Origin of the sequence: Flavobacterium pectinovorum (assembly GCF_900142715.1) — a bacterium.
Taxonomy (GTDB): domain Bacteria; phylum Bacteroidota; class Bacteroidia; order Flavobacteriales; family Flavobacteriaceae; genus Flavobacterium; species Flavobacterium pectinovorum.
Genome location: NZ_FRBX01000003.1, coordinates 230,687 through 288,357, shown reverse-complemented (window position 1 = coordinate 288,357; position 57,671 = coordinate 230,687). Strand labels below are relative to the sequence as shown.

Here is a 57,671-nt window from a genome sequence, read left to right as displayed (position 1 = left end):
TGATAAATTTATAAAGTCTCCTTTTCTCAAATGTTTTAAGAGTGGTGTTTAAAGCAGTTATTTGAGCTGGAGTTAATATTTTCTCAAAATCATTAACGTTATCGTATGATTTTGCAAAAATGTTTTGTGCTTCTGAACTTGATTGTGCTTCTTTTTTTGTTTGGGCAAAAAAGCTGGCGGGCAACAGCAATGCAATTGTAACAAGGAGTATTATTTTTTTCATCTTAGGCTAAGATTTAGATTTGGTGCCGCAAAATTACCACTTTATTGTTATAAAATATTCAGTAATTTTATACTAAAGCGTTAATATTTCAGATGAACAATTAATGGCAAACAAATTTGTATTTAGAATTGGTTTTTTTGAGACAAGTTGAAGGTATGTGTAATATTATCTACAAAATCTTTGGTGTATTTTCCGGTGGTATCTAAATCAGGATCCAGAATGGTTATTTCGAGTCCGCAAAGTTTTTTACTTTGAAATAAATAGGAGGTAAGTTCATTAAACTCATCATAAGTTAAACCATCCGGCGTGCGGCTGTCAACACATGGCATGATAGTATCATTGAGAACATCCACATCTATATGAAGCCAAAAGCCATCCAGATTCTTGTTTTCAACTTCTGAAAGAAATGCTGTTGTACAATTTGAAATTCCTTTTTCTCGCAAATCTTTTAGGCTAATATAAGTTGCAGACGAATTTCGTATTTCATTTTCATATTCATCGTCATATTCTCGGTTGCCTACGCACCAAAGGTTTTCTTCTTTTATATAAGGTGATAAGTTTAAAATATTGGTTAGTTTTTCATGTCCGTTTCCTGTTACAATAGATGCAGCCATTCCGCCAACGCCACCGGTTTCTGATAAGGAAATATCCATAAAATCAGTATGTCCGTCGAGATAAAATAGAGCATAATTGCCTTTTTGTTTCAATGCAATTGCAGACCCTAAAAGAATACTGCAATCACCGCCAAGTATAAAAGGAAATTTATTTCGGGTGAGTAGATTATTTACGAGATAAGCTTGTTCACGCGCGTATTCTATTAATGAATTTGCGTTTAGAATTTGCGTTTCAGAATCTTTTGTATTGTTATATTTTGGAGGATCGAGTCTAAGGGTATTTTCAGGATCGAGTATTTTATGCAAATTATGTCTTTGAAACCAATCCGGCAAACGTTTTACACCGGGTTCTTTTCCTGGGTGAGGTTCTTTTAAGCCTAAATTTGATGGGAATTCGACAATATATATTTCTCTCATAACTTTGCAATTTGGTTATAAAGTTATTAAAATATATGCTTTTGTATCGCTTGATTGAATTGAAATTCTAAATAAAAATGACAGGCTTTTTTTATTTTAGCCGTATCAAAACTCCTTTACGCTTGACTATATTTTTATAATCCCATTGAATTTCTCTTGCTTTTTCGAGCCAGCGTTTTACATCTTCTTCAATAATTTGTTCCGATGAGGTATAGCGAAATTCAGCTGCTTTAAAAGAACCTTCGTTTGATAATTTTTCTTCGTCAAAAGATTGACCGCTCCAGAAAAGTAAACGAACAGAATCTTTTAATTTGCTGTATCCCACAATTGGATTTCCGTCAAGAAACCAAACCGGATGTGCATGCCAGATTTTGTTTTCGGCATCGGGTAAATTTTTATCGATAATATTTGCCAATCGATCGCAGATTTCCTTGTCTGAACTATTTTGTGAATTATTGTAATCCTGTATGGTTGTGTTCATGGTTAATTGATTGTGGTTTCTACTACCAATGTGTAATCTCTCCGAGATATATGTTGAAGATTTTTTTAAATAATAAATCAATCAATCAATTATAAATAATCAGTCATATATATTGAAGATTTGCCTGTTTAAAATAAAACATAAAACAAAAAAATAATAAACCAATTTGAGATAATCCGTTAGGATTTACATATTGGTAGCAAAATCATATTTCCATATATAATTATCCCGTACGGATTACACCTTTTTAATATGTCGTTTATTTGATTAATTTACAGTTGTTTATGAGTTTAATATAGAAGCTAAAATAATCAAATTTTATTATAAAAAACAATTGAAAATGAAATGTCCTTATGAAAACGGGTTTGCGTGAGGGATAGCAACGAAAAGCCCACAGCCTGACGAAGGAAGTGCGAGGACTTGCAGTGAATAGCCCGACCCGGAGGGACACGCCATCATAAAGATTCTAAGATTCTGAATTACTAAGTTTGTAGATTCTGATATTTTTAGATTTCTTAATAGTGCGTTTTTAATAAAAAATCCGACTTGTTTCGCAAATCGGATTTTAAAGTTATGATAAAAGTGGAATTAAGTGCTGCCAGTTTAGTTGCTTTGCAAAATCTAATGGGGTTTTACCATGGATAGTTTTTGCATTAATATCGGCTCCGGACTCTATTAAAACTTCAACCGAAGTCCTATTTCCTGCAATTGTTTCGCGGTGTAAAAAAGTATATCCCAGCTCATCTTTGCTGATTACTTCATTTGGATTATTTTTTATAAACTCTAAAAGGCTTTCTTTCATGTTTATGCTCATAGGATGTTCTATAAGGTTTTCAGGTTTTTCCTTTTGCTCAAAAGCAACAAGAATGTCATCATAATCGCCAAAATCCATACCCCAGGCCTCATCATGTTCTGCTTTTTCGGTTTCACTCATTTCAGATCGCATGGCTTGTATCGTAAAACCTCCGTATGTTTTTCCCTGAGAAGCAAACAGCCAGTCGCTAATTTGATTTATCGGAATTTCTACCTCATTTCCGTTCTCTACATTGGTTAGTTCATTGGGATCGTTGACTAAAATGCCGTATATTTTTTCGCCATCAAAATTAATATCGTTAATCCACATGTGTTCGACTACAGTTTCATTATCTATTTCTTGTGTGAAGGCCAATTTTACGCAGGCAACATCAAGTGCCGGAACAATTCGGCGATATTCCCAAGAGAGTTCTCTCCAGAAATATTTAAACGTTTCTTGTGCTTTTTTAAAGGCTTCAATCATTTTTGGATTTTCTCCATCGGCAAAGAATACTGGTGTTTCTTCCATAATATAATTTAGAATTTTAGTTGTAAATCTATTTTAACTACAAGATAAAATAATTTGTATAAATGGTCTGGGTTTTAACAATAAAAAATCCGACTTGTTTTCACAAATCGGACTTTTAAATTGAAAATTATATATAACCGTAAAACGGTTTAATATTACAAGTGAATTACTTCGCCGTAAGCATCTGCAACAGCTTCCATAACTGCCTCACTCATTGTTGGGTGAGGGTGAATAGATTTAAGGATTTCGTGACCTGTAGTTTCTAGTTTACGAGCTACAACTGCTTCAGCAATCATATCTGTAACTCCGGCACCAATCATGTGACATCCTAACCATTCTCCGTATTTTGCATCGAAGATTACTTTTACGAATCCGTCTGCAGCACCAGCCGCTTTTGCTTTTCCTGAAGCTGAGAATGGGAATTTACCAATTTTTAATTCGTATCCTTTTTCTTTAGCTTGTTTTTCGGTTAAACCTACAGAAGCGATTTCAGGAGTTGCGTAAGTACAACCAGGTACGTTTCCGTAATCGATTGGGTCTACGTGTAAACCAGCAATTTTTTCAACACAGTTGATTCCTTCTGCAGAAGCTACGTGAGCCAAAGCCTGACCCGGAGTAACGTCTCCAATTGCGTAGTATCCTGGAATATTAGTTGCATTGTAAGCGTTTACAAGAATTTTATCTCTGTCAACAGCGATTCCAACTTCTTCTAAACCAATATTTTCGATGTTTGTTTTGATTCCAACTGCCGAAAGTACTATGTCAGCTTCAAGAATTTCTTCTCCTTTTGCTGTTTTTACAGTTGCTTTTACGCCAGTTCCTGTAGTATCAATTTTTTCTACAGATGAATTGGTCATGATTTTTACACCAGCTTTTTTCATTGAACGCTCCATTTGTTTCGAAATGTCTTCGTCTTCAACTGGTACAATGTTTGGCATAAATTCTACAATAGTAACATCAGTTCCCATTGAGTTGTAAAAGTGAGCAAATTCTACTCCAATAGCCCCAGAACCTACAATAATCATAGATTTTGGTTGCGTTGGTAATGTCATTGCCTGACGGTAACCAATTACTTTTACACCGTCTTGTGGTAAGTTTGGTAACTCACGAGAGCGAGCTCCGGTTGCGATGATGATGTGATCAGCGCTGTATTCAGTTACTTTATTGTCTTTATCTGTAACGTCAAGTTTTTTACCTGGTTTTAGTTTTCCGAAACCTTCGATAACGTCAATTTTATTTTTTTTCATCAAAAATTGAACTCCTTTACTCATTCCGTCAGCAACACCACGGCTACGTTGTACAACTGCAGGGAAATCTTTATCGAATTCAGAAACTTTTAATCCGTAATCAGAAGCGTGTTTTAAGTAATCAAAAACCTGAGCTGATTTTAATAATGCTTTTGTTGGGATACATCCCCAGTTTAAACATACACCACCAAGGCTTTCTTTTTCAACTACAGCTACTTTAAAGCCTAATTGTGAAGCTCTAATTGCTGTTACATATCCGCCAGGACCACTTCCTAAAACAATAACGTCGTATTTCATTTTTTTTGTTTTTAGTATTACTACCGAAAATGAAGTTTATAATTCCGAAACTCATTTTTCGATTTCTCTTGTTATTTGTGATTGCGAATTTAAGGATTTATTTTAAAATAGCCTTTAAATTTTATTTTTAGACATACTGATTCTAACCTTTTTCACAGAGAACGGTATAATTGTTAATTGTAAATTATGAATTATGAATTGAAAATCGAGATTGATAAGCTAAAACTCAAAGTACGTGTTTCCTGAAATAAACAAAGTCGAAGAGCTTTCAACACGAAAACTCTTCGACTTTGTTTAGAGTGAAATCTTAAATCGGTGTCATGCTGAGCGGAGTCGAAGCCCTTACAAGTTGGAAAGCTCTTCGACTCCGCTCAGAGTGAAATTAATTAATAATTCACCATTAATAATTAAACCTTAACATGTCCCCAATTTTCTCCACTCGCAATACGTCTAATCTGCATTTCGCTTACGCCGAATTGTTTTGCGATCATTTTAAGGCGTGTTTTTTGTTCTGGTCTGGCAAGGATTTTTTTAATTAACATCACTTTTGTGGTGGTTAATTTTCTTCCGTCGGCTTTTAGATTGTGTTCGATCAGGTTCTTTTTTGCCTGAATAACACGCGGACTTTTACGGCTGTGTGCCATCATTTCGGCTTTTGTTGCCCAGCGCAAATTTTTCACATCATCATTACTTCTGTTGTAATCAAGATGTAAAACATATGTTTGATCTTCTGATTGTTTTGGAATAAAATATTGAGCAACTAATTTGTATAAAAACAAGTATTTGTTGACAATTTTATCGTCTTTTTTAATCTTAAATCTAAAAGTTGGATAGCCATCGCTTAATCCTCCTTTTAAGATTCTTCCGTTTTCTATTTCGTCAGAAAAACTGATTAGACGGCCTCTGTTTGAAATGGCATATCGAAGTTGTAATGAGGCGTTTATTTCTATTTCTTTAAACTGTTCGTCTGGATAAAATCTGTTTTGTGGCATATTCTTTTACATTTGATTTATATATTCTCAAATATAAAAAAATCAAAAACCAATGCAGTTACATAATTTCCATCAGATATTACATTTATGATTCCTATAACGCTATTTTAACTTTTTTAAGAACTTTTTTAGCATTACAAATCCTAGTTTGCAACCGAAAATTGAGAATCGTACAGATTTTTGTAGTAACCATCGGTTTTATTGAGTAATTCCTGATGTGTTCCCTGTTCTACAATTAATCCTTTATCCATTACCACAATTTTATCTGCGTTTACAATTGTAGCCAATCGGTGCGCGATAATGATAGAGGTTCTGCCTTTTGTAATCGTTTCTGTAGCACGCTGGATTAATTCTTCAGAATAGCTATCGATAGAAGAAGTAGCTTCATCCAAAATCAAAATACTTGGATTGCTCACATACGAACGTAAAAAAGCAATTAACTGACGTTGTCCGGATGAAAGCATAACACCACGCTCTTTTACATCAAAATCATAATTATCCGGCAAGCTCATAATGAAATCATGTACACCAATTTTTTTGGCTGCGTCCAGAACTTTTTCGCGCGTAATTTCCGGATTGTGTAAAGTAATATTATTGTATATAGTATCAGCAAATAAAAATACATCTTGTAGAACCACGGCAATTTGTTTTCGTAAAGAAGCCAGAGTATAATTCTCAATATTATGACCGTCAATAAAAATCGTTCCGCTGTTTATTTCGTAAAAGCGATTCAATAAATTAATAATTGTCGATTTTCCGGCTCCGGTCGAACCAACAATTGCAACAGTTTGTCCGGCAGCAACAGATAAATCAATGCCTTTAATAACTTCTTCTTCGGGAATATAACTAAAACGAACTGCTGCAAATTCGATACTTCCATTAAAAATTGGCGCTTCAAGAGTACCTGTGTCCTGAATATGATCCTGTGTGTCAATAATATCAAAAACACGATTGGCCGCAATCATTCCTAATTGCATCTCATTAAATTTATCCGCAATTTGACGTAAAGGGTTAAACAACATTCCAATGAACATTGTATAAGAAAATAAATCTCCAAAAGTGGTAAAATGATCTCCGTTTAAAATTTTAAATCCGCCATAAACCACAACCAATCCCAAAGTAATCGAAGAAATAATGTCAGCAATAGGAAAAAATATCGAGTTGTATAAAATTGTTTTTATCCACGCAACACGATGTTTGTTGTTTATTTCTTTGAAGTTTTCGGCTTCAATTTTTTCACGATTAAAAAGCTGAACGATTTTCATTCCCGTAACGCGTTCCTGTACAAATGAGTTCATGTTTGCGATTTGCGTACGAACTTCTTCAAAGGCAACCTGCATTTTACGCTGAAAAATTCGGGTAATGTAAACCAGAATTGGCATTGCAATAACTACAATCCAGGTTAGTTCCCAATTCATGTAAAACATAAAAATTAAAACCACCAGCATTTTCATCAAATCACTGATAATCATGAAAAGTCCCTGACTGAAAATACGTGCAATCGATTCAATATCAGATACTGATCTGGTTACCAATTGCCCAACCGGAACCAAATCAAAATACTTCATCCTAAAACTTAAAATATGTTTGAAGAGTTTTGTTCGAATATCTTTTACAATATCCTGCCCCAGCCAGTTGGCCCAGTACACAAAATAAAACTGAGAGAAAACTTCACATAAAAGCACAATACCCATCAAAACAATATACATCAATAAACCTTGTTTATCCTGTGTTTTAATATAGCCGTCAACCGTTTGCTTTAATAAATAGGGGCGAAGTGCTGCGAAAATCGACAGTGAAATTGCAAAAATAATAACGCCGTAATAACGCCATTTATAAGGTTTTGTATATTTTAAAATTCGTTTGAATAATCCGGTATCAAATGCTTTTGCTTTCATTTTTTTTTTGTTGCTTTAAGCTATAAGCTTTAGGCGGTAGGCTTTAATAAAGTGCTAAAAGCTTACTGCTTAAAGCCTATAGCCTACAGCTATAAATAATCGTAATCAATTTTGGTTAAATATAAACCGTGGGCCGGAACTGAAAATCCGGCTTTTTCTCTGCTTTTACTGGCAATAATACTTTCGACATCAGACAAAGAAATTTTATGCAGCCCAACATTTATTAAAGTTCCTACAATAGCGCGAACCATATTTCGTAAAAAACGATTGGCCGAAATCGTAAAAACCAGTTTGTTGTTTTCCTGTTTCCAATATGCCTCAAAAATCGTGCAATCAAAAGTATTTACATCTGTATTTACTTTAGAAAAACACTGAAAATCGGTATGATTTAGTAAAATCTTTGCAGCTTCATTCATCAAAGCTACATCTAATTTTTGGTTAAAATACCAACTCAATTCTTCCAAAAACGGATTTTTAACAGTATTGATGTGATATTCATAGGTTCTTTTTCTGGCGTCAAATCGGCAATGCGCATCATCATGAACCAAAATAATATCAAAAAGGGCAATGTCTTTCGGTAAATAAGAATTGAGTTTATGTACTAAATTTTGAGTATCAATTGGAGCATCAAAATCAAAATGACCATACATTTCAGTTGCATGAACGCCAGTATCTGTTCTTCCGGCACCCATTATATTTATAGGAGCATTCAGCAAAACAGAAAAAGCCTTATTTAAAGTTTCCTGAACAGAAGAAGCGTTGGGCTGAAATTGCCAGCCATGATAATGTGTTCCGTTATAAGCAAATTGAATAAAATATCTCATTTTAAGGTGCAGAGGTTCTGAGGTGCAAAGGTACAAAGTTTTTTTCTTTATAAGGTTCAAAGTCGCAAAGGTACAGAGGTTCAAAGGTTTTTCTTTAGAGATTTACTGTATTGCATCTAATCTATAATGTATAAATTATTAAATCATACCTGTTTTGCATTTGTCAACAGTAAACCTTTGAACCTTTGCCACTCTGAACCTTTGCACCTCCTCCAAAAACTGTTAAAACCCAAAATACCAATCATAGTTCACACAGCAAAAAATCGTGTCAGAAATTGACAATTCTAACGATTTAATTGAAAGTTTTTTTTAACATTTTTTGAAAAAATCTGCAAAAGTTAATTTTTAAAATATTTCATTTTAACAGGAACTATTTCTCCTATGTTTGCATCCTAAATAATCAAAAACTATGAATGAAATTACTTCTTATTGGTGGATAATTTTAATCTTATTCTCCATTCTTTTTTACAAATTTATTTTACGTGTTTTCTTCGGAATGGTGATGGTTCCTGAGGATAAAATTGGTTTGGTGACCAAAAAGTTCGTTTTGTTCGGAACGGATAAATCATTGCCGGATGGGCGTATTATTGCCACAAAAGGCGAAGCGGGTTATCAGGCAAAAACGCTTGCTCCGGGTTTATATTGGGGAATGTGGATCTGGCAATATTCAATAGACATGACCGGATTTACGGTTATCCCCGAAGGTAAAATTGGATTGGTTTTGAGTAAAGACGGTCAGGAAATTCCAACCGGACGAATTCTAGCCAGAAAAGTAGATAGCGATAATTTTCAGGATGCTACTTTTTTCTTAAACAATGGTGGGCAAAAAGGACGTCAGACCGCTTTTATTACAACAGGTTCGTATCGTATAAATACTTTTTTGTTCGAAATTGTAATTGCAGATCAAATTAAGATTTACGAAAACATGATTGGTATAGTTACTGCTCTCGACGGTGAACCGATTCCGCAAGGACAAATTGCGGGTAAATTTGTTGAAGGGCATAACAACTTTCAGGATTTCGACAAGTTTTTAGGAAGTGGTGGAAATCGTGGTTTACAGCCTCAGGTTATGTTAGCTGGATCTTACTATATTAATACGTGGGGAATTTTAATCGAACAAAACCCAATGACAGATGTGCCAATTGGATATGTAGGAGTGGTGATTTCGTATATTGGAGAAGACGGACAAGATGTTACCGGAGATACCTTTAAACACGGAAATATTGTTTCAAAAGGACAACGTGGGGTTTGGATGGAGCCTCTTGGTCCTGGAAAATATGCGTTGAACAAATACACAACTAAATTAGAAGCTGTTCCAACAACAAACTTGGTTTTAAACTGGGCAAATGCAAGAAGCGAATCACACGATTTAGATAAAAATCTTTCTACGATTACCGTTCGTTCCAAAGATGGTTTCCCATTTAATTTAGATGTGGCGCAAATTATTCACGTTCCGGCAGCCGAAGCACCAAAAGTAATTGCCCGTTTTGGAAGTATGAACAACTTGGTTTCGCAGGTTTTAGAACCTACAATTGGTAACTATTTCAGAAACTCGGCTCAGGATAGCGACGTGATTTCGTTTTTGTCAACCAGAAAAGAGCGTCAGGAATCAGCAAAAAATCATATTAAATTAGTTCTTGACGAATATAATGTAAATGCTGTTGATACTTTGATTGGAGATATCGTTCCGCCAGATTCATTGATGAAAACGTTGACCGATAGAAAATTAGCCGAAGAAGAGCAAAAAACCTATCAAACCCAAAGAATGGCGCAGGAACAGCGTCAGGGAATGGAGAAAGAAACGGCTATTGCCGATATGCAAAAAGAAATTGTTCGTGCTTCACAAAGTGTTGAAATTGCACAACGTACTGCAGATGCAACTGTAAAGAAAGCAGAAGGAGACGCGACAAGTTTAAAACTAAACGTAAATGCAGAAGCGGAAGCTACAAAAATGAGAGCCAATGCAGAAGCCGAAGCAACAAAAGCAAGAGCAGGAGCACAAGCCGAAGCAACGAAACTGAACGCAAGTGCCGAAGCAGAAAGAATTTCAAAAACTGGTTTGGCTGAAGCAGAGAAAATTATGGCAATTGGTAAATCTACGGCAGAATCATACCAACTTCAGGTTAGTGCAATGGGCGGTGACAATTTTACGAGATATAAAGTTACCGAAGAAATTGGTAAAGGAAATATCAAAGTAATACCAGATGTTTTAATTTCAGGAAATGGTGGATCTGATGGTTCTATCAGTGGTTTGTTAGGATTAAAATTAATGGAAATGATGGATACCAAAGATTCGAAAGATGGTAAAAATCCGAAGAAATAGTAGTTATTGTAAAATGCAAATAGTATTTGACATTCAACAGACCCGACAGGTTTTTAAAACCTGTCAGGTTTAACATCAGGATAAATTCGATTATTCGTAGAGACGCACAGCAGTGCGTCTAACATCAAGTTTAAGAAATCCGATTTGCGAAAGCAAATCGGATTTTTATGTTTATAATAAATGAAAATGATACAAAAGACGCACTGCAGTGTGCCTCTACAAAAAAACCTTTGTACCTTTGCAACTCTGAGCCTTTGCCCCTTAAAAAAATGAAAAAAATCCTCCTCCTTTCCGATACTCACAGCCATATTGATGATACTATTTTAAAATATGTGGCTCTGGCCGATGAAGTTTGGCACGCCGGAGATATTGGAGATTTGCATGTTACAGACACCATAAAAAAACTAAAACCATTACGTTGTGTTTATGGTAATATAGATGATGCAAAAGCAAGATTGGAATTTCCATTGCACAATAGATTTTTATGTGAAAATGTTTCTGTCTGGATTACACATATTGGTGGTTATCCTGGTAAATATAATCCAGCTATCAGAGAAGAAATGGCGGCAAATCCACCTAAACTATTCATTTGTGGACATTCTCATATTTTAAAAGTGATGTTTGATAAAAAAAATAACTTGTTGCACATGAATCCCGGTGCTGCAGGAAAAAGTGGATTTCACCAAATGCGAACCATGCTGCGATTCGTAATTGATGATGATAAAATAAAGGATCTTGAGATTATAGAAATAGGTAAGAAGTAAGAAGCCAGAAGAAAGAAGTAAGGTTATGAAGTTGGCACTTTTATTTTTATTGAAGTTCCTGTGCTTTCATTCGCTCTGGAAATAATATTAAAACTACCCTTTAGTTTTTTAATTCTTGCTCTAATTCTGTTCAGTCCAAAACCTTCCTGATGGAGTTTTTCGGCATTAAAACCTTTCCCGTCATCATGAATAATAATAATCAACCGATTTTGTTTTTCGTGCAATGAGATTTGGGCATTTTTAGCAGCACTATGTTTTATAATGTTGCTAAATAATTCGCTTACAATAAAATATAATTTAATTTCAAATTTCTCATTGTATCTTTTTGTTGTAGGTACAGAACTTGTGAATTTAAACAGAAGACCAGAATTTGAATTTTTTTCACATAAATCCTCTAAGGCATAAACTAAGCCAAAACGAACCAAAAGAGTTGGGATTAAATCGTGTGACATGTCTCGTAAACGATCGTGAGCTTCTTCAAGAATGGTTTTTGCTTTAAGAAGTTCTTCTGATTTTATAGCATTTTGAACCGTAAAAGTATTTAAATGCAAACCAACCGAAGACAATAGAGAATTGATATTATCATGTAAAAACGATGCAATTTTCTTTCTTTCATTCTCTTGCCCGTCGATTCCGGCGTTGATAATGTTAAGCTGTATTTTTTGCTGAATATCTTTTTGTTTATTCTTTCGTTTTAATTTGTCATTCTGATAAACAAAATATAACAAAACCATTAACACTATAGTGAGCACAATGTAGAAACTCACTATTTTTTTATTTGTAGATTTTTCAAGTTCCAGAAACTGTTCTTTTTTCACTATTGAATTATCAGAATTGATTTCCTTTTTAAATTCTTTACTACCAGTTACTTTTGAAGATACATCATATTGATTAAATACCGAAGCACTGCTAAATGCGGATAAAAAAACAAATAAAATAAATATTCTAAAAGTAAACATAGATTATCAGTTAGTAAAGACTATGGATTTATTAAATTATTTTTAAGGGCATATTTTACCACTCCAATAACGTTTTTGGTTTTTAGCTTTTTCATTATATTCTTTCGATGGGTTTCGACTGTGTTGACACTGATGAATAACTCTTCGCTTATTTCTTTTGCGCTATATTCTAGAGATATTAAAGTGATAATTTCAATTTCTCGTTCGCTCAAAAACTGATTTTCGCTAAAAGCAGGTTTGTTTAATTTAGGATTATTTTGAGTAAAATTAGTGAAGATTTTTTCCCTTATATGTTTGTCAAAATATTCTTCATCTTTATTTACAGCTTCGATTGCTTCGATAATGTTTTCTCCGGCACTTTTCTTAGTCAGATATCCTTTAGCGCCTAATTTCATTACTTCTTTTACGATTTTTAAATCATCATAACTCGAAAGAATAATTACTTTGCAGGGAAATCCTTTTTCATTAAACTCTTTTAAAACTTCGATTCCATCCTTTTTAGGCATACTAATGTCGAGTAACAAGATGTCGGTATTGTTTTTTATAACATCTTCATAAATAGACATTCCGTCTAATGAATTACCTACAACCTCAAAGTCAGAAACAGTGCGCAATAAATTAGTAAGTCCATCGATAAGTACTTGATGATCATCAGCAAGATGTATCCTTGTTTTATGTGTCATGATTGATTTGAATCTCAAAACATCAAATTTATGAAATTTATCTTACAAAATAGTTTTTAATTCTTTGTTTTTGAAAGTCTTATTAAAATTGAAGAAATTTCAGGCACAAAAAAACCCGAATATAAAATTCGGGTTCTCTTCGCACATAAATAAAGTTTATAGGTTTACCTCAAACGATCTACAGATTTTACGAGATCTTCGTCTTTCTTGATGGCCTTATTAGCTAACACTAATAATACGATAGCAACAATAGGAAGAAACATCCCAATACCTTTCTCTGAAACAGCGTTAACTGTCTCTCCAGATAAATTTAGTGATCGGTATACAAATAATCCTAATAAAATTAAATTTAATATTATGTTCAGTCTGCCCATTACAAACTGATTTTGTCTTTTTTTGTATGAAATAATACTAATAATCGTAAGCATTGTGCTTAAACCTAATAAAATAGTATAAACCTGGTCCTGCATAAAATAAAATGCTTTTCCGGTATTTAATGTCCAAAGCGGAATAAAAAACATCAGCACTCCTGTTACTAAAAAGGTAAGAATTAAATATACAGTTTGAATTCGTTGTATCATGATCAATAATTGTTTTACAAAAATATATTTTCTTTTTTTAAAATACTATTGTATGATTAAATTTTATTCGTATTATTGCATCATAATACCGTAAGCACTTCATACTGCGGTCAATTGAAAACAATTATCTACCTATCTTTTTACAGTATTTCCTTTAAAATAATTAAATTCATAGAATATTCATGTTTGATATTTCTGCATTAAAAGAAATGAAGCTTTCTGAGCTTCAAGAAATAGCTAAGTTAGCTAAAACTATAAAGTTTAATGGTGTTAAAAAAGAGACTTTAATTAGTCAGATTTTAGCACATCAAGAAGCGACTGTAGCGCCGCCTGTATCTGCTGTTGCTGAAGCAGAAGTAGCTGATGACAAACCCAAAAGAGCCAGAATTGTTCCTGTAAAAAAAACAGCAATTAGCAAAAACGCTCCTATTCTTGAATTTGATAAAGTAGAGGAAGCTCCTGAAAAGGTTAAGGCTCCTGCAATTTCAAAACAAAATCAAAAGGTTCAGGAAACTCCGGAAGTTGAAGAAACTGCTGAAAATGGAGAAGGAGAAGTGGAAAAAAAGGGACCAAAAATCGTAAAATTTAATAAATCAGCTTACGAGAAAAAAGTTGCTTTACAAAAGGAAAAAGAAGCTGTAAAAGAAGTAGGTTCTGAAGAAGCTGCCGAAAATGAAAATGTTGATGCAGCTCCTGTTGCTGAAAAAGCAGAAGGAATTACTCCGGTAAAAAAGATAAATCCGAATCAGCTTAAAAAGCAAAATCCTAACCAGAATCCAAATCCTAATCAAAACCCAAATCAGAATCAAAATGGGAATGGAAACGGAAACAACGGAAACCAAAACCCAAATCATAAAAATAAAAAAAGTAATTTCAGGGATTCAGATTTTGAATTTGACGGAATTATTGAAAGTGAAGGTGTTCTTGAAATGATGCCTGACGGATACGGATTCTTACGTTCATCAGATTATAATTATTTAGCCTCTCCGGATGATATTTATTTATCAACTTCACAAATTAGATTATTCGGCCTTAAAACCGGAGATACAGTAAAAGGAGTAGTTCGTCCTCCTAAAGAAGGCGAGAAATTTTTCCCTCTTGTTCGTGTACTGAAAATCAATGGTCACGATCCACAGGTAGTTCGCGACAGAGTTTCTTTCGAACACCTGACACCAGTTTTTCCTTCAGAAAAATTCAAATTAGCCGAAAAAGGCAGTTCAGTTTCAACCCGTATTATAGATTTATTTTCTCCAATAGGAAAAGGACAACGTGGTATGATAGTCGCACAACCGAAAACCGGTAAAACAATGTTGTTAAAAGACATTGCCAATGCGATTGCAGCCAATCATCCTGAAGTTTATCTAATCGTACTTTTGATTGATGAGCGTCCTGAGGAGGTTACAGATATGCAAAGAAGTGTTCGTGGTGAAGTTATCGCGTCGACTTTTGACAGAGAACCGCAAGAACACGTAAAAATTGCCAACATTGTACTTGAAAAAGCAAAACGTTTGGTAGAATGCGGACACGATGTAGTGATTCTTTTAGATTCGATTACACGTTTGGCAAGAGCTTATAATACAGTTCAGCCGGCTTCTGGTAAAGTTTTAAGTGGAGGTGTGGATGCCAATGCATTACAAAAACCAAAACGTTTCTTTGGAGCTGCAAGAAATGTAGAAAATGGTGGATCATTGAGTATCATCGCAACTGCATTAACTGAAACAGGTTCCAAAATGGATGAGGTAATCTTTGAAGAATTTAAAGGTACCGGTAACATGGAGCTTCAATTAGATCGTAAAATCGCCAACAAACGTATTTTCCCTGCCATCGATCTTACATCTTCAAGCACACGTCGCGACGATTTGTTATTAGACGAAAAAACATTACAAAGAATGTGGATCATGCGTAAATATCTATCCGATATGAACCCTGTAGAATCTATGGATTTTGTAAACGAACGCTTCAAGAAAACGAAGAATAATGAAGAGTTCTTGATTTCTATGAATGATTAAAAAAGGGACAAAGGCTCAAAGCTACAAAGGTTCTGAGGTTTTACTTTGAGATTATATATATACATAAAAAGGGATGAGTTTTTAAACTCATCCCTTTTTGGTTTTTATCTAGAAATGTAATGAATTCTATTAAAACATCTATGATTTCACATTTCAAATATAGCCCTCAGTTTCAACCGTGGGAGACGTATTGCAATAACTTTGAGATTATATATATAAAAGGGATGAGTTAAAAATCCATCCCTTTTTGGTTTTATTTTAGAAATGTAATGAATTCTATTAAAACACCTACGATTTCAAATTTCAAACATAGCCCGCGGTTTTAACCGTGGGAGACGTTTGTAATAACGTTTTGTAATAATGTAATAATTATTATGTTTCCCACGGTTAAAACCGGAGGCTATGTTTCCATAATGATAGCTAAAATAACAAATTCAATTCTTAGCGTTTTAAAAAAAAACTTAGAATCTTAGCATCTCAGTACCTCAGGCCCTTAAAAAAGAACCTTATTTCTTATCCACTACCGGTCTGTTTTCTCTATTTGCCAATTCCCAGGCAACTACAAACGCTAATTGTGTTCTTTTGGTTAAAGCGTCGTACTCAATTTTTTCTGGTTCATCGCCTTTTCCGTGGTAATCTTCGTGAACTCCGTTAAAGAAGAAAACTGCAGGAATACCATGTTTTGCAAAGTTGTAATGATCAGAACGCTCGTAGAAATGATTTGGATCTTTAGGATCATTGAATTTAAAATCTAAATCAACTTTAGTGAATTTTTCATTTTGGGCAACTACAATATTATGTAAGTCTGTTGATAATCTGTCGGCACCAATTACGTAAACATAATTGTTAGTATTTGCATGTTCAACATCACGACGGCCAATCATATCAATATTGATATCTGTAATAGTATTGGCAATTGGAAATAATGGATTTTCAGAATAGTAGCGAGAACCGTGCAAACCGTGTTCTTCACCAGTTACATGAAGAAATAAAATAGAACGTTTTGGTCCGTGTCCGTCTTTTTTTGCTTTTGCGAATGCTTTTGCCATTTCCATTACGGCAACAGTTCCGGAACCATCATCATCAGCTCCATTATAAATTTCGCCATCTTTAATTCCAACGTGGTCATAATGAGCAGAAATCACTAAAACTTCATCCGGTTTTTCAGAACCTTCAATATAAGCCCAGATATTTTCAGAATCAGGTAAATTCTCGTTGCGTCGTGCATTTAAAAAGGCTGCAGGAACTGGTTGATAATAATCTTTTGCACCTTTAGGAAACGAAATATTATTTTTTTTGTATTGCTCGATCATGTAAAGTCCCGCTTTTTTCTGGCCTTTTGATCCAGTTTCGCGACCTTCCATTTCATCAGAAGCAACCACATATAACATCTTTTTTAAATCTTTTTGGGTAATAGCTTTCACGTATTTGGTTGGATCTGAATTATCTTTCGATACAACAGACTGCGCATTTTTACATGAAAATGCTGAGGCAATCAATAATAGAATTACAATTTTTTTCATTGCGGGGTTTAGTGTAAATTAATGAATATGTAAAAAACATAAAAAGTTAGTAAAAATACAATAAAAAAGGAGTTTATAAAGAATAGAAACACACTTTTGATAAAGGAAACAATTCTGCTTTCGCCGTAAAAACGGTGATGTGCAGGGTAAAAATAGTAAGACATCCAGAGGATCCCCACAAAATTTGCAATATCAGCTATAAATCCTAAACTGCTTCCAAACAAACCAATAATTTTCTGGAAGACAAACAGAATAAGGAATATTAAAAGCAAAAATGAAAAATAATGCAGCGTAAATATCCCGTGATCAAAATAATACCATTTCTTTTTATTGTGAAAAATCCATAAAAAGAAAGCAAAGAATGGCATTATGATGAATAATATTTTAGGGATATTATGAACAAATGATTCTATAAACTTTTCTATAATTTCTGCCTTTGTATTGTTTTCTGTAATAGGTATAACCTTTTTTAAAAGCCAATATTCAAAGTCAGTATATTTTTCGCTTGGTTTTCCATATTTCTGAATGGAGTCGATTTCTTTCTCCGACTGCATATTAAAATGTGTGGTTTTATTAAATGTCTTAATGTTCAAATTATCTGTTTTCTCCAGTTTTGAATTAAGATCTATTTCGCTTTTAGTCAGATTTTCAGTTACATGGCTGGGAAACAAGGCAATCATTAAAAAAGTAATAAAACTGATGAAAATATAAAGACGAACTGGCGCCAGGTAAGACAATCTTTTTCCCGAAAGATATTCTTTAGTTAAAGTTGCGGGTTTAAACAGTAAATTTCGAATCGTTTTCCAAAAGGCATTTTCGTAATGCGTTAAATCTTCAAAAAAATGAATAAATAAATGATGAAAGGTCTTTCGGCTGTCTGTGTTTTCCTGTCCGCAATTGGGACAAAATCTTTGCTCGACAACGTGCCTGCAATTCAGGCAGGTTTTGTCTTTTCTAATAGGACTGTGTGACATTGGTAATTTGGTTGGTTTTTGGTTTTGGTTTTAGGTTTTTTTTTATTGCCCGCGGATGTTACGGATTAAACGGATTTACGCTGGTTTTTTTTCCTGTAAGTAAATAATTATCTGCGTAAATCCGTTCAATCCGCGTTATCAGTGTTCTTGTTTTTTGCCACAGATTAAATGATTAGAATGATTTTAATAAAAAATCAGCGTAAATCCGTTTAATCAGCGTCATCCGCGTGCCATTTTATTTTTTCAGCACTTCATTTAAAAACAGCTGTAAATGCTCAAAAGATCGTTTTGCGGCAACAGCATTATAAGCTGCGCCTTTTGAATTGTCATTTCCAGCTTCAGGATTTGTAAACGAATGGACAGAATTTGCATAATAAATCATTTGCCAATCAGCTTTTGTATCGCGCATTTCCTGTTGAAAAGCTGTGATTTCTTCTTTCGAAACAAAAGGATCATCAGCACCATGACAAACTATGACTTTCGTCGTAATTGGTTCAACGGCACGCGCTGCATCTTTACCTAAACCCCCATGAAATGAAGCAACACCTTTTAAATTCAAATGTCCGCGGGCGGCTTCAAGAACTCCTGTTCCGCCAAAGCAATAGCCAATAGCTACAATATTATCTGCATTTGCTCCGGATTTGATTAATTCCTGCAAAGCCGCATTGATTCTTTTTTGATAATCAGCAAAATTCGTTTTGTAATAACCTGCCTGTTTTCCTGCTTCGGTTGTATTAGTTGGATAATTTCCTTCGCCATAAATATCAGCGATAAAAACATGATAGCCTAGCTTTGATAATTCTTCGGCAATTCCTTTAGATGCATTGTCGATTCCCAGCCACGCCGGCAAAAGTAAAATGCCCGGATTGCTGCTGCTTTTTTTGGCAGATTTTATAAATAAACCGTTTAAGGTTTGTTTTCCTTCTGAATATTTTACTGGTTTTAACTGTGCATTTATAGTGCTAGAAGACAGTATAATAGTTAAAATTAGAATAGTGGTATTTTTCATGATCTTACAATTTTAAACAAATATCAGAAATAAAATGCTACAAAAAAACCTCAGAAGAATTTTCTTTTGAGGTTTGTATTTTTGAAATAAAATGGAGAAATTATTTATATTTTATAAAGAAATATTCCTTTTAAAAGCACATCCCAATTCTATCATTGAATCTGTTTTGGCAATCCCGGGAATATTATCGATTTTTTCATATAATATTTTACGCATGTGTTCGTGGTTTTTTGCGGTAATTTTTAAATAAAGCGTAAACGAACCCGTTACAAAATAGCATTCTGTAATTTCCGGAATTTCTTTTAAAGCCTCAATAATACGTTCAGAATCAGAATCTTTATTAAGCGTAATTCCCGTAAACGAAGCCCAGTCGTAACCGATTTGTTTTTCGTTTAAAATAGGTTTGATGCCGGTAATTATGCCTTGTTCAAATAAACGGTTAATGCGCTGATGCACCATTGTATTCGAGATTTTTAAATTAGTAGCAATAGTCGAATACGCAATTCTTCCATCTTTCTCTAATTCTTTGATAATTTTTACGTCAAACTCATCTAAAATATCCATGCATCTATTTTTTTCGTTCTAATTTATTGTAAAGATAAAAATAAGTCTGATTAGATGTTTATTTCTGAATATTAAAATGACTTTTTTATTGATTAAATTAAGTGATTTTGATTTTATATAAGTGATTATAAGTTAATATTTGTGTTTTATTCGTTGTAAATAAATAATTTTTATATTTTTGTTTCAATAAAAAGAAATATTATGGCACATACACAAGAAATTCTTTCGTCTAAATCGGAAGTTTTAATCGAAAAAGAGAATAAATACGGAGCTCATAATTACCATCCGCTTCCGGTAGTTTTAGAAAGAGGAGAAGGTGTATATGTCTGGGATGTTGACGGCAAAAAGTACTATGATTTTCTTTCAGCTTATTCTGCAGTAAATCAAGGACATTGTCATCCTAAAATTGTAAAAGCAATGGTCGATCAGGCTCAAAAACTGACCTTGACTTCAAGAGCTTTTTACAATGATAAATTAGGAAACTACGAAGAATTTGTAACCAATTATTTTGGTTTTGATAAAGTTTTACCAATGAATACAGGTGCTGAAGCGGTTGAAACGGCTTTGAAACTATGTAGAAAATGGGCATACGAAGTAAAAGGAATTCACGAAAATCAAGCTCAGATTATTGTTTGCGAAAATAATTTTCACGGAAGAACAACGACTATTATTTCCTTTTCGAATGATGAAAGTGCCCGTAAAAACTTCGGACCTTTTACAGATGGATTTATAAAAATTGAATATGATAATCTTGAAGCTCTTGAAAAAGCTTTGGAATCATCAAAAAATATTGCCGGATTTTTAGTAGAACCAATTCAGGGTGAAGCCGGAGTTTATGTTCCATCAGAAGGATATTTGGCGAAAGCAAAAGCACTTTGCGAAAAACATAATGTATTGTTTATTGCAGATGAGGTTCAAACGGGAATTGCCCGTACCGGAAAATTATTGGCCGTACACCACGAAAATGTACAGCCGGATATTCTGATTTTAGGAAAAGCAATTTCTGGCGGAGTTTATCCGGTTTCGGCAGTTTTGGCGAATAATGAAATCATGAATGTGATCAAACCGGGTCAGCACGGTTCTACTTTTGGAGGGAATCCTGTTGCAGCAGCCGTTGCAATCGCAGCCTTGGAAGTTGTAAAAGAAGAAAAACTAGCCGAAAACGCAGAACGTTTAGGAATCATTTTAAGAAAAGGATTAAACGAAATTGCAGAGCGTAACGATTTAATTACTTTAGTTAGAGGTAAAGGTTTATTAAACGCCATTGTAATTAATTGCGGTGAAGATTCTGATTTGGCTTGGGAAATCTGCCTAAAATTTAGAGACAACGGATTATTGGCAAAACCAACTCACGGAAATAAAATTAGATTAGCACCGCCATTGGTGATGACAGAAACTCAAATTGCGGAATGTCTTGAAATCATCGAGAAATCTTTGAATGATTTTAGAGATTAAATAATCAATTGAAAAGTATTTTTTAAACACATAGAAACATAGCTTATTGGTGTGTTAAAAGGCGTTTCACTTGCATTAACAAACATAGCTACTATGTGTGAGAAACTAGTTTCTTTAAATAATCTTTTCAAAGTAAAATAAAATCTATGTTTCTTCTATGTGTTTAATTAAATTACACGTTACATATTAATTCAGCTTACTTTATTACATAAAAAAGCGATTGTTCTATGACAATCGCTTTTTGTTTATAATTACTTAAAATATCAAAAAAAGTAATTATTTCTTTAGAGCCGCACCGCCTGGCATTTGCTCAGGTTTAGCGTTGAATTTACTATATTCTACAACTCCTGTTTGGTTTGCCCAATCAAAATATTTGCCCGAAAGTTGGTTTACAACTGCAAGATTTTGTTTGGCAACATTGGTTGTTTCACCTCTGTCAGTTTCAATATTATAAAGTTCCCATTCATACGAAGGATAAGTTGAAACTAATTTCCATTTCCCGTCACGAACAGCTCTGTTTCCTGCTCTTTCCCAAAATAATGGTGCGCCTCTATCAACCTGCGAAACATTATCAAATAAAACAGGTAATAAACTCTTTCCAGCCAAAGGATTTGTGATCGCACCATTATATTCTTTTGGATATTCAATTCCGGCCAATTCGTAAAAAGTAGGAGCAAGGTCAATAATATGTCCAGTTCCTTTATCGATACGATTCGCTTTTATTTTTGATGGAAACCACGCAATAAACGGCGAACTAAATCCGCCTTCGTGCATATTGTTTTTATATTGCTGAAGCGGCGTATTAGACAAATACGCCCAGTTTTGTTCCTGATAATCAAATGATCCTGAAGTTCCAACAGGTCCTTCGTTTCGAACCAAACCTCTTCCAAGCGGATTGTAAGTATTAAAACCGCCCTGAGCTCCATTATCTGAAATGAAAATAATCAAGGTGTTTTTATCTTTTTTTAACGCTTTTATTTTCTCTAAAACTTTCCCAACGTTCTGATCCATATTGTCGACCATTGCGGCGTAAACTTCCATTTTTGCTTTCCAGAATTGTTTTTCGTCATACGTTAATTTATTCCATTCCGGAACTTCGGGATCTCTTGCAGAAATGGTTTGGTCGGCTGGTAAAATCCCGTTTTCTTTTAATTTCTGAATTCTTTTTTCTCTTAAAATATCCCAGCCTTCATCAAACTTCCCTCTGTATTTTGCAATATCAACAGGTTTTGCCTGCAACGGCCAATGCGGTGCTGTAAAAGCGAGATATAAAAAGAAAGGTTTGTTTTCTTTGTTTTGTTCATCTAAAAAAGTAACCGCATTATTTCCAATTTCATCTGTAAAATAATACGAGTCATCTTTTGGATGCAGTTCTTCATTATTACGAAGCAGTTTTACCGGATAAGGCGTTTTCCCGAAAGGCAAACCTTTAGTATCAAAATAATTAGAAGCACCTTTTAAAATACCGTAAAATTTATCGAAACCTCTTTGATTTGGCCATTGCGCCTGATCTTCAGAACCTACGTGCCATTTTCCGGATAGAATTGTGCTGTATCCGCCAGAGCGAAAAACTTCGCCTAAAGTCAAAGATTCTTTGTTTAAATATCCCTGATATGTCGGCAATCCTAAATTAACATCAAAAAAACCAACTCCGGCTTTATGCTGATATTGTCCCGTTAATAAAGAAGCTCTCGTTGGTGCACAAATGGAGTTGTTGTAAAATTCGCGTAAGCGCAGACCTTCGTGAGCTAATTTATCGAGATTGGGTGTCTTAATTTCGGAGCCGTAATTTCCTAAATCAGAATAACCCATATCGTCGACCATAATCAAAATGATGTTTGGTTTGGAGTTATTTTGAGAATGAATAGAAAAGCTGAAAGCCAATAAAAGGTTTAGTGTAATAAGTGTTTTTTTCATTATAGTTGATATTTTATATGTCGAAATCATTGTGTTTAACTTTGTCAAAGTTTCAAACTTTGACAAAGTTCTCGAAGAAAAGTAAAGTCTTTAATTTTATTTACCAAACAACAAAAAGGCAATAATCAGCGTAATAATCACATTGAATAGTTGCGCGATTAAAAAAGCATACAAGGGCTTTTTGCTATTATTACGGAGTAAATCTTTAAAGTTGGTTTCTAAACCAATACTTGTAAAAGCAAGTGCAAACCAAATGCCTTGTAAATTTTTTAAACTGTCTTTTACTTCATCACGAACTTCCGGAGTAATTAAAAAAGAAAAAACCAGTGAAGCGACAATGAAGCCAATAACAAATTTCGGAAAACGTTCCCAGATGACGCCCAAAGTTGGTTTTGATGCCACAGCTTCATCTGATTTATTATGTGTATATGTCCAATAAACCGAGATTGCAAAAGCGGCTAATCCTAATAAAACATTCTGCGAGAATTTTACAATCGTACTAATTTTTAAGGCTGTTTCACCAACCAAAGTTCCGGAAGCGACAACTGCGCCCGATGTATCGATACTTCCGCCGAGCCAGGCGCCGGTTACTTCTTCAGGAAAATGAAAATGTCTGGCAATGATCGGCATAAAAATCATCATGGGAATTGCCGTTACCAAAACCATCGAAATTACATAAGACAGTTTTTTTGAATCGCCTTTAATCGCACCCGAAGTGGCAATAGCAGCAGAAACACCGCAGATAGAAACCGCACTAGAAATCATCATGGTTAATTCATCATCGACTTTTAATTTTCGGCAAAGCCAAAAAGCAAAATACCAAACCGATAAAACCACGACCAAAGCCTGAATTAATCCTAAAGAACCGGCCTTTAGAATGTCTGAAAAAATAACACTTGTTCCCAATAAAACCAATCCGATTTTTACAAATACTTCTGTAGCAAGTGCAGATCGAAACCATTCGGGAAGTTTGAAAAAGTTGCCTATCAGTAATCCGATAATTAAACTGAAAATAACGGCTTCTAAATTGAGCGCTTTTATTTCTGAATTTCCTGCCAGAATAAGTGCAATGACAGTTAGAATATAAACTATCGGAAAAACAAATAGAAAATATTTTACCGATTTTCCAATTAAAAAAGCCCCGAGTGTTCCAATAATGATTAGATAAATAAATTGGGTTATGATGAGTTTCAAATTCGAGAAAGCAAAAACATCATTGCTTAATTCTGCTCCGTTTGACCATTTGAAAATGGGAACTTCCGGAAGAAAAACAAATAGTGAAATCCCGATAATTAGAAATCCGAGAACAACGACTGTCCAGTCTTCGTGAATATTAAATTGTTTTGAGGTAGTTGGCATTTTATGTTTATTTCCTGCAAGGTTTTCAAAACCTTGTAGGTATAGTTATTAATATAGCGAGTGAATTATAGACCTACAAGGTTTTGAAAACCTTGCAGGACTTCTGTAACTTTTACAAATCGACAAAGTATTTCTGTTTACCAAAGTTAAATTCATAATAGGTTAAATTAGGCCATAAAGGTTTTACAAGACCTTTTTCCCAGTTTTGCAAAGCAGCGTGAAGCTCTTTTACTTTTGCCGGATTTTTTTGAGCCAAATCTGTCGTTTCAGATTTATCGTTTGCCAGATTATAAAGCCATTCTTCGTGCGTTTTTCCGCTAATGATTAATTTCCAGTCACCGCTTCGAATTGCTTTTGCATCGCCGGAACGCCAGTATAAATTTTTGTGTGCTTCTGTATTATTGTTGACAGTTGAAATTAAATCGACACCATCATAAACCCTGTCTTTTGGCAAACCGGAATGCGTAACAGCAGCAATTGTGCTAAAAATATCCAGTGAACTTACAGGAGTTTTGTAGACCGTATGCGGTTTAATTTTTCCCTTCCACGAAAGTGCAAACGGAACATTGATACCGCCTTCAAAATGCGAAAATTTTCCACCTTTTAAAGGGGCATTTGTTGTGGCGAAAGTATAATCGGCACCACCGTTATCGCTGGCAAAAATGATTAAGGTGTTTTCTTCAAGACCTTCTTTTTTTACTTTGGCAACGATTCTTCCAATAGCGTCATCAAGCGCGCTGATCATGGCAAAATAAACGCGTTTGTTTTCGTCTTTTACATTCGGAAAACGATCGTAATATTTTTTTCGAACCTGAAATGGCGTGTGTGGCGCATTAAACGGAACATAAAGTAAAAAAGGTTTGGTTTTATTTTTATCGATAAAAGCTTCGGCTTCGTCAGCAAATGTTTCGGTTAAATAGGCTTTATCTTTTATGATGGTTGTATCGCGACGAATTTGCCCGATTCCGACACGGCCATTTCCCCAGATCATTTTATCTGTAAAATCTTTGTGATGATGGTTGACAATATCCGGATTATCATCTTCGGGCGTGTAAAGCGAAAACGCCTGATAAAATCCGTAATGGTAATCGAAACCTCTGTCCAGTGGAAAAAATCCTTTGTTGTGTCCCAAATGCCATTTCCCGATTATGGCTGTTGCGTATCCTTGTTTTTTGGCTAAATCGGCAAATGTAATTTCAGATTGTGGTAAACCCTGAGTGGCTATCGAAGCTTCATTTGGGTATTCTATTTTTTGATTTAATCGCCAGCTATTCGTATTAATCAAATATTTGAAAGCATAATATTCCAGGTTATTTTTTGGATATCGGTCTCCGGGCTGATATTCATGTCCAAAACGTTCCTGATAACGACCCGTCAACAAACCCGCACGCGAAGGCGAACAAATCGAAGACGAAACATAACCGTCTGTAAAAGTCACGCCAGAAGCCGCCAAAGAATCAATTTGAGGCGTTGGCGTCGATTTTCCTCCGTATAACGAAATATCGTATTTACCCAAATCATCGGCGAGGAGAATGATAATATTAGGTTTCTTTTCTGATGATTTTGAAGTATCTTTTTGTGCCAGAAATGCCGTTTTTCCTTCAACTAATTTTTTATCAGGTTCTATTAATTTTCCGTTTGTATTAATAGGCCAGAATAAAAATAGTACCGCAATAAAAAGGACGAGAAGAATTGGAATAAGAATGTTTTTTATTCTTTTAAATGATGCCATATTTTTTTGAATTGTTTTGGTATAAGTTTTAGAGTATAATTTTAACACACAGAAACATAGATTTTTATGATGCCGAAAAGACGTTTCACTTTAAAATAAATCTCATAGGCTTTTGCGAAAAAACAAGATTTTTGTGTTTGAAGAGCTTTGTCAAAGTTTAAAACTTTGACAAAGCTTTACGTCTAATGATCTATATTTCTATGTGTTTAAAAATTGATGTGTAAATTCCAAAAAGAAATAACTCTATGTTTCCGTTTCCTGCAAGGTTTTCAAAACCTTGTAGGTATCTCTAAAACATGAAATACTTCAAATCTTAGCGTAATTTAAACCTACAAGGTTTTGAAAACCTTGCAGGAGGATTGAAAACATTAATTTTGTGCCAAAGCCACATCAACATCACTTTTAAGATTTCCCAAACCATCTTTTTTGAAAATGATTTTTCCATTTTGATATAAAATCAAAGTAGGGAAGACCTTTACGGTTTTTAAATCGGCAATAACCTGCGGACTTTCTTCCAATTCAATTTCGATAATTTTGAGTTTTTTACCATATTGAGATCTGATATCTTCTAAAATGGTTTTTACGGTTTTGCAGGTGGCGCAATATTTAGAACCAATATCTACCAAAACGTATTGATTATCGGCAAGGATTTTTTTGTATTCGGCTATTGATAATTTACTTTTTAAATTGCTGTAAAAAGGTTTTCCGCCACCAATCCAGCTTGCGATTCCGCCTTCGAGAATATAGACTTCATTGAAACCTCTTTTAGCTAAATCGGTAGATAAAAGCCCGCTTCTGTAAGCAGCGATTGAATAAATAAATACCGGTTGCGACGGATTTAAGGCTGCAACATGCTTTTCGTAATCTTCAGATTTTAGGTTGAAATTTACTGCACCTTCTATATGATTTAAGGCAAATTCGTCGCTTCCTCTGGCATCAATTATTTGTGGATTTTTTTGACTTTTAATTTTCGAATAAAAAGCATCCAGCAATATATTGGCACTGTTTCCTTGCGAAAAACCTGCAATTGTAAAAAGCAGCATAAAAGTTATAATGCCGTTTTTGAGTATTTTATTTTTCATAAATTTTGGTTTTTGCATAAGTTTGGCAGTGTATTCGGGATTATTTTCGAATACACTGCCAATTATTATTTAATTTATTTTTGTTGGTTTTATACCTGAGCAGGCTCGTCGTAATAAACCGGACTTGGTGCCAGATTTTCTTCTGCTTTTGGTTTTAACGGAACTGCCAGAACGCCTTCTGCCAAAGCACTTCCTTCTTTTTTAGATTTGAATATTGGCCACAAAAACTGCGCGTACCATTCTTCTTGTTTGTATGATTTCATTCCGTATGATTTTGGGAATTTACGTGTAATTAAACCCGTTCCGAAGATCATATCCCAAATGAAAAACATATTTCCGAAGTTGCCTTTAAAGTGTCCAACACCGTCACCGCTTGTATCTGCGTGGTGTGCGTGGTGCGTTGCCGGAGTCGAAATCAAACGTTCTAAAACCCATGCAATTGGATGTAAAACTTTGTATTTGTAGAAAGGTTTGTCCCATGCAATGCTTGAGTGTGCTCCCAAAGTGATGAAACTTTTAATAACCAAAACAAAAAGAGCCGGTAAACCTAAACCTAAATAGGTTAAAGTGGCTGTCAAATAAATTTGAGAAAAGAAAACAGTATAAATAAAGTTTTGTCTCGAAGCCATCGCCATTCCCATGTATGGAGCCGAATGGTGCGTTCTGTGGAAACGCCATAAAAACGGAACCTGGTGATGAAGTCTGTGGTACCAATATTGCGTTAAATCATCGGCAATAGCAATAAGGAAAAAACCTCCCCAAAACGGAACCCATGATAGTGTATTAGCTAAATTTGAAATTAAATATGGCAAAGCCGTTAAGCTAAAAAATGCAATAATAGGAGGCAGGATTAATTTTGGGGCCAGAAAACTTACAATATCAATCTTACGCTCTTCGCCCGTCCATTGATCGTCGTATAAACCAGCGCCAAATTCTATTGCTCCCAAAACCAACATGAAAACAGTTAATCCCCAGGTGCGTATATTTTGAAAAGCAGGTTTTGCAAATTCTAAAAATGATGGTATCGTAACATGAGATTCTGCTACAAGTCCGTTGCTTAATTTAAAGTAAAGGAAAATTGCCACAACCGGCAATGAATATATCAAAAGACTAATACTCAAATCTCTTGTCAATTTACTGTTTGAATTTTGTGTTGCTGCCATAATTTTTTATTTTAAAAATTGATTTATTAAGGTTAAACCTCCGGCCAGAATCGCCAGAGGAACTAAAAATAAAATTATACCCACGATAATTTTTTTCCCGATAATTTCATAGTCTACTCGTTTCATTATCTTGTGTTTTGTGTTATTATTTATTTGATTTGAACCTCAAACTTTGCATTTGAAATTCAGTGGATTAGCTTGTGTGACAAAAATAAAAAATAAATTCTTTTAACTCTATGGATTTAGTAGAATTAATTATCTGTATTTTAATAAATTTTGTTACAATTCTGTTGAAAATGTTATTATTTTACTTTTTGAATAGAAGGAAGTTCCTCAATGGTTAAATTCTCTCTCAGTTTTTCAGATGGCAAATACAATCGAATAATTAAGCCTGTCTTTTTAATGTTGTTAGTAGGCAGCCAGTTTTCTTTTTTCTCTGTACCCGAAAGATTAATTTTATACGATGTACTATCTGCCTGATATTTTACATTTTCAAGATTATAGCTGTATTTATTAATCGGATTTTTAATCAGGAAACCATTTTCATCATACGCCGTTATGCTCCAATATTTAGCGTCTAGTTTTTTACCGCTAATCACATAATCTGATTTTGGGTCTAATGCATTTCCGTCACTATCAGTATTTGTGCTTAAGTAAATAACTTCTTTTTTAGTTAAGGCATAAGGTCTATAAACCGCTATTTGAGCTATTGTTAGCAAATCGGCTGTGCTCAGGTCTTTGTCTTTATCAACAGTTTGCCAGTTGCCAATAATTCGTTGCGAATCGCTTTTTCCGGATTTGATACTGTAAATGCCGGCACCGCTTCCTATTAGTATAGCAAGAAGAACTAATCCTAATCCAACTGCTATTTTCTTTATTTTTTGATTTAAAGCCATTTTTTTGATTTTAAAAATGAATGTTTTCTTTTGGAAGCTTTGTCAAAGTTTTATACTTTGATAAAGCTTTCATACGTATTTACTTCACTAATTTCACAACTGAAACACCATGTTGCAACCCAGAAAGTTGTTTTACCGGATATGCTTTCGAAACTAAATAACGAAACAGAATCAACCCTTTTGTTGTTGGACTGTAAATGATTTTCTCTTTCGGAATATTTTTCAAAACTTCGGATTTGCTTCCTTCTTCAGCCAGATAATATTCAAATTTTGATTTTACCTGCTCTTCATTTTCAACAAAATAATTAGTGGTGTTTTCCTGATACGCAGAGATCGACCAATACGTTGAATCGGGAACAATACCGGAAATTTTCAGCACATTATCTTTTAAATCATAATTAATGGTTGAATACAAAAAATCAGGATTTGGTAGCGGAATCACTCTGCTGTTTTCGGCATTTGGCTGGTCTCCAAATCTTGGTGTATTTACATATCCCAGACTTTTTTCGGCAAATTTACTTTGCACGTAATACGGAGTAATCCAAATGGTTAAGTAATAAAAACTTACTGCAATTATTACAAGAACTAAGGCGAAAATTCCTTTTTTGATTATCGGTTTTATTGCTGCCATCGTTTTCTTTTTGAATTTATTTTTTAACATAATCCTGCAAGGTTTCAAGACCTGGGAGGATTATGTTGGTTATAATATTAATTAGTAGTACCAGCCGGTTTGTTAGCCTGACGAATTAACTCCTGAAGATTTTTGCCTTTATCAGTTCCGTTATTATGTATTCTTCTGCTAAAAACATCCTGCCAGTCAATTAGCGGGTAAAGATTGTTTTCTTTTGCCTGCTCTTCAAACAGTTGCTTTAATTCAGCCAGTTTTTCAGGATATTTTTTAGCAAGATTATTACGTTCGTTAAAATCTTCGTTTAAGTTGTACAATTCCCAAACATCAGCATCAAAATTGCTTGGTGCCGGTTTTTCGTTTTTGCCAAGATTATTTTTCAAAGCAAAAGAATCCGGAAGATGTGCCGCAGCTGCTTTCCATCCATCTTTGTAAATTGCTCTGTTTCCAAAAATGTAATAGTATTGTACTTTGTGAAGTGATTCTGCTTTTGCATCATTTAAAGAAGCATAAAAAGTAGAACCCTGAATTTTATCCTGTTTGATTTCGCGAATCGTTTCCGGCGCTTTAATTCCGACAATCTCCAATGTTGTTGGCAATAAATCTGTTACGTGGCTGTATTGGTTTCTGATACCGCCTTTTTCTTTAATTCCTTTTGGATAATAAACAATCAACGGATTACGTGTTCCACCTTCAGAATGTGCGTCTTGTTTCCAGTTTTTGAAAGGTGAATTTGTAGCCTGTGCCCAACCTAAAGGAAAATTGGTATTCAAACCTTTTGCAGTTCCAATTTCGCCAATATTATTTAAATTATCCTGAAGATTTTTCTCGTCAGATACACCACCGGCAAAAAGATTTTGATTGATTACGCCTTGCGTTGTCCCTTCTTTACTCGCTCCGTTATCGCCAATCGCAACAAAGATCAAAGTATTTTCAAGCTGATTGGTTTCTTTTAAATAATTAACAACTCTTCCAATTTCATAATCGGTATAGGTAAGATATCCGGCGTAAACTTCCATAAAACGAGCGTACACTTTTTTCTGATCCGGCGTTAATTTTTTCCAGTCAGCAATCAACGGATTACGTTCCGGTAAAACGGCATTGGCAGGAATTACGCCCAATTTCTTTTGGTTTGCCAATACTTTTTCGCGGTAAGCATCCCAGCCATCATCAAATTTCCCTTTGTATGGATCGCTCCATTTTTCCTCCACCTGATGAGGTGCATGAACCGCTCCCGGCGCATAGTATAAAAAGAAAGGTTTGTTTGGCGCGGCTTTATGCTGGTTTTTAATGTACGTAATCGCTTTGTCTGTAATTTGTTCTGTTAAGTGTCTTCCGTCAGGAACAATATGCGTGTTATCTTCTACTAAATCAGGTTTGTACTGATCTGTTTGTGATCCTAAGAAACCAAAAAAGTGTTCGAAACCTTTTCCTGTTGGCCATCTGTCAAACGGTCCCGCGTCTGAAGCTTCTTCATCTGGCGTTAAACCGTATTTACCAACGGCAAAAGTGTTGTACCCTTTATCGCGTAAAATCTCTGCGATTGTTCCTTTATCAGATGGAATTCTGCCATCCCAACCCGGAAAACCTGCGGATAAAACCGTGTGAGAGAAACCGCTAACGTGCACTCTTCCAGAATTTCTTCCGGTTAATAAAGCGGCGCGGGTAGGAGCACAAATAGCTGTTGTATGGAAATTGGTATAGCGCAAACCGTTATTAGCCAGTTCGTCAAATGTTGGCGTCTGGATCAAACCTCCAAAAGAACTTGAAGCTCCAAAACCAACATCGTCCAATAATATCCAGACTACGTTTGGTGCACCTTTTGGTGCTGTAACGGGATCAGGCCAATATTCTTTAGAATCGGCTGTGGTTTTTCCAATTGTACCTTTAAATTCCTGATCGGGATTTGATTGTGCAAATCCCTGTACTGCTCCTAATTGTGTTACAAGAAGGGCAGTAATCAAAAGCCCTTTTTGGGGACTTTTGATTGTGCTTTTATTATTAATTTTTTTCATTTTAAATAGTTTTATGGTTGATTAAGTAATAAATTTTAGTTGTTTAAACTTATAATCATGTAATCTGTATTTTACTATACTATTTTATTTTATTCCAATCTTCGACACCTACTTTTGCTGACCATTGCTGATGTAATTCAATCAGATTCTGTAACAATTTTGTTTCTGATTTTGCAAGGTTTTTTGTTTCTGTCCTGTCATTTGCAAGATTGTACAATTCCCACGGCTGATTGTTTTCGGCTACGGCTTTCCATTGACCTTTTCTTACTGCTTTGCTGCCTTCATGTTCCCAAAACAAAGCTTCATGTGTCTTAGATTGTTTTCCTTCAAATTCTTTTTTTAAGCTAATGCCTTCTAGAGCTGTAAGTTTTTTTTCCTGAAAAGAATCTGGATATTGAAAACCCGCGTACTCCAGAAAAGTTGGAAAAATATCAATCAAATGGCTTACCCTGTTGCTTATTGTGCCTGCCTTAATATGCTTTGGGTAATAAGCAATAAAAGGAGAAGCTATACCGCCTTCGTGAGTGTTCTTTTTAAATAATTGAAAAGGTGTGTTGCTCACATTTCCCCACGGGCTTTCGTAACTATCAATCGACGTAACCGAACCTGGCCTTCCATTTTTTTGAGTCACGTAATTCCAATTTTTTACATCATCGGCACTTCCGCCATTATCCGAAAGAAAAAGAATAAGGGTATTATCTTCTTCTCCCAAAGACTTCACTTTTTGCAGAATTTCTCCAATTCCGGAATCCATTCGGTCAATCATAGCAGCGTAAATTGCCATTCTTGTATCCCATTTGTCTTTTTCTTCGGCAGTTAGTTTTTCCCAATCCGTCACTTTTTCAAAACGATTTGATAAGTCCCAGTTTTTATCAATGATGCCTTGTTCTTTTAATTTTTTAAAACGGCTTGCTCTCAATTTATCCCAGCCTTCAAGGTATTTGCCTTTGTATTTTGCAATATCTTCAGGTAGTGCCTGAATGGGCCAGTGCGGAGCATTATAAGCAACATAAAGAAAAAATGGCTTTTGCTGATTTCGCTGTTTTTCTAAAGAATTAATAGCAAAATTGGTAATTTCCTGAGTCAGATAAGTCGAAGTATCCTTGCGGATAATTTCCTGATCTCCTTTTAAAAAAGTAACTTTTCTACCGTCGTTATACAAAGGTTCTGAGTTGAAATAACTGCTTCCATTATTTTGCAAAGTAAAAGAATCATCAAAGCCCCTATTCACTGCCCAGGCTGATGGTACTAAACCAACGTGCCATTTTCCGGAAACAATCGTGTTGTATCCTGCCTGTTTGAGTGCTTGCCCAATCGTAATACAATGCTCGTTTAAATATCCCTGATAGGCTGGAAACCCTTTGTCCTGCACCATATCGCCAACTCCTGCCTGATGCGGATACAAACCTGTGAGCAATGAAGCGCGGGAAGGACAGCAACGCCCTGCATTGTAAAACTGATTTAGAATAAGCCCGTTTGTAGCGAGTTTATCCAGGTTTGGCGTTTTAATTTCCGAGCCAAAAGCACCAATATCTGAGAAACCTAAATCATCTGCCAGAATGACGATGATATTAGGTTGCTTTTTCTGTGCAAACAGCTGAAATTGTACAACAACCAATAGGGCAAGTAGGAACAGTTTTTTAATCATTTTATTTACTTGTATAAACCTTTATTAATTTCCGTAACCCGGATTTTGTGGCAATCCAACAGGATCGATATTTCTTTCGCTTTGCGGAATCGGATATAAATTATTTTTTTCTGAAACCGAGTTTTTAGCTGTTACTTTTTTTACTTCTGTAACCAAAGTTCCCCAGCGAACTAAATCGAACCAACGCTGACCTTCCTGAACAAATTCTTTTTTGCGTTCTTCCTGAATTGCCGCCCTGAAAGTATCCTGGGTCAAGCCCGATAAATCAACCGTTGGGTCTGGCGTAGTAATTGGTTTTCCAAAAGCTCTTCTTCTCACCTGATTGATTAATTCGTAAGCTTCCGGTGTTGGTGCTCCTTGCTCGTTTATGGCTTCTGCCAAAGACAAAAGGATATCCGCATAACGAATTACAGGAAAATTAATAGCCACATTTCCCGGAGTTGCCAAATTGCTTAAATCCAGATATTTTTTAAAGAGTGGTTTCGGAAAAGTGTACAATGTTCCAGTAGTTGGGTTTAGCAATTGTTTTGCATAACTTACATCTCTTCTTTTATCGCCTGCCGCATAAATATCATAAAACAAAGCAACATCAGAGATAATATCTGCCGGTTCTGTTGCTGTAAATCCTGTAAAAGAAGTTCCTTGAAAAGTACTTCCGCTAGATCCGTTTCCTGCCTGATTTGGCTCAAACTGAACAGAGAAAATATGTTCTTTTCCGTTCTTTTTTGTTTTGGTAAATATGTCCTGAAAATCTTCAAAAAGCGCATATCCGTATCCGCCATTAATTACTTCATTGGCTTTTGCAATTGCGTTTGGCCAATCTTTTCTGGTAAGATATACTTTTGTCAAAATAGCTTTTGCAGCTCCCGATGTAGCACGTCCGGCATCTGCAGCGGTATAAGTTGCAGGCAGGCTTTCAGCATCTTTTAAATCTAAAATAATCTGATTGTACACTTCATCAACCGTCGCTCTTCTTGATTTTAAACTTTCTAACTGAATAGAAGTTGGTTCGTGCAAAACAATCGGAACACCACCCCAAAGACGAACTGCCTGAAAGTACAATAAACCTCTGATGAACTTCGCTTCATTGATTAATCTCGTTTTTACAACCTCAGAACCAGAAACTTTCGGAATATTATCAATAGCAACATTGGCTCTGTTGATTCCGGCATAAATTTGTCTCCACGCCACCTGAACACGGTCTGAAGTGGCATCATGCGTTAAACTGCTCAATGCTCTTACCTGTGGGTTTGTAGCAGAAACTCCTGCCGATGCATAATCTGTTGCCATATCGGTAAGGAAGTATAAGTTTCTTCCAAATAAACTCTGCTCTCCCGGATCAAGACTTAAAGAGGCATATACGGCTGTTACACTTGCCACAGCATCATCTTGTGTTTTAAAGTAATTGTCTTCGGTTACAAAAGAGGTTGGAGTTACCTCCAGATCTGCGCACGATACAAGCAACGTGACGCTTAATATTGTTGTTATAAATATATTTTTCATCGTTTATATTTTTTGCTTAAAAAGTTACATTCAGTCCTGAAATGAAGGTTCTTGAATTTGGATAAGAACCAAAATCGATTCCCGGATATAAATTATTTTGTTCGTATGAACTTACTTCAGGATCATAGCCAGTGTATTTTGTCCACGTAATCAGGTTTTCTGCAGATACATAAAACTTGACACTTTTTGCCCCTAATTTTGAAGAAACGCTTTTAGGTAAAGTATATCCTAAAGTGATTAGTTTCAATCTCAGGAATGAAGCATCTTCTACATAACGCTCAGAAACAATTCCAACCGGAGAACTTGATGCTCTCGGAATTTCATTACTCGGGTTTGTTGGTGTCCATCTGTCTTCAAGAGTTGCCGCAGCGTTGGTTCCCAAAGTTGAAATTTCTAATTGTTGATTCAATGCATTGAATATTTTAGCACCATAAGATCCCTGGAAAGAGAAATTCAAATCAAAATCATTGTATGAAATAGTGTTGCTGAAACTTCCAACAAATTTTGGCTGTGAACTGCCAAGATTTCCTTTGTCAAGTGCCGTAATTACGCCATCGCCGTTAGTATCAACATATTTTCTGTCTCCCACTCTTGTATTCGCAAGACTGTTTATTTTAGGCTGCGTATTTACTTCTTCCTGAGTCTGGAAAATCCCGTTTGTTCTGTATCCCCAGAAAGTTCCTAACGGTAAACCAACTTTTACGGTTACAGGCTGTTGCTGCAATAAAGATCCGTTTGGAACCACCGGAAAAAACTGATCAACACCGTTTCCTATAGAAACTACTTTGTTTTTGTTTGCAGAAAAAACAATGTTCGAATTCCAGGAGAAGTTTTTTGTTCTCACGTTTTCTGTTGTTAAACCAATTTCGATTCCTTTGTTTTCAACTCCACCAATATTTTGAAGGACAGTCGCATATCCTGAAGTCAACGGAACCGGAACATTGATAAGCAAATCGTTTGTTTTTTTGTAATACACATCAAAAACGAAATTTACTTTTCTGTCTAATAATGATAAGTCTAAACCAACATTATATTGATTGGTTTTTTCCCATTTCAAATCTGGATTTGCCAATCGGGTAGGAGCCAATCCTGTATATAATGTGCCTCCAAAAGAGTAATTAACAGAACCCATTTGTGCTAAAGAAAGGTAATTTCCAATTTCCTGATTTCCTGTTGTTCCCGCAGTAATTCTAAGTTTGGCTTCGGTTACGCCTTTAATATTATTAGCAAATTCTTCATCTGTAATATTCCATGAAAATCCTGCAGAAGGAAAATAACCCCAAAGTGATTCTGCACCAAATCTGGAAGACCCATCGGCACGCGCAGATAATGTGAAGTTGTATTTTCCTTTATATGAATAATTTACTCTCGTTAACCATGATTTTAATACACTCTCGAATGCATCACTATAAGGTTTTACAGGAACACCATCCTGCAAAGAATTGTACGTATTCGCATCATTTACAAAAGTATTTGCTCCCGCTGTAACTGTTTCTCCTTGCGTATATTGCAATGTATAACCACCCAAAGCTGAAAATTTATGGTTTTCACCGAAAGTAGTATTGTAGTTCAGCGTGTTTTCATTCAAAACAGAACTTACTAATCTGTCTCCAACAGAAGCCAGTCCTTTAGTTCCGGCACCGTTTGTGGTATTTGCCGGAGCATAGTAGTTTTGTTTAGTATTGATAACGTCGCCACTTACTGCAACCTTAGCGGTTAGTTTTTTGGTTATTTTATATTCGCCAAATAAACTGGTTAGAATTCTGTTGATTTTAGTTTCATTGATAGTATTTTCCAAATCATTAATAGGATTTGGAACATATCCATTTACAGAAGTTGCGTAAGGATTATTGGTAACATTATAGCTTCCGTCTTCATTTTTAATGGGTACAACCGGAGCCGTAAGTGCAACACTTACTAATGGGTTTGGATTTCTTCCGCCAGCATTATTTGTCCCTACACCATTTGAAACTGAATTACTGTAATTGGCATTTACACCAAATTTAAAATTTTGAGAATAGTTTTTTTCATAGTTAATTCTAAGCGAAATTCGTTTAAAATCAGAACCAATTACAGTTCCTTCCTGATCAAAATATCCTGCAGAAACTGCATATCTTGATCTTTCATCTCCGCCCGAAAATGATAATTGGTGATTTTGAACCGGAGCTGCTCTTACAAAAGCTGCAGATTGCCAGTCGGATCCGCCAGAAGTTTTAAAAGCCTCAATTTGCGCGGCAGAAAAAGAAGGTGTCTGACCAATACTTGCCTGAACATCATTACGCAAACTTGCCCATTGTGAAGCATTCATTAAGTCCAGCTTTTTTGAAACCGACTGAACTCCAAAATAACCCTGATACGAAATATTATCCTGACCTTTTGTTCCTTTTTTGGTAGTAATAATTACAACTCCATTTGCGCCACGAGATCCGTAAATGGCTGTTGCCGATGCATCTTTTAATACTTCAATAGATTCAATATCAGCAGGGTTAATAGTTGATAAAACATTGACTGAAGCTCCCGCAAACGAAACTCCTGCCGAACTGTTGCTGTTATCATTATAAATCAGGATTCCGTCTACAACATAAAGCGGTTCATTACCGGCTGTAATAGAGTTTCCTCCACGAATACGTACACTTGATGAAGCTCCGGGACGACCTGAACTTTGTGTAACTACAACTCCTGAAATAGCGCCTCGCAGTAAATTATCTGCCGATGAAGTAACCTGAGATAAATTTGCTTTTGGCACCGAAGCTACAGAACCCGTAATATCTTTTCTTTTTTGAGTACCGTAACCTACAACAACTAATTCATCAAGTTCCTGACGTTCTTCTTTTAAATTAATAGTAATTGGATTTTTTTCTACAATTATTTCGGCTTTTTTATATCCAATGTAACTTACAATTAAGGTATATGGAAATTTCTGACCTGTTTGAAAATAAAATTTTCCTTCTGCATCTGTCTGTACTCCGTGAGTAGTACCTTTAATAACTACAGATGCGCCAATAATAGGCTGATTTGTAACATCATCGACAACCGTTCCGTCGAGTTTTGATTGTATAAGCGGGGTTGTATTTTGGGCGTTTATTCCTGCCGAAAGCAACAGGAGAAATAGTAATGAGTATATGTTTAAATATTTTTTCATTTCTTTGTATTGGTTTTTAGTAATTAACAAGGAGCCTTGAAAGTTGATTTTTCAACTCTCTGCGGTTCTTTTTATTTAGCGATAAATTTTCTTTAAGCCTCGCCATTTCTGTTGCCGCAGAAATGGCTTTTTTTATTTATTTACAGCAGTTGTGCATTGTTTTCATTGTTAGTTTATTTAGTTATTAATTATTTTTTTTTGGATTTACATATATAGTTTCAAGAATCATATTGACACAAATAAATGTATCAAATAGATTTTTGGAAAAATTTAAAGCTATGCTTTGGTGAATTTTAAAAAGGTTCGTTTCTATATTTGATTTAAAGGAAATCAAGATAAACGATTCAAGGTCGAGAGATTAACAACAACAGAAACACATATAACAGAAATTGTTATTTGTGTGGTTTTTAGGAAAGATGTAATACGATATGCTTTCTGTTGTTTTCAAAATTTAGTTCTTTATGGTTTGAAATATTATTTTAAACTCTACTAATCCTATAGACAAAGTTAATTTTAATATAATAAAAACCAAAAAAAAATATGTTTTTTTTTGAAATGAATGATTTGTAGTCTGAAATATCGAGTTATTTTAAGTGGTTAAATACCTGATTATTAATTGATTATTTATTATTTTTTAAATTTCAGAAAATGTTAAAAAAATATTTTAGCATCGTAAAAATGTAGTATTTTATACTTAATTTATTCATTTTTAATTACTTCCAAATTTCTCTAGATCATCCAAAAACGTCTTCGAAATTTGATTTTAACAAAAAAATAATGTTTTTTGAAGCATAAATACAAGGTAAATAAGTTGCTAAAACATACTCAAAAGAAATTGGAGTTTTAAAGGTTATAATAAAATGTAATTGCAAGTATATGAGTTAATTAAGTTTATGTGAAATAAAAATTAAATTATTTTAGATGGAATTTTATTACTAAATTTATATAAATTACAAGCAGCACCTATTCTTATTTACTACACTGGATTTATCTGCCTAAGACACATTAAGTGTGTTTTCTCAATATTAACTTATCAAAATTAAGGTCACCAAACAGGCGAGATCTTTTTATATGACAAATGTCATTTTGTGTCAGAATTTATTTATTCAACTTTGTGTTTCAATATTAGAAAAAAACATTTTTCTTAAAAACCGATTTGTTTTTAAATACATATTATAAATAGTCTTTTTATGAGTAATCTATCTCAATCTCACAAAATTTTGTTTCTAAATACACTCGCTTTTACAATATGTTTTGCATGTTGGACACTAAATGGTGTTTTGGTTACTTACCTTGTAGACAAAGGAATATTCAACTGGACAGTGGTAGAAACAGGCTGGCTGTTAGGAATTCCGATTTTATCAGGTTCAATATTCCGGCTCCCTATTGGTATTTTAACAGATAAATATGGCGGTAAAATTGTGTTTTCGATTTTATTACTACTTTGTTCCGTTCCGTTATTTCTGCTTCCCTTTGCCGGATCATTCTGGAGCTTTGCTGTATTAAGTTTTTTCTTCGGATTAGTGGGAACAAGTTTTGCTGTGGGAATTGGTTATACCTCAATTTGGTATCCAAAAGAATGGCAGGGAAGAGCCTTGGGTATTTTTGGAATGGGAAATGCAGGTGCGGCCATTACTACTTTTATTGCTCCAACCTTATTAAATCATTTATCAGAAAAAGATCCCGTTAACGGATGGAAAATGTTGCCTGTCATTTACGGAGCAATATTGGTTATTATAGGAATATTGTTTGTTGTTTTTGCCAAAAATAAAACCAATCAGGGTGTTTCAAAAACAATGAATGAGTTAATGTCTCCTCTTAAAAACATTCGGGTTTGGCGTTTTGGAGCTTATTATTTTTTAGTCTTTGGATTTTTTGTGGCGTATTCGCAATGGCTGCTTCCCAATTTTATGAATGTGTACCATACAACATTGGTAATGGGCGGAATGTTTGCTACGATGTTTAGTTTGCCTTCCGGAATTATAAGAGCCTTTGGCGGCTATTTATCAGACAAATTTGGTGCCCGAAAAGTAATGTACTGGGTTTTAGGTTCATCAATAGTAATTAGTTTTTTATTGATGTTTCCAAAAATGGAAATTTTCACAGCAGGTCCCGGAGTTTTGTCTTCTGCAAATGGTGTTGTCACAGCCATTTCTGCCAATGAAATTACCGTAAACGGAAAAACACATAAAATTAATGAAAAGCAAATTTCAAATAATGATGACGCGGCAATTTTTCCTGTAAAAAATTCATGGCAGGAAATTGTTGTACAACAAAATCAGGAAGTTAAAAAGAAAGAATTATTAGCTCAGGGTGTCACACAAATTAAGTTTAGCGCCAATCTTTGGGTTTATGTGGTTTTGGTCATTCTTATAGGGATTTCGTGGGGAATAGGAAAAGCTGCTGTTTACAAACATATTCCCGAATATTTTCCTAACGAAGTTGGTGTAGTGGGTGGAATGGTAGGATTAATAGGCGGTCTGGGTGGTTTTGTCGGGCCAATTATTTTTGGTTATCTCCTAAATTATACCGGACTCTGGACGAGTTCCTGGATTTTTATTTTCGTCGTATCCGTTCTTTGTTTACTGTGGATGCACCGAACAATCATCAATGCAATGAGAATTAAATCACCTGATTTTACCAGAGATATAGAACACAATCATTAAAATTAAATAAGAATAAATATGAAAACTTGGTTAGACAAATGGGAACCTGAAGATGATACGTTTTGGAACTCTAACGGAAGCAAAATTGCCTGGAGAACTTTAACAATAACAACACTAACTTTAATATTATCATTTGCCTCCTGGTTTATGATGAGTGTTATCGCCGTTAAATTACCGGGATTAGGGTTTCGTTTCACAAAAGATCAGCTTTTTTGGTTAACAGCAATTCCTGGTCTGGCTGCAGGTTTTTTAAGAATCATTCATACTTTTATTTTACCAATATTCGGAACACGACATGTGGTCTCTTTTGCAACTGCCATTAAATTAATTCCGGTAATCGGAATTGGTTTTGCAGTAATGGATATCAATACTCCCTTTTGGGTATTTGCACTTTTAGCTTTTACTACAGGTTTTGGTGGTGGAGATTTCTCTTCTTATATGCCAAGTACAAGTTTGTTTTTTCCTAAAAGACTTAAAGGAACAGCACTTGGAATACAAGCCGGAATAGGAAATTTTGGAGTATCAGTAGCACAATTTGTTACTCCCCTCATAATAAGTGTCAGTATTTTTGGTGCCGCATCACAATTTACTAGCATTGATCATAAAGAAGCAATAGTTGTTTTTCAAAATGCCAGTACTCAAAAACAACATGAGGTTTTTGCAGCCCTGGATCCAGATGTACAGGCGAGAATATTGACAAACGTAAAGAAAACAATTATTGACTCTGTAAGTACAGCTATCAAATCAGAGGATAAAGTGGATCTTTTTACTTCATTGCCTTTAAAAGCAAAAGCAAAAGCGATAGCCAATGCAAATCCAAAAATGGCTGAAAAAATATTAAATGATATCAGCCCAAATAATACTGCGGTTAATAATAAAGAAATCTATTTACAATCGGCAGCCTTTTGGTACATTCCATTTTTAATAATACTATCAATTGTAAGTTGGTTTTATCTTAGAAGTATTCCGATGAAAGCATCTGTAAAGGAACAGATGGATATTTTCTCCAATAAACATACATGGTATTGTACTATAACATATGTTATGACTTTTGGAACTTTTGCAGGTTTATCGGCAGCTTTTCCTTTAATGATTAAATTTTTATATGGAGATTTTCCAAATGCTCCGGATCCTTTAGTTTATGCTTTTTACGGACCACTTATTGGTTCAGCAAGCAGAATTGCATTTGGTTTTGTAGCCGATAAAGTGGGAGGTGCGATATTAACAACAATTACTGGTTTAGGAATTTTAGCCGGATCGATTATTCTGGTTACCGAAGGATTAGTAGCGCCAACAAGCATGGAACAGTTTCCTCTTTTTGTTGCTGTAATTTTGGGAATGTTCTTCTTTACGGGAATTGGAAACGCAGGAACATTTAGACAATACCCAATTATTTTTGAAGAAAACCAACGTCAGGCAGCCGGAGTAATTGGCTGGACAGCGGCAATTGCAGCATTTGGGCCATTTATCTTTTCTAAATTAATAGGTAATAATTTATCTGCGAATGGTACTGTAAATCAATTTTTTATAGGAGTTGCTGTTTTTACGGTCTTAGCCACAGGAATCAATTGGTGGTTTTACAATCGTAAAAATTGCGAGAAACCAAGTTAAATAAGTAATCATTAAAATGAATTAAGGATGAAAAATAAAACATTTAATACCAAAGCGTTACTTATAGCAACTCTGGTTTCTGTATTGACTATTGTATTGGTTTTTTACGGATCCAGAGAATTACAAAATTTTGACGCTGCATTAATTACGTATTTATTCGGAACTGTATTCGCCTTCTTCGGAATCGTATATCGTTATACAGTATGGTTGCAGCGTCCGCCAACATGGATGTATTTCAAACGAAGTTTCCAGTTTTTGTTTACCGGAAAAATCTTTGAACATGTATGGTTTTTAGGAAAAGAATCTGTTGAGAACATTGTAGTTCAAAAATTTATTTATCCAAGAAGTAAGTACAGATGGTTTGCCCATTTTTGTATCGCTTTGGGCTGTATGTCGGCTTTTGCAATTACGATACCGCTAACATTTGGATGGATTCATTTTACATTGGCGCCTAATTCTATTTCTATTTACGAAGCCCATTTTTTTGGTTTCAAAATAATGGATTTTACAATAGGCTCTTTTCTCGCATTTCTAATTTTTCACGCTCTTAACTGGTCTTCCTGGCTGGTTATAATTGGATCTGTGTATTACTTAAGAAGACGATTGACAAATCCCGGATTAATTGCAACCCAATCTTTTGAAGGCGATTTATTACCGTTGATTTTATTAATAGCGATTTCCGTAACCGGATTATGCCTTACTTATTCGTATCAGTTCATGAAAGGATTTGCATATGATTTTCTTGCCGTAATTCATGCTGTAACAGTAATCATGTTTTTAATATGGATACCGTTTGGAAAATTCTTTCACATCATTCAGCGTCCGGGACAAATTGGGGCGCATATTTATAAAAAAGAAGGAATAAAAAAAGGAATGGCAGTTTGTCCCCATACCGGAGAAGAATTTGCAACACAACTTCATATTGACGATTTAAAAATTGTAACTAAACAATTAGGTTTTGATTTTACACATGAAGACGGAACATCGCATCTCGATTTAAGTCCCGAAGGAAAAAGATCAAGATTGGCGCAAGCACACTTAAAAGCAAGATTAGAAAGCGGCGGAAGCTTATTTGGATAATAAAAAGAGTTTCAGGTTTTAAGTTTAGTTTTTTTGTTTCAGGTTACTATAGCTTGTCTATAAACTAAAGTCTACACAAAGTGTGAACTTGAAACTTGAAACAAAAAAACTTGAAACAAAAAAACAAAACCTGAAACAAAACAAAATAAAAAGACATGGCAAAATTACCTGTATCAACTGAAAAGATTATTGAAGATTTTGGTCCGCATTTAAATTATGCACCAAAAGATGGTTACGAAGGTAGAGATGAACCCGATAAATTGGTAAAAACACATTGTTGCTTTTGCGGAATGCAATGTGGTATTCAATTATCAGTAAAAGATAACAAAGTAGTAGGTTTTGAACCCTGGATGGAGTTTCCTTTTAATGAAGGTCGTTTATGTCCAAAAGGAGTTCAGCGCTATTTGCAAAATAATCATCCTGACCGCCTTTTGCATCCAATAAAAAGAGTAGAAGGAAAAGGTTTCGAGAAAACAACCTGGGATGAAGCGATGGACAAAACCGTCTCTGAAATAAAAAGAATTCAGGAAAAATACGGTAAACATGCTTTTTCGATGTTATCCGGCGTATCGCTAACCAATGAAAAAAGTTATTTGGTTGGAAAATTTGCCCGTGTCGCCTTAAAAACCAGAAACCTGGATTATAACGGAAGACTTTGCATGGTAAGTGCCGGAGCAGGAAATAAAAAAGCTTTTGGACTTGATCGTGCCTCAAACAACTATTCTGATTTAGAATATGCAGAAGTAATTATTGTTGCCGGAGCCAATATCAGCGAGACTTTTCCAACGTTAACCCATTGGATCTGGAAAGCCAGAGATCGCGGAGCAAAACTGATTGTTATAGATCCAAGGATGATTCCGTTAGCCAGAACTGCCGATGTTCATCTGGATGTAAAACCCGGAACAGATTCTGCTTTGTACGGTGCGATGTTAAAATATCTGGTAGATCACGATATGCTTGATCATGATTTTATTGATAATTATACATCAGGTTTTCAGGAAACAATTGATGCTGTAAAAGACTATACCTTAGAATGGGCAGAAGAAATTACGGGAATCGATAAATATAAAATACAAGAAGCTGCAGAATTATGGGGCAAAGCCAAAACAAGCTTCTTACTTCATGCCCGCGGAATCGAACATCACTCAAAAGGAGTTGATAATGTTTTAGGATGTATTAATCTGGTTCTTGCCACTGGAAGAATTGGCAGACCTTATTGTGGCTACGGAACCATAACAGGACAAGGAAACGGACAAGGAGGAAGAGAACACGGACATAAATGCGATCAATTGCCGGGAAATCGTGATATCGAAAATCCGGAACACAGAAAATATATCTCTGAGGTTTGGGGAATTGATGAAAAAGATATGCCCGGCAAAGGCCTGACTGCTTATGAAATTATAGAAGCCATTCACAGAGATGAAATCAAAGGATTAATATCGATTTGTTTTAATCCATTGGTGTCTTTGCCAAATAACAATTATGTAAGATCCGCTCTCGAAAAACTGGAGTTTTATGTTTGTATTGATTTCTTCCTAAACGAAACTGCCCGCCATGCAGATATTGTTTTAGCAGGATCTTTACAGGAAGAAGAAGAAGGAACAACAACATCTGCAGAAGGTCGCGTAATTAGAATTCGTCAGGCTGTTACACCTCCTGGAGAAGCCAGAACAGATACTTCCATATTATTAGAAATAGCCAAACGATTGGGCGAAGAAGATAAATTTACATACAATGATAGCGAAGCAATATTTAATGAATTGCGTGTTGCTTCAAAAGGCGGAACAGCAGATTATTTTGGAATATCCTATAAAAAAGTAGAAGACAATATGGGCGTTTTTTGGCCTTGTCCTACAGATGATCATCCGGGAACCCCAAGATTATGGGAAGATAAAAAGTTTAAAACCCCAGACGGAAAAGCACATTTTAATCCTGCGCCATACAAGCTTCCCGGTGAAGTTACAGATGATGAATATCCTATAACCTTAACAACAGGTCGTGTGGTTTCGCAATATTTAAGCGGCACACAAACCCGTAGAATAGGAAAACTAGTAGATCAATTTCCGGAACCAATGCTGGAAATTCACCCCGAATTGGCAGCAAAATATGGCATAAAACAAAGAGAATTAGTACGAGTTGCAACAAGAAGAGGAGAAGGAATTTTTCCCGCAAATATTGTAGAAACAATTCGAAAAGATACTGTTTTTATACCCTATCATTGGCCGGGTGCGAAATCAGCCAATCAGTTAACGCCGGGAACATTAGATCCAATTTCTAAAATACCTGAGTTTAAAGTTTGTGCCTGTTTATTAGATCCTTTGAAGGAAATAGCACCGCCATCTAAAGAATCAGAAGCTTATGCAAGTGTTTAATCTATAAAAATAACAATATGAACTTGACTAATTTTAATAGAAATGAAGAGTTTTTTGTAGATCTGCAGCGCTGTATTGGCTGTAAAGCCTGTGAAATGGCTTGTGCAGAATGTGAAACAAACGGTCAGGAATCACTAATTAGCGTGAATTATGTCGAGCGTTCCTCAACAATTCAAACAACAGTACAGGTTTGTATGCATTGCGAAGATCCAGTTTGTGCAAATGTTTGTCCCGCTGATGCTATTTCGCAAGATGAATTTGGTGTTGTCCACACAGCAAATACCGAAAGATGTATTGGCTGTTCGAATTGTGTTATGGCATGTCCGTTTGGGGTTCCTAAAAAAATGGAAGAATACGATTTAATGATGAAATGCACCATGTGTTACGACAGAACAAGCGTTGGTAAAAAACCAATGTGCGCCACAGTTTGTCCAAGTGGAGCATTATTTTACGGTACAAGAGAACAAATTGAAGAAATGAGACCTAATAGTACGCCAATTAATACGTTCATTTTTGGACAGGAAACCGTAAAAACCAAAGTAAATATTATGATGCCAAAAGGCAGTAATGAATTAAGAATATATTAAAATCTAAATCCATGTCAAAAGAAGATAATTTAAATCAAAACTGGAAAAAAGATTTCCCAATACAAAAGCAGGAATCAACACAAGTAAGCCGACGTGATTTTGCTAAATTCCTGACTTTTGTTTCGGGAGGATTAATGATAGGAAGCGGATTTGTTGCCGCCAAAGCTTATTTATTGCCAAAAGAAAGCGTGCAGGGTGAACATTTTATTTGTGATAAAAACGAAATTCCGGTAGGAGGAACAAGAGGTTTTGTAATCGAAGGAAGTACAATTCCGTATATTTTGATACATCTCGAAAGTGGCGATTTTAGAGCTTACGAACAAAAATGCACGCACTTATCCTGTTCTGTTTTTTATAAACCCGGAACCGGAATTATACATTGTCCGTGCCACGAAGGATCATTTGATGCCATGACCGGCGATGTAATTGCCGGACCACCGCCAAGAGCTTTGCCACAACTAGAAGTATTTTTTAAAGAAAATGCCGTTTATGTAAAAGCAATGATTCAGGAAAAAGAAAGCTAATATCAACTAAAAACAATTATCATGAGTACTTTTAGAAGAAGTCAGAATCGTGTAAATCCCAATAAGCTGAATAATATACTTTCGACACTTATTTTTATTTTAATTTTAAATGTCAGTATTCAGATTTGGTTGTTATATGCATCGTTAAACAACGCATTAGAAAATAATAAAGAGATCCTGTTACCAGCGTTTGTAGCATCTGCGATTTTATTTTTTATTGGATTTTCCTGGCTGTATTATCTTCCCAAAGGAAATTTCCAAAACAAGTAATTTGATTTAAATAACATGTGAAAGCTATTTGATTGGTTTTTCTAAAAGAATTAGAAGAATTAAGCTTAAATTTATAATCTTTTTAAATTTTAGATTATTAATTAATAAAACTAAGTAAAAATACTTATATTTGCAATAAGTATTTTGCTTGTCTATAAAATAGCAGCCATGATTCAAGTCGAACAAGCCTTATCAATTATTGCAGAGAACAGCACTACAATGCCAGTTCAAAAAATTTCAGTGCAGAAGGCATTAGGATATATTTTGGCCGAAACGATTTATTCGCCAATCAATATGCCGCCTTTTCGACAATCTGCAATGGATGGTTACGCTTTTATTCACAGCGAAAAACATCAATATGACGTAATTGGTATTTCGCAGGCAGGAGATCATACTGATATAAAATTAAAAGAAAATGAAGCCGTACGTATTTTTACCGGAGCTTTTGTTCCTAAAGATGCTGACACTGTTGTAATGCAGGAACATGTTATGGCAAACGAAAACTCAATTTTGATTACCAAAATGCCGAAACAATTTACAAATGTTAGGGCAAAAGGAGAACAAATAGTAAAAGAAGATGTTGTTTTTGAAGCCAATACTTTGATTACACCAGCTGCAATTGGCTTTTTAGCGTGTTTGGGAATTACAGAAGTTGAAGTCTATAAAAAACCTAAAGTTGCTATTTTAGTAACAGGTAATGAATTGGTAAAAGCAGGTAAGGAATTGCCAAAAGGAAAAATTTACGAAAGTAATTCGGTAATGCTTCAGGCAGCTCTTCAGACTATCGGAATTAAAAAAGTGAAAAGTTTTAAAGTAAAAGATAATCTTAAAGCAACGAAAAAAGCCTTAAAAAATATTCTTCCAAAATTTGATATTGTTTTAATTTCCGGTGGAATTTCTGTTGGAGATTATGATTTTGTAAAAGAAGCATTATTAGAAAACGGAGTACAAGAGCTATTTTATAAAATTAATCAAAAACCCGGAAAGCCAATGTTTTTTGGTTCAAAAAATGAAACATTAGTATTTGCTTTGCCAGGGAATCCCGCTTCATCGCTAACTAATTTTTATATTTATGTATATCCGGCAATTAAAAACAGGATGGGATTTTCGGATATTCATTTACCAAAACTGGTTCGAAAATTGAATACAGGATTTATAAATACAACTGGAAAAACATTATTCCTAAAGGCGCTTTACGACGAAACCAATGTAACAATTCTGGAAGGCCAAAGTTCAGCAATGTTAAATACCTTTGCTATAGCTAATAGTTTATTGATTGTGCCGCATGACAAAGAATCGCTAAAAAAAGATGAACAGGTGACTTTGCTGCCAATAAATTAGAATTAGATAATTGAGATAATTTGAAAATAAGATAATTGAATATGAATTGTAAAATGCGGTATGTAAAATAAAACATATCAAACTTGAAACTTGAAACAAAAATAAACCTGAAACATAATATAAATGAATCTCCTTAGTTCCGAAAATATTCTTCTGTTCAGCTTTGCTTTAATCGTGATTGCATTTTTATACTCTAGTGTTGGGCACGGCGGTGCATCTGGATATTTGGCTTTGATGACGATTTTTGCTTTTCCGGTGGCCATTATGAAACCTTCGGCATTGCTTTTAAACTTGTTTGTTTCGAGTATTTCATTTTTCTTTTATTACAGAATGAATTATTTCAAACCAAAACTTTTTTATCCTTTTGCAATAGCGTCAGTTCCGGCCGCATTTATTGGTGGTTTTATAACTTTAGATAATACAATTTATAAGATCATTTTAGGAATTGTATTAGTTTTTGCAGCACTTAGATTGTTTGGTATTTTTAATTTTAAAGAAAAAGAAGCAGTAGAAATAAAGTTGCCTTTTGCACTAGCAATAGGTTTTGCAATTGGTTTATTATCCGGAATGTTAGGAATTGGCGGCGGAATTATCCTGAGTCCGATTTTATTATTTTTAGGATGGGCTTCGGTAAAAGAATCGGCAGCTATTTCGAGTTTGTTCATTTTTGTAAATTCATTTGCAGGAATGCTGGGTTTCTTTTTAGGAGGAAAAACAGTTCCGATGGAGAGTTTTTATTTAGTTCCGATTGCAGTTGTAGGAGGAATTTTGGGTGGATTTTACGGAAGTGGTAAATTTTCAAACAGAACATTAAAAATGGTTTTAGGAGCAGTAATTTTAATGGCAAGCATAAAATTGATTTTTCCGTAAAATTGAAAATTGAATGTAAATATACATAACGGACTCCACGGTTGAAACCGCGCGCTATGTCTGAAAAACGATTAAAAGAAATGCTAGGAACATAGCCAACGGTTTCAACCGTTGGGGATAAATGAACAACGATATGCTTCCCGAGGTTGAAACCTCTGGCAATGTTAAAAGTAGATGAAAGAAATGTTATATAAACATAGCCGCCGGTTTCAACCGTCGGGACAAAGATTGGCAAAACCTGAAACCTGAAACAAAAATAACCTGAAACAAAAAAAGCCATGGAAACATTAAAAGTTTTTATTCTTTGCGGAGGAAAAAGTTCTCGAATGCAGTCAGAGAAAGGATTGGTTTTGTTTCAGAATAAACCGTTTATAGAACATATAATTCAGGCAATTTTGCCTATTACAGATAATATTACATTAATTACAAATACAAAAGAATACGATTATTTGCCCTATACAAAAATACCGGATATTGTTACAGATAAAGGTCCGTTGGGAGGAATTTACACAGCACTATCGAATTCTGAATCTGAATTTAATTTGATTTTAAGTTGTGATATTCCATTAATTTCAACCGAATTATTGTCGGAATTAATATCAAAACAGAATGATGAAGCCGAAATTTCGGTTTTTGCCTCAGAGAGCAGAATGCATCCGTTAATCGGAATTTATTCAAAGAAAGTATTGCCTGTTATCAAAAGCGCAATTGATAACGACGATTTAAAAATGATGAATCTAATAGCGAATGTTCCGCATCAGATTATCAAAATTGACGAAAGTGAAAACTTTCATTTAACTAATATTAATTCGGCAGACGAATTAAACGATCTGAATATCAATTTAAGTTAAAAGTTATGCGAAATTCAAAAACACCAAAATTAACGATTGTAGGCGCAGGTCCCGGTGACGCTGAATTGATTACTTTAAAAGCAATTAAAGCCTTAGAAAATGCCGATGTGGTTTTGTACGACGCACTGGTAAACGAAGAATTATTGCAATATGCGACAAAAGCAGAAATTGTTTTTGTAGGCAAACGTTTGGGTTGTCATGCTTACACGCAGGACCAGATTAACGAATTGATTGTGTCAATGGCCAATCGTTATGGCCATGTCGTTCGCTTAAAAGGCGGCGATCCTTTTATTTTTGGAAGAGGAAGTGAAGAAATTGAATATGTAGAAAAATTTGGTCTGGAAACAGCCATTGTTCCCGGAATTTCATCTGCTTTGGGCGTTCCGGCTTCGGTTGGAATTAGTTTAACGCAACGCCAGATTGCAGAAAGTTTTTGGGTAATTACCGGAACAACTTCAAATCATAAATTGTCTAAAGACATTCATTTGGCTTCAAAATCGGCTGCGACCGTAGTTATTTTGATGGGAATGCATAAATTAGAAGAAATTATTTCTATTTATAAAGAAAACAGAACGGATGATTTGCCAATTGCTATTATTCAAAACGGAACAAAAAATACGGAACAAAAAGTGGTTGGAACTATCAGTTCAATTGCTAAATTGGTATCAGAAAATAAAATTTCTTCGCCGGCCATTATTGTCATTGGCGAGGTAGTGAAAAATACATCAAAATTAACTTCTTATTTTCAGGAACATTTTGACGATGAATTTATTTTTCAGAATTTAAATTTATAAAAATGATTGAGATTAAATATTTTGGAGCTGTCGCTGAAAAAACCAAATGCGAGTTTGAAAAGATAGTTTCTTCTGAAATTTCATTGCAGGAATTACTGCTGGATTTAGAAGAAAAATATCAATTTAACTCACTGTCATTTAGTGTAGCAGTAAACCAGAAAATAGTACCAAAAGCAACAGATTTTACTTTGAAAACAAGTGATATAGTAGCTTTATTGCCTCCGTTTGCAGGAGGATAAAACAAAATTTATGAATACATCTGAACGCTATAACAGACAAATTATTCTTCCGGAAATTGGAGAAGTTGGGCAGTATAAATTATTAAAAGCAAAAGTTTTAGTAATTGGTGCAGGAGGTTTGGCATCTTCTATATTGCCTTATTTAGCGGCGGCAGGCGTTGGCGAAATTGGAATTGTAGATGATGATGTTATCGAAATTTCGAATTTGCATCGTCAGGTAATTTACAAAAGTTCGGCTGTTGGAAAATACAAAGTCGATGAATCTAAATTGATGATTTCTGAATTGAATCCATTAATAAAAGTAAATGCGATCGTAGAGAAATTGTCTGGCAAAAACGCGATTTCGTTATTTGAAAAATATGATATTATTGTTGATGCGACTGATAATATATTTATAAAATATTTAATAAATGATGCCTGTTTAGTTACAGATAAACCAATGGTTTATGGCTCTATTTTCAGGTTTCAGGGACAGGTTTCAGTCTTCAATTATCAAAACGGACCCACTTACAGATGTTTATTTCCGGATGAAAACGTGCAATCTTTAAATTGTGAAGATGCCGGAGTTATTGGGATTTCGGTTGGAATTATTGGAATGCTTCAAGCGAATGAAGTGATCAAAATGATTCTGGAAATTGGAGAAGTGTTGAGTGGTAAAATACTTGTTTATAATATTTTAAATAACGAACAGCAAAAGTATGACTTTGAAAAGAGTACAAATTTTGTAATGGATAAAGAAGCTTTTGAAGAAAAGTATAAAGAAGTTGAAAATCAGGTTGAAGAAATTTCTGTTTCAGCAATTTTAAATGAAATTGATAATCACGAAGTTCTTTTTCTGGATGTTAGAAATGAAGATGAGGTTCCGAAAATTAATTTCAAAAATGGTATACGGATTCCGTTAATGAATTTAGAAAACGAATTCAAAAAACTGAATCCAAATCAAACGATTTATGTTTATTGTCAATCCGGAATCAGAAGTAAAATAGCAGTTGAATTGCTTCAGAAAAAAGAATTCAAAAATGTAAAAAGTATTGCCGGAGGAGCTTTAGCAATGAAACAATTATTGAAAGAAGAGAAACTAAGCTTATAAAGGATAGCACACAGATTCAACGGATTAAACAGATTGAACACAGATTTTTAAAGTCATATTAATTGCTTCATCTGTTCGCTTTTATTTCATCGCTTGGATTGTCGAAAAAAAAGAAGATCAGTTAAAACCTGTGTAAATCTGTGGGCAAACTCACAATCTATTTTATAATAATTTGTGGCAAAAAAATAATAAAAAATGAGTAAAAATGTATTTGTAGAAGGACCAATTGCTCCTGAATTTATAGCAGAATCTATCGCAAAACATCAATCGAAACATACTATTGGTGCGCACAATATTTTTCTGGGTCAGGTTCGTGCCGATGTGATTCACGACAATACTGTAGTGGCGATCGATTATTCGGCTTATACCGATATGGCAAATGAAGCTTTACACGCGATTCGAGAAAAAGCATTTGCTAAATTCGATTTGACCTGTATGCATATTTATCACAGTTTAGGCGTGGTAAAAGCAGGTGAAATTTGTTTATTCGTATTTGTTTCGGCAACGCGACGCAAACAGGTTTATGAAGCGACGGAAGCTATTGTAAACTGGATAAAAACCGATGTGCCCATTTTTGGTAAAGAAATGTTTGAAAACGATACATTCACCTGGAAACAAAATACCTAACAAAATATAATGGTAGATATTACGCATAAAATAAGCACGTTAAGAGCTGCAACAGCCACAGCAATTGTAAAAGTTAGCAAACAGGAAACAATTGATGCTGTGGTGAATAATTTGGTTCCGAAAGGAAATGTGCTGGAAATGGCAAAAACAGCAGGATTATTTGCTGTAAAAAACACGCATTTGTCGATTCCGGATTGTCATCCGATTCCAATCGAATTTACTTCGGTAGCATATAAAATTGAAGGTTTAACAATTCAGATTATCTTCAATGTAAAAACTGTTTACAAAACCGGAGTTGAGGTCGAGGCGATGCACGGCGCGTCTATCGTGGCGCTGACGATGTACGATATGCTGAAACCAATTGATAAAGAGATTGAAATTTCGACTATTAAATTAGTGAATAAAGAAGGCGGAAAATCTTCTTTTAAAAATAAATTTCCAAACGCAATAAAAGCAGCGGTTTTTGTTTGTTCCGATTCGATTTTTGCCGGAGAAAAGGAAGATCGTTCCGGAAAAATTATTGTCGAAAAATTAACTTCTTACGGAGTTGAAACAACCCATTATGAGATTATTCCTGATGAAATTGATATTATTCAGGAAAAAACGAAGGCTTTTGCCGAAGAAAATCAGTTGGTAATTTTTACGGGAGGAACCGGATTATCACCAAGAGACGTAACTCCCGAAGCATTGTCGCCATTACTGGAAAGCAGAATTCCGGGAATTGAAGAAGCAATTCGCGATTACGGACAACAAAGAATGCCATACGCAATGTTATCAAGAACAGTTGCAGGAACATTAGGAAAAAGTTTGGTTTTGGCTTTGCCGGGATCAACAAACGGAGCCAGAGAATCAATGGACGCTGTTTTTCCGCATGTAATGCACGTTTTTCATATTTTAAAAGGAAAAAATCATGACACTCTCTAAAACCATTTTAACGGATGATTTTGGGCGAAAACACAATTATTTGCGTATTTCGTTGCTGGAGAAATGCAATTTGCGTTGTACGTATTGCATGCCTGCTGATGGGATCGCATTGTCTCCAAAAGCCAGTTTAATGACTGCCGATGAGATTTTAGCTTTAGCCCAGACTTTCGTAGAAAATGGTGTTGATAAAATTAGATTAACAGGCGGTGAGCCTTTATTAAGAAAAGATTTTCCGGAGATTATTTCGAAATTATCAACTTTAAAAACGTCACTTTCGATTACCACAAACGGAATCTTAATTGATCGTCATATTGATGCTTTAAAGCAGGCTAAAATCAAAAAGATCAATTTGAGTTTAGATACTTTGGTTGCATCAAAATTTCATTCTGTAACACTTAGAGATCAGTTTGAAAAAGTAATTAGTAATTTGCATTTGCTTTTAAATCATGATTTTACGGTAAAAGTTAATGTAGTTTTGATGAAAGGTTTTAATGATAATGAAATTATAGATTTTATTAAATTAACCCAGTTTCTGCCAATATCAGTTCGGTTTATTGAGTTTATGCCTTTTGCCGGAAACGAGTGGGACAGGAGCAAAATGGTTTCTCAAAATGAGATTTTGTCTCAGGTAGAAAGTGTTTTTTTATCTGAAGAAATTCAGAAATTAGAAGACGAAAAAAACTTTACAGCGAGAACATATAGAATAAAAGGTTTTCTGGGCGATTTCGGAATTATAAGTTCTATTACGAATCCGTTTTGTGATGGCTGCAACAGAATCCGCCTTACGGCAAACGGGAAAATAAAAAATTGTCTTTTTTCTAATTCAGAAACTGATTTGCTGACACCTTTTAGAAATGGTGAATCTATCGAAAACTTAATTTCCGTATCGATTAAAAATAAAAAGAAAGTCAGAGCCGGGATGGTTACGATTGAAGAAATGGATGATCCTTCTTTGCATTTTGATAATCGCAGTATGATTGCAATTGGGGGATGATTCCTTCGACTTCGCGAGTGCATTGTCATTTCGAGGAACGAGAAATCACACTCGTAACTCGTAACTCTACAAAGATTGGCGATTTTGATTGCGAAGCTTCTTGTGTGATTTCTCGTTCCCCGAAATGACAAATTAGACGTTTAAAACAAAAAAAGGCTCAACTCCATATAAAGTCAAACCTTTCTATTCTTATTTTTTCTTCTTCGATTTCGCTTTACTATCTTTCTTTTTTGCAAGCTTTTTTAGTTTCGCCTTAGCTTTTTCTTTCTCTTTTTTTGCTTTTTCTTTCTTTTTAGTTTCAGCTTTTAGCTTTGCTTTCTTTTCTTTTTCCAGCTTTTTTATAACTGCTTTAATCTCTTTTTCTCTTCTTTTTGCTTTCTCTTTTTTCTCTTTTTGCTTGTTTTTAGCATCTTTCAACTTATCTTTTATACTCTTAAAAACGGTTACTTCTTGATTTTCTATTGGCTGCTTTTCGTCAGTTTTTTTATCAATCGTAGAGATTTCTATAATTTCAGGAGTTATTGTTCCTGTCTTTGCAGTTGATCCCGTCGTTCTTTTTATAATTGCTTTTGGAGTATTTGCAGAAGCTGGTTTTACAGGTGTTTTTGCTGTTGTTGCAGGTGCTTTTGTTGCGGTTCTCGGCGCTCTCTTAACAGGTGTTTTTATAAGAGGTTTATCCGTTTCCGGAATGCTTTCTGTAATTGGCGCTATTGGTTCTTCGGCAGGAATATCTGTGTTTTTTACGGCTGATGTTCTTGGTGTTCTTTTTATCATAATGGTATTTTTAGTTGAGTAAATTGATTTCACTAAGATAAATGAAGTTGTTATTCATCAAAAGATAAATTCTTAGCTAGTTAAATTTAAGCAATAATTAAATACAAGAATGTTAAGATTTTTATAAGTCGTTTATTATAATTGCTTTAGTTAAAGATCTTGCCTTTAATTTTCTACAATTTCTAAAATCCTGAAATTACTCTTTGGAGCTTCACAAAGTGAGCAGCAATAGCTTTCTGGCAAATCAGTAAATAAAATGCCTTTTGGAATATTTTGGCTTTCGTCTCCGTATTCTGATTTATAAAGTGTTAGGCATTCCTGGCACTGATAAATATCCAATTGTGCTTTCTCCTTTTTCTGAGGATTTTCGGCTATTTCAGAAGTAGAATTTCCGAGTTCATCGAAATATTTTCGGCTCAATTCAATTAAAATTGTGGGCAATTCAAGTTTGTCAATATCTTGAGAATGCACGATATATTCTCTGGTATTTGGATCGAAATTCTTTGCAAACAAAACATTATAAGTATCTCTGATTTTTATGGATTCTAAATCTTTTGGCAAGTCATTTTTTTCGACCACAACCGAAGTAAAATAATGGCCATCGCGATTGTATTCTGATATTCCAAAGGTTAATCCATAAGTACTAATATCAAATTGATCTAACGTACGAACTAAAAATGTTTTAAGATTCAAAGCCCATTCCATGGCAACAGGCAAGTGCCAGTTCAGTTCCAGTAAAGAATGACGAACATTAATTCCTTTTTTACCCAGGAATTTTTCCCATTCCAGTTTTCGGTCTTTCGGAATTCCTTTTATAATAAATGATTTCCAGGGCGTGATGCAGATTTTTCCAATTTTGCAGTCAAAACACAAATCACACATTTCTTTCAGAAAATCCAGATCATATAAATTATTTCTCCAATATAAACCCAGCCAATATTGATCAATTCCCATTCGGTTCATACCTTCATAATACGGAAAAGGATAAAACGGAACATTTAAAGGTTTGTCAATTGTTCTGTTGTTGGTGTCTAAAATTTCACTAACCAAACTAAAAATCATATCAATTCCGTATGATTCTTCGCTTACGATTTTCTCGATTTCATAATAGAATTTTGCAATATCCCAACTGTAAATCAATACGGGATAAACTTCCATGCGTTCCCATTTTGGCAAACGAATATATAAAAACCAATAATCTTCATGCTCTGAAGCAATAAAATTAAGATGGCCGGTAAATAACGGAACCAGTTGTTGTTTAGGATCTGTGATATTTACTTTTAATTTGGGCTGTTCCTTAAATTGTTCTAAAATATATAAAAACATATTGCCGGTAAGCCAGTTTGTGTTCCTGAAAATATCAGTAGAAACATAGGAAGAAACAATATTATTACCGCTTGTTTGATCGGGAAAAACAAAATGATGTTTACCCAATTTTTCTTTATCTGAAGATTTTAACCCTTTCGGAAAAATAATATCTTGTCTGGAACCGAAGGAAATCGAATCTAAACCCTGATCCATAGCGATATTAACCACTTCCCGCAATTCTCCCGGCGAAATAACGCCTCCTTTTACTATAAGTCTTGTCAATTCCATTCTTTTAGTTTTTTTAGTTTCAAGTTTTTTTTGTTTCAGGTTTCAGGTTGTTGGATTGTGTTGATCTAACCGCAAAGGTCGCAAAGGTTTTTCGCAAAGTTTCGCAGAGTTTTTTTAGTTTATGTTTACTAAATAGTCAAAGTCCGCAAAGTTTTGAATAAAGATTTTAGCGTTTAGCTTTGTGAACTTTTTTCGATAGAAAACAAACTTTACACACA

48 protein-coding genes (1 of these 48 cut by a window edge) are annotated in these 57,671 nt (G+C 34.7%); 20 read left to right on the top strand and 28 right to left on the bottom strand.

Going from position 1 to position 57,671, the window contains the following annotated elements:
* The 8 genes from BUE22_RS11890 to truA all read right to left on the bottom strand — a co-directional run.
* On the bottom strand, nt 1-223 hold the start of the coding sequence (locus BUE22_RS11890) for a TPM domain-containing protein (RefSeq protein WP_073395219.1). The gene continues 287 nt to the left of window position 1, outside the view; the window shows 223 of its 510 coding nt (coding positions 1-223); it begins with the start codon at nt 221-223; its stop codon lies beyond the left edge, outside the window.
* A 122-nt stretch (nt 224-345) separates the two neighbouring features.
* The gene (locus tag BUE22_RS11885) at nt 346-1,254 is read right to left on the bottom strand and encodes an arginase family protein (RefSeq protein ID WP_073395218.1); all 909 of its coding nucleotides are present in this window, start codon (nt 1,252-1,254) and stop codon (nt 346-348) included.
* Nucleotides 1,255-1,345: 91 nt separating this feature from the next.
* Entirely contained in the window at nt 1,346-1,735 is a 390-nt protein-coding gene (locus BUE22_RS11880) for a DUF1801 domain-containing protein (protein WP_073395217.1), read from the bottom strand.
* A gap of 571 nt (nt 1,736-2,306) precedes the next feature.
* Nucleotides 2,307-3,056: a DUF2314 domain-containing protein gene (locus tag BUE22_RS11875; protein ID WP_073395216.1), complete on the bottom strand. Its 750-nt coding sequence runs from the start codon at nt 3,054-3,056 to the stop codon at nt 2,307-2,309.
* A gap of 155 nt (nt 3,057-3,211) precedes the next feature.
* The gene (gene lpdA, locus BUE22_RS11870) at nt 3,212-4,600 is read right to left on the bottom strand and encodes a dihydrolipoyl dehydrogenase (RefSeq protein ID WP_073395215.1); all 1,389 of its coding nucleotides are present in this window, start codon (nt 4,598-4,600) and stop codon (nt 3,212-3,214) included.
* A gap of 407 nt (nt 4,601-5,007) precedes the next feature.
* On the bottom strand, nt 5,008-5,592 hold the full coding sequence (locus BUE22_RS11865; protein ID WP_042563045.1) for an NUMOD4 domain-containing protein: 585 nt from the start codon (nt 5,590-5,592) through the stop codon (nt 5,008-5,010).
* 143 nt (nt 5,593-5,735) lie between these two features.
* Complete coding sequence (locus BUE22_RS11860; RefSeq protein ID WP_073395214.1) at nt 5,736-7,490, bottom strand: ABC transporter ATP-binding protein; 1,755 nt, start codon at nt 7,488-7,490, stop codon at nt 5,736-5,738.
* Nucleotides 7,491-7,579: 89 nt separating this feature from the next.
* Nucleotides 7,580-8,314, bottom strand: coding sequence for a tRNA pseudouridine(38-40) synthase TruA (truA, locus tag BUE22_RS11855; protein ID WP_073395213.1), 735 nt, complete (start codon nt 8,312-8,314; stop codon nt 7,580-7,582).
* Between the two features lie 409 nt (nt 8,315-8,723).
* Here truA and BUE22_RS11850 point away from each other — a divergent pair, with 409 nt between their 5' ends.
* A complete protein-coding gene (locus BUE22_RS11850) occupies nt 8,724-10,637 on the top strand; it encodes an SPFH domain-containing protein (RefSeq protein ID WP_073395212.1) in 1,914 nt (637 codons plus the stop codon).
* A gap of 269 nt (nt 10,638-10,906) precedes the next feature.
* The gene (locus BUE22_RS11845; protein ID WP_073395502.1) at nt 10,907-11,401 is read left to right on the top strand and encodes a metallophosphoesterase family protein; all 495 of its coding nucleotides are present in this window, start codon (nt 10,907-10,909) and stop codon (nt 11,399-11,401) included.
* Nucleotides 11,402-11,424: 23 nt separating this feature from the next.
* Here the strand turns inward: BUE22_RS11845 and BUE22_RS11840 are convergent, their stop codons facing one another.
* From BUE22_RS11840 to BUE22_RS11830, 3 genes are all read right to left on the bottom strand, one after another.
* Nucleotides 11,425-12,360 carry a sensor histidine kinase gene (locus tag BUE22_RS11840; RefSeq protein WP_073395211.1) on the bottom strand — a complete coding sequence of 312 codons (936 nt, stop codon included), beginning with the start codon at nt 12,358-12,360 and terminating at the stop codon, nt 11,425-11,427.
* A 20-nt stretch (nt 12,361-12,380) separates the two neighbouring features.
* Entirely contained in the window at nt 12,381-13,043 is a 663-nt protein-coding gene (locus BUE22_RS11835) for a response regulator (protein WP_042563040.1), read from the bottom strand.
* A 164-nt stretch (nt 13,044-13,207) separates the two neighbouring features.
* Nucleotides 13,208-13,624, bottom strand: coding sequence for a DUF4293 domain-containing protein (locus BUE22_RS11830; RefSeq protein ID WP_042563039.1), 417 nt, complete (start codon nt 13,622-13,624; stop codon nt 13,208-13,210).
* Nucleotides 13,625-13,806: 182 nt separating this feature from the next.
* Here BUE22_RS11830 and rho point away from each other — a divergent pair, with 182 nt between their 5' ends.
* The gene (gene rho / locus BUE22_RS11825) at nt 13,807-15,633 is read left to right on the top strand and encodes a transcription termination factor Rho (protein WP_073395210.1); all 1,827 of its coding nucleotides are present in this window, start codon (nt 13,807-13,809) and stop codon (nt 15,631-15,633) included.
* 506 nt (nt 15,634-16,139) lie between these two features.
* Here rho and BUE22_RS11820 read toward each other — a convergent pair.
* The 4 genes from BUE22_RS11820 to BUE22_RS11805 form a co-directional block, all read right to left on the bottom strand.
* Nucleotides 16,140-17,156, bottom strand: a complete 1,017-nt coding sequence (locus BUE22_RS11820; protein ID WP_073395209.1) for a M28 family peptidase — start codon at nt 17,154-17,156, stop codon at nt 16,140-16,142.
* An 8-nt stretch (nt 17,157-17,164) separates the two neighbouring features.
* The gene (locus tag BUE22_RS11815; protein WP_073395208.1) at nt 17,165-18,130 is read right to left on the bottom strand and encodes a DUF3667 domain-containing protein; all 966 of its coding nucleotides are present in this window, start codon (nt 18,128-18,130) and stop codon (nt 17,165-17,167) included.
* A gap of 235 nt (nt 18,131-18,365) precedes the next feature.
* Nucleotides 18,366-19,139, bottom strand: coding sequence for a dienelactone hydrolase family protein (locus BUE22_RS11810; RefSeq protein ID WP_073395207.1), 774 nt, complete (start codon nt 19,137-19,139; stop codon nt 18,366-18,368).
* Between the two features lie 111 nt (nt 19,140-19,250).
* The gene (locus BUE22_RS11805; protein ID WP_042563034.1) at nt 19,251-19,703 is read right to left on the bottom strand and encodes an Lrp/AsnC family transcriptional regulator; all 453 of its coding nucleotides are present in this window, start codon (nt 19,701-19,703) and stop codon (nt 19,251-19,253) included.
* 201 nt (nt 19,704-19,904) lie between these two features.
* Here BUE22_RS11805 and rocD point away from each other — a divergent pair, with 201 nt between their 5' ends.
* The gene (gene rocD / locus BUE22_RS11800) at nt 19,905-21,158 is read left to right on the top strand and encodes an ornithine--oxo-acid transaminase (RefSeq protein ID WP_073395206.1); all 1,254 of its coding nucleotides are present in this window, start codon (nt 19,905-19,907) and stop codon (nt 21,156-21,158) included.
* A 276-nt stretch (nt 21,159-21,434) separates the two neighbouring features.
* Here the strand turns inward: rocD and BUE22_RS11795 are convergent, their stop codons facing one another.
* The 11 genes from BUE22_RS11795 to BUE22_RS11745 form a co-directional block, all read right to left on the bottom strand.
* Nucleotides 21,435-23,075, bottom strand: coding sequence for an arylsulfatase (locus tag BUE22_RS11795; RefSeq protein WP_073395501.1), 1,641 nt, complete (start codon nt 23,073-23,075; stop codon nt 21,435-21,437).
* Nucleotides 23,076-23,171: 96 nt separating this feature from the next.
* Complete coding sequence (locus tag BUE22_RS11790) at nt 23,172-24,434, bottom strand: YeiH family protein (protein ID WP_073395205.1); 1,263 nt, start codon at nt 24,432-24,434, stop codon at nt 23,172-23,174.
* Between the two features lie 112 nt (nt 24,435-24,546).
* Nucleotides 24,547-26,166 (bottom strand): sulfatase-like hydrolase/transferase, encoded by a 1,620-nt coding sequence (locus BUE22_RS11785; RefSeq protein ID WP_073395500.1) that lies wholly within the window; start codon nt 26,164-26,166, stop codon nt 24,547-24,549.
* Between the two features lie 368 nt (nt 26,167-26,534).
* A complete protein-coding gene (locus tag BUE22_RS11780) occupies nt 26,535-27,248 on the bottom strand; it encodes a rhodanese-like domain-containing protein (protein WP_073395499.1) in 714 nt (237 codons plus the stop codon).
* Nucleotides 27,249-27,337: 89 nt separating this feature from the next.
* The gene (locus BUE22_RS11775) at nt 27,338-28,411 is read right to left on the bottom strand and encodes a sterol desaturase family protein (protein WP_073395204.1); all 1,074 of its coding nucleotides are present in this window, start codon (nt 28,409-28,411) and stop codon (nt 27,338-27,340) included.
* A 302-nt stretch (nt 28,412-28,713) separates the two neighbouring features.
* Nucleotides 28,714-29,307, bottom strand: a complete 594-nt coding sequence (locus BUE22_RS11770; protein WP_073395203.1) for a DUF1214 domain-containing protein — start codon at nt 29,305-29,307, stop codon at nt 28,714-28,716.
* Nucleotides 29,308-29,386: 79 nt separating this feature from the next.
* Nucleotides 29,387-29,938, bottom strand: a complete 552-nt coding sequence (locus BUE22_RS11765; RefSeq protein WP_159438475.1) for a DUF1254 domain-containing protein — start codon at nt 29,936-29,938, stop codon at nt 29,387-29,389.
* Between the two features lie 77 nt (nt 29,939-30,015).
* On the bottom strand, nt 30,016-31,950 hold the full coding sequence (locus tag BUE22_RS11760; RefSeq protein ID WP_073395201.1) for an arylsulfatase: 1,935 nt from the start codon (nt 31,948-31,950) through the stop codon (nt 30,016-30,018).
* A 79-nt stretch (nt 31,951-32,029) separates the two neighbouring features.
* Nucleotides 32,030-33,598 carry an arylsulfatase gene (locus tag BUE22_RS11755; protein WP_073395200.1) on the bottom strand — a complete coding sequence of 523 codons (1,569 nt, stop codon included), beginning with the start codon at nt 33,596-33,598 and terminating at the stop codon, nt 32,030-32,032.
* 24 nt (nt 33,599-33,622) lie between these two features.
* Nucleotides 33,623-35,101, bottom strand: coding sequence for a RagB/SusD family nutrient uptake outer membrane protein (locus BUE22_RS11750; RefSeq protein ID WP_073395199.1), 1,479 nt, complete (start codon nt 35,099-35,101; stop codon nt 33,623-33,625).
* Nucleotides 35,102-35,117: 16 nt separating this feature from the next.
* On the bottom strand, nt 35,118-38,243 hold the full coding sequence (locus BUE22_RS11745; RefSeq protein ID WP_073395198.1) for a SusC/RagA family TonB-linked outer membrane protein: 3,126 nt from the start codon (nt 38,241-38,243) through the stop codon (nt 35,118-35,120).
* A gap of 1,190 nt (nt 38,244-39,433) precedes the next feature.
* Between BUE22_RS11745 and BUE22_RS11740 the strand changes: the two genes are divergently transcribed.
* The 16 genes from BUE22_RS11740 (at nt 39,434) to moaA (ending at nt 55,083) form a co-directional block, all read left to right on the top strand.
* Entirely contained in the window at nt 39,434-40,909 is a 1,476-nt protein-coding gene (locus BUE22_RS11740) for an MFS transporter (protein WP_073395197.1), read from the top strand.
* 18 nt (nt 40,910-40,927) lie between these two features.
* Nucleotides 40,928-42,520 carry a magnesium transporter MgtE N-terminal domain-containing protein gene (locus BUE22_RS11735; protein WP_073395196.1) on the top strand — a complete coding sequence of 531 codons (1,593 nt, stop codon included), beginning with the start codon at nt 40,928-40,930 and terminating at the stop codon, nt 42,518-42,520.
* Between the two features lie 27 nt (nt 42,521-42,547).
* Nucleotides 42,548-43,600: an MFS transporter gene (locus BUE22_RS11730; protein WP_073395195.1), complete on the top strand. Its 1,053-nt coding sequence runs from the start codon at nt 42,548-42,550 to the stop codon at nt 43,598-43,600.
* 155 nt (nt 43,601-43,755) lie between these two features.
* Nucleotides 43,756-45,972 carry a molybdopterin oxidoreductase family protein gene (locus BUE22_RS11725; protein ID WP_073395194.1) on the top strand — a complete coding sequence of 739 codons (2,217 nt, stop codon included), beginning with the start codon at nt 43,756-43,758 and terminating at the stop codon, nt 45,970-45,972.
* Nucleotides 45,973-45,989: 17 nt separating this feature from the next.
* Nucleotides 45,990-46,559 carry a 4Fe-4S dicluster domain-containing protein gene (locus BUE22_RS11720; protein ID WP_073395193.1) on the top strand — a complete coding sequence of 190 codons (570 nt, stop codon included), beginning with the start codon at nt 45,990-45,992 and terminating at the stop codon, nt 46,557-46,559.
* Between the two features lie 11 nt (nt 46,560-46,570).
* Nucleotides 46,571-47,083 (top strand): QcrA and Rieske domain-containing protein, encoded by a 513-nt coding sequence (locus BUE22_RS11715; RefSeq protein WP_073395192.1) that lies wholly within the window; start codon nt 46,571-46,573, stop codon nt 47,081-47,083.
* A gap of 21 nt (nt 47,084-47,104) precedes the next feature.
* Entirely contained in the window at nt 47,105-47,353 is a 249-nt protein-coding gene (locus BUE22_RS11710) for a DUF6755 family protein (RefSeq protein ID WP_073395191.1), read from the top strand.
* A 168-nt stretch (nt 47,354-47,521) separates the two neighbouring features.
* A complete protein-coding gene (locus tag BUE22_RS11705) occupies nt 47,522-48,694 on the top strand; it encodes a molybdopterin molybdotransferase MoeA (protein ID WP_073395190.1) in 1,173 nt (390 codons plus the stop codon).
* 123 nt (nt 48,695-48,817) lie between these two features.
* Complete coding sequence (locus BUE22_RS11700) at nt 48,818-49,564, top strand: sulfite exporter TauE/SafE family protein (RefSeq protein ID WP_073395189.1); 747 nt, start codon at nt 48,818-48,820, stop codon at nt 49,562-49,564.
* 278 nt (nt 49,565-49,842) lie between these two features.
* Nucleotides 49,843-50,415, top strand: a complete 573-nt coding sequence (locus BUE22_RS11695) for a molybdenum cofactor guanylyltransferase (protein ID WP_073395188.1) — start codon at nt 49,843-49,845, stop codon at nt 50,413-50,415.
* Between the two features lie 5 nt (nt 50,416-50,420).
* Complete coding sequence (gene cobA / locus BUE22_RS11690; protein WP_042563013.1) at nt 50,421-51,209, top strand: uroporphyrinogen-III C-methyltransferase; 789 nt, start codon at nt 50,421-50,423, stop codon at nt 51,207-51,209.
* Nucleotides 51,210-51,211: 2 nt separating this feature from the next.
* Nucleotides 51,212-51,448, top strand: coding sequence for a MoaD/ThiS family protein (locus BUE22_RS11685; RefSeq protein WP_073395187.1), 237 nt, complete (start codon nt 51,212-51,214; stop codon nt 51,446-51,448).
* Between the two features lie 10 nt (nt 51,449-51,458).
* Complete coding sequence (locus BUE22_RS11680) at nt 51,459-52,538, top strand: HesA/MoeB/ThiF family protein (RefSeq protein WP_073395186.1); 1,080 nt, start codon at nt 51,459-51,461, stop codon at nt 52,536-52,538.
* 195 nt (nt 52,539-52,733) lie between these two features.
* Nucleotides 52,734-53,165, top strand: a complete 432-nt coding sequence (locus BUE22_RS11675) for a molybdenum cofactor biosynthesis protein MoaE (RefSeq protein ID WP_042563010.1) — start codon at nt 52,734-52,736, stop codon at nt 53,163-53,165.
* Nucleotides 53,166-53,174: 9 nt separating this feature from the next.
* Entirely contained in the window at nt 53,175-54,089 is a 915-nt protein-coding gene (moaCB, locus tag BUE22_RS11670) for a bifunctional molybdenum cofactor biosynthesis protein MoaC/MoaB (RefSeq protein WP_073395185.1), read from the top strand.
* Nucleotides 54,076-55,083, top strand: a complete 1,008-nt coding sequence (gene moaA / locus BUE22_RS11665) for a GTP 3',8-cyclase MoaA (RefSeq protein WP_073395184.1) — start codon at nt 54,076-54,078, stop codon at nt 55,081-55,083. The genes moaCB and moaA overlap by 14 nt, the downstream gene beginning before the upstream one ends.
* Before the next feature lie 189 nt (nt 55,084-55,272).
* Here the strand turns inward: moaA and BUE22_RS23845 are convergent, their stop codons facing one another.
* Nucleotides 55,273-55,857: a hypothetical protein gene (locus tag BUE22_RS23845; protein WP_207761277.1), complete on the bottom strand. Its 585-nt coding sequence runs from the start codon at nt 55,855-55,857 to the stop codon at nt 55,273-55,275.
* Nucleotides 55,858-56,022: 165 nt separating this feature from the next.
* On the bottom strand, nt 56,023-57,453 hold the full coding sequence (locus BUE22_RS11655; protein WP_073395183.1) for a rubredoxin: 1,431 nt from the start codon (nt 57,451-57,453) through the stop codon (nt 56,023-56,025).
* Nucleotides 57,454-57,671 lie beyond the last annotated feature (218 nt).

What these genes read in the sequence shown, in the direction of transcription:
- BUE22_RS11880 (WP_073395217.1), bottom strand. Translation starts at nt 1,735, where the DNA reads ATGAACACAACCATACAGGATTACAATAATTCACAAAATAGTTCAGAC.
- BUE22_RS11740 (WP_073395197.1), top strand. Translation starts at nt 39,434, where the DNA reads ATGAGTAATCTATCTCAATCTCACAAAATTTTGTTTCTAAATACACTC.
- BUE22_RS11860 (WP_073395214.1), bottom strand. Translation starts at nt 7,490, where the DNA reads ATGAAAGCAAAAGCATTTGATACCGGATTATTCAAACGAATTTTAAAA.
- BUE22_RS11865 (WP_042563045.1), bottom strand. Translation starts at nt 5,592, where the DNA reads ATGCCACAAAACAGATTTTATCCAGACGAACAGTTTAAAGAAATAGAA.
- BUE22_RS11840 (WP_073395211.1), bottom strand. Translation starts at nt 12,360, where the DNA reads ATGTTTACTTTTAGAATATTTATTTTATTTGTTTTTTTATCCGCATTT.
- BUE22_RS11785 (WP_073395500.1), bottom strand. Translation starts at nt 26,166, where the DNA reads ATGGCATCATTTAAAAGAATAAAAAACATTCTTATTCCAATTCTTCTC.
- BUE22_RS11710 (WP_073395191.1), top strand. Translation starts at nt 47,105, where the DNA reads ATGAGTACTTTTAGAAGAAGTCAGAATCGTGTAAATCCCAATAAGCTG.
- BUE22_RS11770 (WP_073395203.1), bottom strand. Translation starts at nt 29,307, where the DNA reads ATGGCTTTAAATCAAAAAATAAAGAAAATAGCAGTTGGATTAGGATTA.
- BUE22_RS11730 (WP_073395195.1), top strand. Translation starts at nt 42,548, where the DNA reads ATGAAAAATAAAACATTTAATACCAAAGCGTTACTTATAGCAACTCTG.
- BUE22_RS11850 (WP_073395212.1), top strand. Translation starts at nt 8,724, where the DNA reads ATGAATGAAATTACTTCTTATTGGTGGATAATTTTAATCTTATTCTCC.
- BUE22_RS11760 (WP_073395201.1), bottom strand. Translation starts at nt 31,950, where the DNA reads ATGAAAAAAATTAATAATAAAAGCACAATCAAAAGTCCCCAAAAAGGG.
- BUE22_RS11820 (WP_073395209.1), bottom strand. Translation starts at nt 17,156, where the DNA reads ATGAAAAAAATTGTAATTCTATTATTGATTGCCTCAGCATTTTCATGT.
- BUE22_RS11695 (WP_073395188.1), top strand. Translation starts at nt 49,843, where the DNA reads ATGGAAACATTAAAAGTTTTTATTCTTTGCGGAGGAAAAAGTTCTCGA.
- BUE22_RS11675 (WP_042563010.1), top strand. Translation starts at nt 52,734, where the DNA reads ATGAGTAAAAATGTATTTGTAGAAGGACCAATTGCTCCTGAATTTATA.
- BUE22_RS11805 (WP_042563034.1), bottom strand. Translation starts at nt 19,703, where the DNA reads ATGGATATTTTAGATGAGTTTGACGTAAAAATTATCAAAGAATTAGAG.
- lpdA (WP_073395215.1), bottom strand. Translation starts at nt 4,600, where the DNA reads ATGAAATACGACGTTATTGTTTTAGGAAGTGGTCCTGGCGGATATGTA.
- BUE22_RS11705 (WP_073395190.1), top strand. Translation starts at nt 47,522, where the DNA reads ATGATTCAAGTCGAACAAGCCTTATCAATTATTGCAGAGAACAGCACT.
- rho (WP_073395210.1), top strand. Translation starts at nt 13,807, where the DNA reads ATGTTTGATATTTCTGCATTAAAAGAAATGAAGCTTTCTGAGCTTCAA.
- BUE22_RS11745 (WP_073395198.1), bottom strand. Translation starts at nt 38,243, where the DNA reads ATGAAAAAATATTTAAACATATACTCATTACTATTTCTCCTGTTGCTT.
- truA (WP_073395213.1), bottom strand. Translation starts at nt 8,314, where the DNA reads ATGAGATATTTTATTCAATTTGCTTATAACGGAACACATTATCATGGC.
- BUE22_RS11725 (WP_073395194.1), top strand. Translation starts at nt 43,756, where the DNA reads ATGGCAAAATTACCTGTATCAACTGAAAAGATTATTGAAGATTTTGGT.
- BUE22_RS11795 (WP_073395501.1), bottom strand. Translation starts at nt 23,075, where the DNA reads ATGAAAAAAACACTTATTACACTAAACCTTTTATTGGCTTTCAGCTTT.
- BUE22_RS11755 (WP_073395200.1), bottom strand. Translation starts at nt 33,598, where the DNA reads ATGATTAAAAAACTGTTCCTACTTGCCCTATTGGTTGTTGTACAATTT.
- BUE22_RS11835 (WP_042563040.1), bottom strand. Translation starts at nt 13,043, where the DNA reads ATGACACATAAAACAAGGATACATCTTGCTGATGATCATCAAGTACTT.
- BUE22_RS11780 (WP_073395499.1), bottom strand. Translation starts at nt 27,248, where the DNA reads ATGAAAAATAAAATACTCAAAAACGGCATTATAACTTTTATGCTGCTT.
- BUE22_RS11830 (WP_042563039.1), bottom strand. Translation starts at nt 13,624, where the DNA reads ATGATACAACGAATTCAAACTGTATATTTAATTCTTACCTTTTTAGTA.
- BUE22_RS11750 (WP_073395199.1), bottom strand. Translation starts at nt 35,101, where the DNA reads ATGAAAAATATATTTATAACAACAATATTAAGCGTCACGTTGCTTGTA.
- BUE22_RS11685 (WP_073395187.1), top strand. Translation starts at nt 51,212, where the DNA reads ATGATTGAGATTAAATATTTTGGAGCTGTCGCTGAAAAAACCAAATGC.
- BUE22_RS11700 (WP_073395189.1), top strand. Translation starts at nt 48,818, where the DNA reads ATGAATCTCCTTAGTTCCGAAAATATTCTTCTGTTCAGCTTTGCTTTA.
- BUE22_RS11790 (WP_073395205.1), bottom strand. Translation starts at nt 24,434, where the DNA reads ATGCCAACTACCTCAAAACAATTTAATATTCACGAAGACTGGACAGTC.
- moaCB (WP_073395185.1), top strand. Translation starts at nt 53,175, where the DNA reads ATGGTAGATATTACGCATAAAATAAGCACGTTAAGAGCTGCAACAGCC.
- BUE22_RS11875 (WP_073395216.1), bottom strand. Translation starts at nt 3,056, where the DNA reads ATGGAAGAAACACCAGTATTCTTTGCCGATGGAGAAAATCCAAAAATG.
- BUE22_RS23845 (WP_207761277.1), bottom strand. Translation starts at nt 55,857, where the DNA reads ATGATAAAAAGAACACCAAGAACATCAGCCGTAAAAAACACAGATATT.
- BUE22_RS11735 (WP_073395196.1), top strand. Translation starts at nt 40,928, where the DNA reads ATGAAAACTTGGTTAGACAAATGGGAACCTGAAGATGATACGTTTTGG.
- BUE22_RS11715 (WP_073395192.1), top strand. Translation starts at nt 46,571, where the DNA reads ATGTCAAAAGAAGATAATTTAAATCAAAACTGGAAAAAAGATTTCCCA.
- BUE22_RS11775 (WP_073395204.1), bottom strand. Translation starts at nt 28,411, where the DNA reads ATGGCAGCAACACAAAATTCAAACAGTAAATTGACAAGAGATTTGAGT.
- moaA (WP_073395184.1), top strand. Translation starts at nt 54,076, where the DNA reads ATGACACTCTCTAAAACCATTTTAACGGATGATTTTGGGCGAAAACAC.
- BUE22_RS11810 (WP_073395207.1), bottom strand. Translation starts at nt 19,139, where the DNA reads ATGAAAAATACCACTATTCTAATTTTAACTATTATACTGTCTTCTAGC.
- BUE22_RS11815 (WP_073395208.1), bottom strand. Translation starts at nt 18,130, where the DNA reads ATGTCACACAGTCCTATTAGAAAAGACAAAACCTGCCTGAATTGCAGG.
- BUE22_RS11765 (WP_159438475.1), bottom strand. Translation starts at nt 29,938, where the DNA reads ATGGCAGCAATAAAACCGATAATCAAAAAAGGAATTTTCGCCTTAGTT.
- BUE22_RS11885 (WP_073395218.1), bottom strand. Translation starts at nt 1,254, where the DNA reads ATGAGAGAAATATATATTGTCGAATTCCCATCAAATTTAGGCTTAAAA.
- rocD (WP_073395206.1), top strand. Translation starts at nt 19,905, where the DNA reads ATGGCACATACACAAGAAATTCTTTCGTCTAAATCGGAAGTTTTAATC.
- BUE22_RS11845 (WP_073395502.1), top strand. Translation starts at nt 10,907, where the DNA reads ATGAAAAAAATCCTCCTCCTTTCCGATACTCACAGCCATATTGATGAT.
- cobA (WP_042563013.1), top strand. Translation starts at nt 50,421, where the DNA reads ATGCGAAATTCAAAAACACCAAAATTAACGATTGTAGGCGCAGGTCCC.
- BUE22_RS11680 (WP_073395186.1), top strand. Translation starts at nt 51,459, where the DNA reads ATGAATACATCTGAACGCTATAACAGACAAATTATTCTTCCGGAAATT.
- BUE22_RS11720 (WP_073395193.1), top strand. Translation starts at nt 45,990, where the DNA reads ATGAACTTGACTAATTTTAATAGAAATGAAGAGTTTTTTGTAGATCTG.
- BUE22_RS11655 (WP_073395183.1), bottom strand. Translation starts at nt 57,453, where the DNA reads ATGGAATTGACAAGACTTATAGTAAAAGGAGGCGTTATTTCGCCGGGA.